The sequence below is a fragment of the Acinetobacter sp. MF4640 genome (assembly GCF_002018895.1).
Classification (GTDB): domain Bacteria; phylum Pseudomonadota; class Gammaproteobacteria; order Pseudomonadales; family Moraxellaceae; genus Acinetobacter; species Acinetobacter johnsonii.
This window is the reverse complement of sequence record NZ_MVOM01000018.1, coordinates 1-57,671: the sequence shown is the minus strand read 5'-3', so window position 1 is coordinate 57,671 and position 57,671 is coordinate 1. Positions and strand designations below refer to the sequence as shown.

General features: G+C 41.6%; 51 protein-coding genes, 1 tRNA gene and 1 pseudogene (1 of these 53 running past the window's edge). 27 read left to right on the top strand and 26 right to left on the bottom strand.

The genetic code is table 11. The features are described from left to right. The 3 genes in view from hrpA to MF4640_RS08115 are tightly spaced (at most 30 nt apart) and all read left to right on the top strand, a layout consistent with a single transcriptional unit that may run on beyond the window. On the top strand, window positions 1–695 hold the end of the coding sequence (hrpA, locus tag MF4640_RS08125; RefSeq protein ID WP_078389231.1) for an ATP-dependent RNA helicase HrpA. The gene continues 3,244 nt to the left of window position 1, outside the view; the window shows 695 of its 3,939 coding nt (coding positions 3,245–3,939); the start codon falls outside the window, past its left edge; it ends in the stop codon at window positions 693–695. 30 nt (window positions 696–725) lie between these two features. Next, on the top strand, window positions 726–1,838 hold the full coding sequence (locus tag MF4640_RS08120; protein ID WP_004696303.1) for a beta-ketoacyl-ACP synthase III: 1,113 nt from the start codon (window positions 726–728) through the stop codon (window positions 1,836–1,838). Window positions 1,839–1,844: 6 nt separating this feature from the next. Then, entirely contained in the window at window positions 1,845–2,618 is a 774-nt protein-coding gene (locus MF4640_RS08115) for a 1-acyl-sn-glycerol-3-phosphate acyltransferase (RefSeq protein WP_078389230.1), read from the top strand. Window positions 2,619–2,641: 23 nt separating this feature from the next. On the opposite strand, the gene MF4640_RS08110 is transcribed toward MF4640_RS08115, so the two are convergent. The 3 genes from MF4640_RS08110 to MF4640_RS08100 form a co-directional block, all read right to left on the bottom strand. Beyond that, window positions 2,642–2,920 (bottom strand): hypothetical protein, encoded by a 279-nt coding sequence (locus MF4640_RS08110; RefSeq protein ID WP_004696307.1) that lies wholly within the window; start codon window positions 2,918–2,920, stop codon window positions 2,642–2,644. A gap of 270 nt (window positions 2,921–3,190) precedes the next feature. Continuing rightward, complete coding sequence (locus tag MF4640_RS08105) at window positions 3,191–4,186, bottom strand: ABC transporter substrate-binding protein (protein WP_078389229.1); 996 nt, start codon at window positions 4,184–4,186, stop codon at window positions 3,191–3,193. A 3-nt stretch (window positions 4,187–4,189) separates the two neighbouring features. Further along, window positions 4,190–4,777, bottom strand: a complete 588-nt coding sequence (locus tag MF4640_RS08100) for an ANTAR domain-containing response regulator (RefSeq protein WP_004982170.1) — start codon at window positions 4,775–4,777, stop codon at window positions 4,190–4,192. Between the two features lie 612 nt (window positions 4,778–5,389). On the opposite strand from MF4640_RS08100, the gene MF4640_RS08095 reads away from it, so the two are divergent. From MF4640_RS08095 to MF4640_RS07985, 23 genes are all read left to right on the top strand, one after another. Further along, entirely contained in the window at window positions 5,390–6,739 is a 1,350-nt protein-coding gene (locus MF4640_RS08095) for an MFS transporter (protein ID WP_078389228.1), read from the top strand. Between the two features lie 65 nt (window positions 6,740–6,804). Further along, a complete protein-coding gene (gene nirB / locus MF4640_RS08090; protein ID WP_078389227.1) occupies window positions 6,805–9,351 on the top strand; it encodes a nitrite reductase large subunit NirB in 2,547 nt (848 codons plus the stop codon). A gap of 95 nt (window positions 9,352–9,446) precedes the next feature. After that, the gene (gene nirD, locus MF4640_RS08085; protein ID WP_078389226.1) at window positions 9,447–11,057 is read left to right on the top strand and encodes a nitrite reductase small subunit NirD; all 1,611 of its coding nucleotides are present in this window, start codon (window positions 9,447–9,449) and stop codon (window positions 11,055–11,057) included. A 74-nt stretch (window positions 11,058–11,131) separates the two neighbouring features. Next, window positions 11,132–13,924, top strand: a complete 2,793-nt coding sequence (locus MF4640_RS08080) for a nitrate reductase (protein ID WP_078389225.1) — start codon at window positions 11,132–11,134, stop codon at window positions 13,922–13,924. Further along, the gene (locus MF4640_RS08075) at window positions 13,921–14,547 is read left to right on the top strand and encodes a molybdenum cofactor guanylyltransferase (protein WP_078389224.1); all 627 of its coding nucleotides are present in this window, start codon (window positions 13,921–13,923) and stop codon (window positions 14,545–14,547) included. Before MF4640_RS08080 ends, MF4640_RS08075 begins: the two co-directional genes overlap by 4 nt. Window positions 14,548–14,891: 344 nt before the next feature. Next, window positions 14,892–15,920: a GTP 3',8-cyclase MoaA gene (gene moaA, locus MF4640_RS08070; protein ID WP_078389223.1), complete on the top strand. Its 1,029-nt coding sequence runs from the start codon at window positions 14,892–14,894 to the stop codon at window positions 15,918–15,920. A 1-nt stretch (window position 15,921) separates the two neighbouring features. Next, window positions 15,922–16,188 carry a MoaD/ThiS family protein gene (locus MF4640_RS08065; protein ID WP_078389222.1) on the top strand — a complete coding sequence of 89 codons (267 nt, stop codon included), beginning with the start codon at window positions 15,922–15,924 and terminating at the stop codon, window positions 16,186–16,188. Window position 16,189: 1 nt separating this feature from the next. Continuing rightward, on the top strand, window positions 16,190–16,687 hold the full coding sequence (locus tag MF4640_RS08060) for a molybdenum cofactor biosynthesis protein MoaE (RefSeq protein WP_078389221.1): 498 nt from the start codon (window positions 16,190–16,192) through the stop codon (window positions 16,685–16,687). A 189-nt stretch (window positions 16,688–16,876) separates the two neighbouring features. Further along, complete coding sequence (gene cysS, locus MF4640_RS08055; protein ID WP_078389220.1) at window positions 16,877–18,298, top strand: cysteine--tRNA ligase; 1,422 nt, start codon at window positions 16,877–16,879, stop codon at window positions 18,296–18,298. A 64-nt stretch (window positions 18,299–18,362) separates the two neighbouring features. Continuing rightward, window positions 18,363–18,438 (top strand) — tRNA-Gly (locus tag MF4640_RS08050). Window positions 18,439–18,585: 147 nt separating this feature from the next. Then, window positions 18,586–19,233: a 2'-5' RNA ligase family protein gene (locus tag MF4640_RS08045; protein WP_078389219.1), complete on the top strand. Its 648-nt coding sequence runs from the start codon at window positions 18,586–18,588 to the stop codon at window positions 19,231–19,233. Further along, window positions 19,224–19,742 (top strand): bifunctional adenosylcobinamide kinase/adenosylcobinamide-phosphate guanylyltransferase, encoded by a 519-nt coding sequence (gene cobU / locus MF4640_RS08040; RefSeq protein WP_078389218.1) that lies wholly within the window; start codon window positions 19,224–19,226, stop codon window positions 19,740–19,742. Before MF4640_RS08045 ends, cobU begins: the two co-directional genes overlap by 10 nt. Then, entirely contained in the window at window positions 19,739–20,791 is a 1,053-nt protein-coding gene (gene cobT, locus MF4640_RS08035) for a nicotinate-nucleotide--dimethylbenzimidazole phosphoribosyltransferase (protein WP_078389217.1), read from the top strand. Before cobU ends, cobT begins: the two co-directional genes overlap by 4 nt. Window positions 20,792–20,793: 2 nt before the next feature. After that, window positions 20,794–21,396 carry a histidine phosphatase family protein gene (locus MF4640_RS08030; RefSeq protein ID WP_078389216.1) on the top strand — a complete coding sequence of 201 codons (603 nt, stop codon included), beginning with the start codon at window positions 20,794–20,796 and terminating at the stop codon, window positions 21,394–21,396. Next, on the top strand, window positions 21,396–22,139 hold the full coding sequence (locus MF4640_RS08025) for an adenosylcobinamide-GDP ribazoletransferase (RefSeq protein WP_078389215.1): 744 nt from the start codon (window positions 21,396–21,398) through the stop codon (window positions 22,137–22,139). Before MF4640_RS08030 ends, MF4640_RS08025 begins: the two co-directional genes overlap by 1 nt. Window positions 22,140–22,410: 271 nt before the next feature. Further along, window positions 22,411–23,388 carry a KpsF/GutQ family sugar-phosphate isomerase gene (locus tag MF4640_RS08020; RefSeq protein WP_004982125.1) on the top strand — a complete coding sequence of 326 codons (978 nt, stop codon included), beginning with the start codon at window positions 22,411–22,413 and terminating at the stop codon, window positions 23,386–23,388. Between the two features lie 2 nt (window positions 23,389–23,390). Then, the gene (locus tag MF4640_RS08015; RefSeq protein WP_004982122.1) at window positions 23,391–23,930 is read left to right on the top strand and encodes a KdsC family phosphatase; all 540 of its coding nucleotides are present in this window, start codon (window positions 23,391–23,393) and stop codon (window positions 23,928–23,930) included. Window positions 23,931–23,964: 34 nt separating this feature from the next. Beyond that, window positions 23,965–24,507: an LPS export ABC transporter periplasmic protein LptC gene (gene lptC / locus MF4640_RS08010; RefSeq protein ID WP_078389214.1), complete on the top strand. Its 543-nt coding sequence runs from the start codon at window positions 23,965–23,967 to the stop codon at window positions 24,505–24,507. Next, the gene (gene lptA / locus MF4640_RS08005) at window positions 24,497–25,063 is read left to right on the top strand and encodes a lipopolysaccharide transport periplasmic protein LptA (protein ID WP_078389213.1); all 567 of its coding nucleotides are present in this window, start codon (window positions 24,497–24,499) and stop codon (window positions 25,061–25,063) included. Before lptC ends, lptA begins: the two co-directional genes overlap by 11 nt. Beyond that, window positions 25,063–25,809: an LPS export ABC transporter ATP-binding protein gene (gene lptB, locus MF4640_RS08000; RefSeq protein ID WP_004696348.1), complete on the top strand. Its 747-nt coding sequence runs from the start codon at window positions 25,063–25,065 to the stop codon at window positions 25,807–25,809. Before lptA ends, lptB begins: the two co-directional genes overlap by 1 nt. Window positions 25,810–26,071: 262 nt before the next feature. Further along, window positions 26,072–26,668 (top strand): IMPACT family protein, encoded by a 597-nt coding sequence (locus MF4640_RS07995; protein WP_078389212.1) that lies wholly within the window; start codon window positions 26,072–26,074, stop codon window positions 26,666–26,668. Then, the gene (locus tag MF4640_RS07990; protein ID WP_062033549.1) at window positions 26,661–27,272 is read left to right on the top strand and encodes an acyltransferase; all 612 of its coding nucleotides are present in this window, start codon (window positions 26,661–26,663) and stop codon (window positions 27,270–27,272) included. Before MF4640_RS07995 ends, MF4640_RS07990 begins: the two co-directional genes overlap by 8 nt. A 128-nt stretch (window positions 27,273–27,400) precedes the next feature. After that, complete coding sequence (locus tag MF4640_RS07985; RefSeq protein WP_004696353.1) at window positions 27,401–28,243, top strand: universal stress protein; 843 nt, start codon at window positions 27,401–27,403, stop codon at window positions 28,241–28,243. Between the two features lie 141 nt (window positions 28,244–28,384). Here the strand turns inward: MF4640_RS07985 and MF4640_RS07980 are convergent, their stop codons facing one another. The 21 genes from MF4640_RS07980 to MF4640_RS07880 form a co-directional block, all read right to left on the bottom strand. After that, the gene (locus MF4640_RS07980) at window positions 28,385–29,050 is read right to left on the bottom strand and encodes an O-methyltransferase (RefSeq protein ID WP_078389211.1); all 666 of its coding nucleotides are present in this window, start codon (window positions 29,048–29,050) and stop codon (window positions 28,385–28,387) included. Window positions 29,051–29,181: 131 nt separating this feature from the next. Beyond that, window positions 29,182–29,901 carry a D-Ala-D-Ala carboxypeptidase family metallohydrolase gene (locus MF4640_RS07975; RefSeq protein ID WP_005400653.1) on the bottom strand — a complete coding sequence of 240 codons (720 nt, stop codon included), beginning with the start codon at window positions 29,899–29,901 and terminating at the stop codon, window positions 29,182–29,184. A gap of 132 nt (window positions 29,902–30,033) precedes the next feature. Then, window positions 30,034–30,357: a ferredoxin FdxA gene (gene fdxA, locus MF4640_RS07970; protein WP_004696359.1), complete on the bottom strand. Its 324-nt coding sequence runs from the start codon at window positions 30,355–30,357 to the stop codon at window positions 30,034–30,036. A 497-nt stretch (window positions 30,358–30,854) separates the two neighbouring features. Next, on the bottom strand, window positions 30,855–33,488 hold the full coding sequence (gene mutS / locus MF4640_RS07965) for a DNA mismatch repair protein MutS (RefSeq protein ID WP_078389210.1): 2,634 nt from the start codon (window positions 33,486–33,488) through the stop codon (window positions 30,855–30,857). Window positions 33,489–33,739: 251 nt separating this feature from the next. Further along, window positions 33,740–35,746: an esterase/lipase family protein gene (locus MF4640_RS07960; protein ID WP_078389209.1), complete on the bottom strand. Its 2,007-nt coding sequence runs from the start codon at window positions 35,744–35,746 to the stop codon at window positions 33,740–33,742. A 132-nt stretch (window positions 35,747–35,878) separates the two neighbouring features. Beyond that, window positions 35,879–36,781: an ABUW_2363 family tetratricopeptide repeat lipoprotein gene (locus MF4640_RS07955; protein ID WP_078389208.1), complete on the bottom strand. Its 903-nt coding sequence runs from the start codon at window positions 36,779–36,781 to the stop codon at window positions 35,879–35,881. A 123-nt stretch (window positions 36,782–36,904) separates the two neighbouring features. Then, a complete protein-coding gene (cysE, locus tag MF4640_RS07950; RefSeq protein WP_004696365.1) occupies window positions 36,905–37,714 on the bottom strand; it encodes a serine O-acetyltransferase in 810 nt (269 codons plus the stop codon). Continuing rightward, window positions 37,707–38,555 carry an RNA methyltransferase gene (locus MF4640_RS07945; RefSeq protein WP_078389207.1) on the bottom strand — a complete coding sequence of 283 codons (849 nt, stop codon included), beginning with the start codon at window positions 38,553–38,555 and terminating at the stop codon, window positions 37,707–37,709. Before MF4640_RS07945 ends, cysE begins: the two co-directional genes overlap by 8 nt. Window positions 38,556–38,588: 33 nt before the next feature. Next, window positions 38,589–42,158, bottom strand: coding sequence for a DNA polymerase III subunit alpha (gene dnaE / locus MF4640_RS07940; RefSeq protein ID WP_078389206.1), 3,570 nt, complete (start codon window positions 42,156–42,158; stop codon window positions 38,589–38,591). Between the two features lie 313 nt (window positions 42,159–42,471). Then, the gene (locus MF4640_RS07935; RefSeq protein ID WP_227518529.1) at window positions 42,472–42,972 is read right to left on the bottom strand and encodes a hypothetical protein; all 501 of its coding nucleotides are present in this window, start codon (window positions 42,970–42,972) and stop codon (window positions 42,472–42,474) included. 86 nt (window positions 42,973–43,058) lie between these two features. Continuing rightward, on the bottom strand, window positions 43,059–43,754 hold the full coding sequence (locus MF4640_RS07930) for a methionine ABC transporter permease (protein WP_004696373.1): 696 nt from the start codon (window positions 43,752–43,754) through the stop codon (window positions 43,059–43,061). Continuing rightward, complete coding sequence (locus MF4640_RS07925; RefSeq protein ID WP_078389205.1) at window positions 43,751–44,776, bottom strand: methionine ABC transporter ATP-binding protein; 1,026 nt, start codon at window positions 44,774–44,776, stop codon at window positions 43,751–43,753. The genes MF4640_RS07930 and MF4640_RS07925 overlap by 4 nt, the downstream gene beginning before the upstream one ends. A 73-nt stretch (window positions 44,777–44,849) precedes the next feature. Then, complete coding sequence (locus tag MF4640_RS07920) at window positions 44,850–45,722, bottom strand: MetQ/NlpA family ABC transporter substrate-binding protein (protein WP_078389233.1); 873 nt, start codon at window positions 45,720–45,722, stop codon at window positions 44,850–44,852. A gap of 580 nt (window positions 45,723–46,302) precedes the next feature. After that, window positions 46,303–47,586, bottom strand: a complete 1,284-nt coding sequence (gene purD / locus MF4640_RS07915; RefSeq protein WP_078389204.1) for a phosphoribosylamine--glycine ligase — start codon at window positions 47,584–47,586, stop codon at window positions 46,303–46,305. Between the two features lie 141 nt (window positions 47,587–47,727). Next, window positions 47,728–49,302 (bottom strand): bifunctional phosphoribosylaminoimidazolecarboxamide formyltransferase/IMP cyclohydrolase, encoded by a 1,575-nt coding sequence (gene purH, locus MF4640_RS07910; protein WP_078389203.1) that lies wholly within the window; start codon window positions 49,300–49,302, stop codon window positions 47,728–47,730. Between the two features lie 90 nt (window positions 49,303–49,392). Then, window positions 49,393–49,662, bottom strand: a complete 270-nt coding sequence (gene fis, locus MF4640_RS07905; RefSeq protein ID WP_001086304.1) for a DNA-binding transcriptional regulator Fis — start codon at window positions 49,660–49,662, stop codon at window positions 49,393–49,395. A 380-nt stretch (window positions 49,663–50,042) separates the two neighbouring features. Then, window positions 50,043–50,942, bottom strand: a complete 900-nt coding sequence (locus MF4640_RS07900; RefSeq protein ID WP_078389202.1) for a DUF3426 domain-containing protein — start codon at window positions 50,940–50,942, stop codon at window positions 50,043–50,045. Window positions 50,943–50,960: 18 nt separating this feature from the next. Further along, complete coding sequence (gene prmA / locus MF4640_RS07895; protein ID WP_004696394.1) at window positions 50,961–51,863, bottom strand: 50S ribosomal protein L11 methyltransferase; 903 nt, start codon at window positions 51,861–51,863, stop codon at window positions 50,961–50,963. A gap of 114 nt (window positions 51,864–51,977) precedes the next feature. Continuing rightward, window positions 51,978–52,859 carry a bile acid:sodium symporter family protein gene (locus tag MF4640_RS07890; RefSeq protein ID WP_010327049.1) on the bottom strand — a complete coding sequence of 294 codons (882 nt, stop codon included), beginning with the start codon at window positions 52,857–52,859 and terminating at the stop codon, window positions 51,978–51,980. A gap of 44 nt (window positions 52,860–52,903) precedes the next feature. Continuing rightward, a complete protein-coding gene (locus tag MF4640_RS07885) occupies window positions 52,904–53,791 on the bottom strand; it encodes a bile acid:sodium symporter family protein (RefSeq protein ID WP_078389201.1) in 888 nt (295 codons plus the stop codon). A gap of 138 nt (window positions 53,792–53,929) precedes the next feature. Then, window positions 53,930–54,280: a hypothetical protein gene (locus tag MF4640_RS07880; protein ID WP_004696401.1), complete on the bottom strand. Its 351-nt coding sequence runs from the start codon at window positions 54,278–54,280 to the stop codon at window positions 53,930–53,932. A 253-nt stretch (window positions 54,281–54,533) separates the two neighbouring features. On the opposite strand from MF4640_RS07880, the gene mnmG reads away from it, so the two are divergent. Then, a complete protein-coding gene (gene mnmG, locus MF4640_RS07875; protein WP_078389200.1) occupies window positions 54,534–56,414 on the top strand; it encodes a tRNA uridine-5-carboxymethylaminomethyl(34) synthesis enzyme MnmG in 1,881 nt (626 codons plus the stop codon). A gap of 44 nt (window positions 56,415–56,458) precedes the next feature. Here the strand turns inward: mnmG and MF4640_RS07870 are convergent, their stop codons facing one another. Both MF4640_RS07870 and MF4640_RS07865 read right to left on the bottom strand, forming a co-directional pair. Then, window positions 56,459–57,289, bottom strand: a complete 831-nt coding sequence (locus MF4640_RS07870) for a hypothetical protein (protein ID WP_078389199.1) — start codon at window positions 57,287–57,289, stop codon at window positions 56,459–56,461. Then, window positions 57,282–57,554: pseudogene (locus MF4640_RS07865) on the bottom strand (IS30 family transposase); the annotation flags it as partial. The gene MF4640_RS07870 and the pseudogene MF4640_RS07865, both read right to left, overlap by 8 nt. Between the last annotated feature and the right edge of the window lie 117 nt (window positions 57,555–57,671).

The following is a 57,671-nucleotide window of genomic DNA, read 5'->3' as shown; positions in this document are numbered from 1 at the left end:
ATCAAGCTGAGGCGATTAAACAGCACCGTGAGGGTGTACTTCGTTTGGTGCATGTACAACTGGGGGATTTGGTCCGTCAGTTGAAAAAGCAAATTTCCAAACCGTTGGCATTGGCGTATTCGCCTTTGGGCGATAAGGCGCAGCTGGAACAAATGTTAGTTTATGCCACACTGCAAATGTCGATCAATGAACTGCCTGTCAATGCACAAGAGTTTGAAAACTTAGTTGCAAATGTCAAAAAAACTTTTCTGACCCATGGGCAAAAAGCACTGGCAGATGTGACAGAGATCTATATTCAATGGCAGGATATACGTCGAAAACTGTTGGTCTTAGATGATGCTGTGTTTGGGAAAAATATTGATGATGTTGAAGATCAGCTGGATTTGATGTGCTTATCAAACTTTGTCTATGTGAAATCTTCCGACATTTGGCTTGAATTTCCTCGATATTTGAAAGCATTGGTCTTGCGTTTGGAGCGCCTGCCCAATAACCTACAGAGGGATAATTCTGCCATTGATCAAGTTGACCCGTGGATGGAAAAATTATTTAAGTTTAAAAATGACACTCGCCTTAAAGAATTGTATTTCATGGTTGAGGAGTTTCGGATTTCTTTATTCTCTCAACCGATGAAGACAAAGATGCCCATTTCTCCGACTCGCTTGCAAAAAGTATGGGAAAAACTTGGAATCAGTTAAGATAGAGGTAATTTAAAGAAGGAGTTTTACATGGGCATCCGCATTACAGGTACGGGTCTTTATCATCCTGAAGACATCATTACCAATGAAGAGTTAGTTGAAAGTTTAAATGCTTATGTGGAACAGTATAACCTAGACAATGCTGACAAAATTGCTTCGGGCGAGTTGGAAGCCCGTCGTGGGTCAAGCGCAGAGTTTATTGAAAAAGCATCTGGTGTAAAACGTCGTTATGTGGTTGAGAAAACAGGGATCTTAGATCCGAAGCGTTTACGTCCATTGTTACATGAGCGTTCAAATGATGAACTCTCGATTCAAGCCGAATGGGGCGTGATCGCTGCAAAACAAGCGATGGAAAATGCAGGCGTAACTGCAGAAGATATCGATGTGGTAATTTTATCGTGCTCTAATTTACAGCGTGCTTATCCTGCTGTTGCAATTGAAATCCAAACAGCATTGGGTATTCAAGGCTATGCCTACGACATGAACGTAGCATGTTCGGCCGCAACCTTTGGCATTAAACAAGCGTATGATGCGATTAAAGCGGGCGGACGCCGTGTATTATTGGTGAATGTAGAAATCACCTCTGGTCATACCGACTACCGTTCACGTGATTGCCACTTTATCTTTGGTGATGTCGCAACGGCTTCAATCATTGAAGAAACCGACAGCAAAACTGGTTTTGAAATTGAAGACATTAACTTATTCACACAGTTTTCAAATAACATCCGCAATAACTTTGGTTTCCTAAACTTAAGTGAAGTCGATGCAGACATTGAAAATAATCGTTTTGCTCAAGACGGTCGTAAAGTGTTCAAAGAAGTTTGTCCACTGGTTGCCAAAATGATTACAGCGCAACTTGAGAAAAATAACATTGCACCGACTGATGTGAAGCGTTTTTGGTTACACCAAGCCAATGCCAGCATGAATGAGCTGATTTTGAAATTAGTCGTAGGCAAAGAAAATGCTCAGCCTGATTTAGTGCCAATCATTTTGGATGAATTTGCAAATACTTCTTCAGCAGGTGTCATCATTGCGTTGCATCGCACAGCAGATCAAGTCAATGACGGTGAATACGGTGTCTTGTGTTCATTTGGCGCAGGTTACTCTGTTGGTGCTGTGCTTGTGAAAAAACACGTCGCATAAGCCCGTATGTTGCAGGTTGAGCATGATGCAAAATGGATTAAACGCCTGAGTGCTTTATCCAAAGTTTATTTCACACCGACATTTATCGGTGCTGAACAGTTAGATGCATCACAACCTGCAATGTATGTAGGAAATCATTCTATGTATGGTGTGCTTGATTCACCTATGTTGATTGATTATCTCTACAATGAGCATCAAGTGGCTGTGGTCAGTATTGCTGATCATAGCCATTTTTATTTGCCACTGTGGCGCAGTGTGGTGAAAAAATTTGGTGCGGTTGATGGTGTTCCAGCCTATGTGCGTGAAGCCATGCAACAAGGCTATTCCATTTTGGTTTTTCCTGGTGGCGGACGCGAAGTTCTAAAACGTGAGGGCGAACAGTACCACCTGATTTGGAAACAGCGCTACGGCTTTTTAAAACTTGCTCAAGAATTTGGCTATGACATTGTGCCGTTTGCCGCTTTAGGCGGAGATGAAGTCTTTGATATTGGTTTTGATGCTAATAAAGTGGTTCAGCACCAATATTTTCAAAAGTTGCTACAAGTGCCGCAGTTAAGTCGCTTGCTACGTAAAGGGGAGGTGATTCCATCTTTACCGAAACATTTGATTCCGAAACGCTTGCCTTTTTATTTTAAGTTTATGCCTAGACAAAGTTTGATGCATATTGAAAACCTAGAACAGTTACAGCAGTTCCGAGACCTGATTGCAGCAGAAATTTATACTGGGCTTGCAGACTTAAGAGTATTGCGTCAACAGCAACATGGTGACCGATTTGATTGAGCATTTACAGGCGTAAACTCGGCTTAGTCTTCCTGTAAATCTTTCAACAAATGTGCAATTTTTAAAGTATGGGTCTTATTCCCTTTAACTTCCATAACCTTATTTTCCACCCACCATAAATATTCAAAAATTTCAGTTTCACTGGCTTGTTCACAAATGAACCGAAATAAACTGGGTAAGTATTCCTCATATTCATCTTGTAGTGCAGGATTACGATAGATCCGCAGCGGATCCCAGTCTTTAATCAGTATTTTGTTAATCGCATGTAATAAAGAAACATGTCGATTTTCCTCGGTAAACATAATACACCCCGCTGTCCTTGGGTTAGTTTGACGTTTAAAAAAGAAGTGGTGATGAAGATTATTTATCTATTGTTTTCATGTTTTAAAAGATCTTAACCTGCTTTTCGCATGAGTAAATAGCACGCTCAGATAAATGGAAGCTCAAGAAAAATGCCCAATAAAGTGGTAGTAAAGTTAGATCACAGATTTACTTCAAAATATTTTTCAGAATAAATGTTTCAATATAGTGCGTAATTACGGATTAAGTAACATATAGTAATAATTCAAAAATCAAGTTTTTGTTTGAATGACGCAATTTTCACTAATGCTGTGAATTTCATCACTCTCTAAATTTACATCATCCCATTTTTGCATTTGCTGTGTGAGCCAAACAAAATCCGAAACTTGCGGCTGGGCTTGTTCGGGAATAAAACCACGAATAATGTTCTGAATCAGGTGATATTTTTCGACGTGAACACTTGCTGAACACGCAAAGCGAATGATGTTGTAATCGACCAAGACTTGCCAAACAGGTTCAAGATCCTGCATTTGTTTAAGTTCAACTTGTGCTTTTTGGATGGCTTGGACGAGAGCTGCAAGCGTATTGGGATTGGAAATAGCCCATTCTTGAGTCACAGCCAGTACTTTGTCTGCGACGCGAGGAATAATTTCTGAGCCAGTCGCAATGATTTGGCTATAGCCTTGAATTTCCGCTTGTGTGTTCCAGGGTTCCCCAACACAAAAACCATCGATCAATTGGTTTGAAATGGCTTCCACCATATAGGGCGGCGGTAAAGTGCGGAGATGTACGCGTTTGGCAAATTCAGGATTGGCCAACGCCAACCACTCACGTAAACAATAATGATGAATAGACTGCTTAAACACATGGGCAATCGGAAGATACTGTTCATGCTGCATGGCACTAAAGAATTTCTGTGCAGTGGTGGCTGCATCGTCAGTTTTTTTGATATCAAGCGCGTAGCATAGTTTTTGGCTTAAGCTGATAAAAGCACTGTTGTAGCTTAAGACGAGAGGGGTTTGTAGCGGAATACCGAGTTGATCTTGAGCGAGTGCAGCAGTAGGCAACATGGCAGATAAACAATGCGCGGCGTCTAGAAAACCAAAAGCCAAACGATCTCTTAAGCTTGCCCAAGACGCTTCTTTCACTAAGCTTACGTCTAAGCCTACTTCCTCAAAAAAACCGCGTTGTTTAGCCCACAGTAAAGCAACACAGTCTAAAAGTGGAATATAGCCCAGATGAAGTTGTGACTTTTCGAGTTGAGCCATGACTTAGTCCTTGAGTTGAGATTGTAAAAGCTGTTGAGCATCCAACAGACGTCTTGCCATTTCACCGATGGTCATACGGTGGCTCATGGCATTTTTACGCAGCAATTGAAAGGCATCATCTTCAGATAGTCCATGTAATTGCATCAGCAAGACTTTCGCACGCTCCACATCTTTACGATCGGCGAGTTTATTTTTGGTGTCTTGTAAGTCTGTGAGCAACTTTTTGTGTTTACGAAACTGTTCGATCGAGATTTCTAAAATATTTTCTAACTTTGAAGGATCGATCCCATCCACTATATAAGCCGTCACTCCAGCATCTATGGCACTTTTAATGGTGTCTTTATGGCTATTTTTAGTAAATAAAACAGTGGGCAGATTAAATTGGCTTACACAGCTTTCAATGATGTCACGTTGCGGATGGTCCATATCTAACAAAATGACATCCGCACTTAATTGTTCAAGGCGGCTAATATTGATGTGATCGATAATCAGGCAAGCAACTACATCGAAATCATGTTCGATGAGGGAATTTCGAATATATTGTGCGCGTTCTTGATTGTCATCAATCAATGCAATTTTCAGTTTAGGCATACTGTACAGTGCTCAGGAAAACCTGAAAATGAGATCTAAAAGTATACAAGCAATTTAAATGCCAAACTTAACAAATGCCAGCTTTATCTCGAATCAGGCAGTCAATCTTTATGGTCGCGATTACAGACAAAGTATGCATGTTGCATATGTTGTGATCGGAGTTTTCATGAAAGAGTTTACGGATATGGATTCAGTAAATTGAAGTGTTGATGTTCACAGTCGATTTGTACATCTAAGGGAGAATTTCTAGATGTCGTGCTTAGAACAAAGTAATGTCGTTTATTTGAGAAAACAGATGCTCATCGATAATGCAAAATGCACCAAGAGATAGCAGGGTTTTAAAGAGTCGGAAAAAGTAGCTATTGTGTTTTAAAAATAAAAAACGCTGCTTATACCGTAAGATAAGATTTTATTTTAAATAAAATAATAAAAAACAATACCATAAGATTAATTAATAAATATTGGCACACTCGTTGCATTACCTATGCTGAGTCAAAGACGACTCTAAATCAAATTTGTAAGACGGCCAACGACGTCCGTTCTGATCGCTTCTACATCCCAAGTGTTTGTGCTGTAGAAAAACTATACGCTCAGTTCAGTCTGGAGAAGGTTATGTCTTCAAATTTACATGCTAAAAAAGCAACAAAAATAAGTCTTTTCAGTTTTAACGGCGCAGCAATGAGAGCCTTCCACATGAGTTGGCTCGCCTTTTTTGTCTGCTTCTTTGCTTGGTTCGCTTGTGCACCGCTGATGCCAGTGATTGCGGGTGAATTTCATTTAACCAAAGATCAAATAGCAAATATTAATATTGCTGCTGTAGCCATCACAATTTTAGTTCGCCTTATTGTGGGGCCATTGTGTGATAAATACGGCCCGCGTAAAACCTATACCGCACTTCTTATACTCGGCAGCATTCCAGTCTTTGGAGTCGCATCTGCAAATAGCTATGAATCCTTCTTGTTCTTCCGTCTATTGATTGGTGCGATTGGGGCAAGCTTTGTCATCACTCAGTATCACACCAGCATTATGTTTGCGCCAAACGTAGTCGGGACTGCAAACGCAGCGACAGCAGGCTGGGGCAACGCAGGCGGTGGTGCAACACAAGTACTTATGCCATTGATGCTCGGTGCCTTAGTGATATTTGGTGTAGAGCAAGCGATGGGCTGGAGAATTGCACTGATTGTTCCGGGTATCTTGATGCTGATCGTGGGTTTGATGTATTGGAAATTTACCCAAGACTGCCCACAAGGCAACTTCAAAGAACTTCGTGCAGAGGGTGTCAGTGTTGGTTCAGATAAAAAAGGTGGTGTAGCGATTCTGATGCATGCTGCGAAAAACTACCGTGTTTGGATTTTATTTGGTGCCTATGCCGCGTGTTTCGGGATCGAAATCTTTATTCACAACATTGTCGCGATGTACTACGTCGACCATTTTAGCTTTGGTTTAAAAGAAGCAGGGATGGCGGCTGGTATTTTCGGTTTACTGGCACTGTTTGCTCGTGCTCTGGGCGGCATTGTGTCAGACAAAGTTGCAACCAAAAAAGGGCTTGATGGTCGTACCAAAGTGTTATTTGGCATGATTTTGCTGGAAGGTCTCTTCCTCGTCCTATTCTCTCAAATGAACACCCCTATCTTTGCGATTCTCGCAATGACAGTTTTCGCATTGTTCACGCACATGGCATGTGGTGCAACTTATGCTTTGGTACCTTTTATTGATCGTGATGCCTTAGGCGGTGTGGCAGGCATCATTGGTGCAGGGGGTAACGTTGGTGCAGTGGCAGCAGGTTTCCTACTCAAAGGTATGTTGGATATTCAAACCACACTGATGATTTTAGGTGGCTTGGTGGTCATCGCTGCAAGTTTTGTCCTGATGATTCGGTTCTCTGTTGAGCATAAAGAAAAGGAACAGCGCTTATTCGAACAAGCAGTACATGATCGTAGCATTGCTGAAGCGCAAAACTAAATAAAGAGATTAAACCCAAGCCTCAAGGCTCAGGCAGAACAAATGAAATATTGCGGAGAAAGAATATGAAAATCATCATGATTGGTCATGGCATGGTTGGCCACAAATTTATCGAATCAGTACTCGAACATGTGGGTGATGATGTTGAAATTACCATCTTGGCCGAAGAACCGCGCTTGGCTTATGACCGCGTACATTTGACTGAATATTTCAGTGGTAAATCAGTAAAGGATTTAACCCTTTGTCGTGCAGATTTTGCTGATGCTTATGGCATAGATTTACGTTTAAACACCAAAGCGGTTGCAATTGATCAAAGTCATAAAACGGTGACGACGAATCATGGTGATGTTCTTAGTTTTGACAAATTAATCTTGGCAACAGGTTCATACGCTTTTGTTCCGCCTATTTCGGGCAATGACCGTGAAAACTGCTTTGTCTACCGAACCATTGACGACTTAGATGCGATTCGTGCTGCAAGTCTTAATGCGAAATCGGGTGTGGTGATTGGTGGCGGTTTACTGGGCCTAGAAGCTGCTAAGGCGTTACGTGATTTGAACTTGGAAACCCATGTGGTTGAGTTTGCACCACGTCTCATGGCGGTTCAAATTGATGACTTGGGCGGAAAGGTTCTACGTGCAAAAATTGAAAACTTAGGCGTAAAAGTTCATACCCAAAAAGCGACTTCATCAATTGAGGAAGGTGCTACGACGAAGCATGTGATGAAATTTGGTGATGGTTCTGAGCTTGAAACAGACATCATTTTGTTCTCAGCGGGTATTCGCCCACGTGATGAGTTGGCACGTCAAAGCGGTTTAGCTCTAGGGGAGCGTGGCGGGATCATGATTAATGATTATTGCCAAACGTCAAATCCAGATATTTATGCTATTGGCGAATGTGCACTGTGGCAAAACAAAATTTATGGTCTGGTGGCACCGGGCTATGACATGGCACGTATTGCAGCAAAACATGTCACTGAACAAACTTGTGCTGAATTTGCGGGTGCAGACATGAGCACCAAGTTGAAACTGATGGGCGTTGATGTTGCTTCGGTCGGTGATGCACATGCGATGACACCGAATGCACTCAGTTATTTCTATGCCGACGAAGATACGCAAGTTTATAAAAAAATCGTGGTGAACGGCGAAAAGACCAAGTTACTTGGCGCAGTTTTAGTGGGCTGTGCAAAAGAGTACAACGACTTACTACAAATGATGCTGAATGGATTAGCGCTTCCAGAAAATCCTGAAAGCTTAATCATGCCGGGTTATGCACAAGCTTCAAGTAAATCGGGCGGTAGTGGAGTTGATTTACTGCCAGACAGTGCAACCATTTGCTCATGTAATAATGTCTCTAAAGCTGATATTTGCAGTGCAATTGCAGAGGGTTCAACATCTCTAGGGGCCCTAAAAAAATGTACCAAAGCAGCTACAGCATGTGGTGGATGTGCGCCACTGGTCACTCAAGTGCTGAAGTCTGAATTACAACGCCAAGGCGTGACCGTGAATAACCATATTTGTGAGCACTTTGCTTACTCACGTCAAGAGCTGTATCACTTGGTACGGGTTAATGAAATCAAAACTTTTGATGACCTGATTCAACAACATGGTCATGGTTTGGGCTGTGATATTTGTAAGCCAACAGCAGCCAATATTTTAGCGTCGTGTTGGAATGACTTTGTTTTAAAACCAAGCCATGCAGGTCTACAAGACAGTAACGACTACTACCTAGGAAATATTCAAAAAGATGGTTCTTATTCTGTAGTTCCACGGATGGCGGGCGGTGAAGTGACGCCTGATGGCTTAATTGCTGTGGGGCAAATTGCTAAAGAATATGGCTTATATACCAAACTTACAGGTGGACAACGTGTCGATATGTTTGGCGCGCAAATTCACCAACTTCCTGAAATTTGGGAAAAGCTCATCGCTGCGGGCTTTGAGTCAGGCCATGCGTATGGGAAATCGTTGCGTACAGTAAAGTCTTGCGTCGGCAGTACGTGGTGTCGTTACGGTGTGGATGACTCGGTGGGTTTAGCTATTTTCCTAGAGAACCGCTACAAAGGCTTACGTTCACCGCACAAATTAAAAATGGCTGTTTCAGGCTGTACCCGTGAATGTGCCGAAGCGCAAAGTAAAGATGTCGGTGTGATCGCCACTGAAAAAGGCTGGAACCTGTATGTCTGCGGTAATGGAGGGATGAAACCTCGCCATGCCGAGTTATTGGCTTCGGATCTCGATACCCAAACTTTAATTAAATACATCGACCGATTCTTTATGTTCTATGTGCAAACCGCAGACCGTTTACAACGAACTTCGGTATGGCGCGACAACATGGAAGGTGGTTTAGATTATCTCAAAGATGTGGTTGTGCATGATTCTTTAGGTCTAGCTGCTGAACTCGAACGTCGTATGAACCATGTGGTAGGGACTTATCAAGATGAATGGCGTACGGCTGTTGAAGACCCAGAAGTACGTAAACGCTTCGTGACTTTCATCAATGCCAAAGCTGAGCAACAACAAGATCCGCATATTCAGTTTGCAGAAGTTCGTGGCCAGATTCGTCCTAAAACTGAGGCTGAACGAGATCGTAGCCGTATTCCAGTGGTTGAAGCTTAACAAATTAGGATATTCAAACTTCTTTCTTCAGCACTCCCTCAAAAGCAAAGATAGAGGGAATAAATGAATGAATAAGTTTAAAAAGGATCGAGATGATGACAATTTTAAAAGAAATGAATGAGTTAGATTGGGTTGATGTCTGTGCGCTAGATGATGTAACGCCAAACACTGGCGTAGGAGCACTTATTGAACATCAGCAAATTGCTATTTTTCGTGTCGGTGCTGAAAAGCGGGTATATGCCTTGAGCAATCAGGATCCATTTAGCCAAGCTTTTGTAATGTCGCGCGGCATTATTGGTGATTTGCAAGGTGAGCGTGTGGTGGCATCCCCGATTTATAAACAGCATTTTAGTTTAGCCACAGGACGCTGTTTGGAAGATAAAGACCAAAAACTGTTAGTTTTTCCAAGTAAAATTGAAAATGGCCGAGTGTGGATTAGTCCGACACCACAAAAAACCTATATCACCAACACAGGTGCATCTCAGGAAAAAATGAAGCTGGTGCTGGTTGGCAATGGCTTAGCGGGCATGCGTTGTTTGGAAGATTTACTCGACATGGCACCAGACCGTTATGAAGTGACGGTGATTGGTGAAGAGCCTTGGGGAAACTACAACCGTATTATGTTATCGCCAGTATTGTCAGGAGATAAAACCATTGACGACATTATGTTGCATCCACATGCATGGTATAGCGACAAAGGGATTCGTTTCATTGCGGGTGATCCTGCGGTACGTATAGACCGTCCTCGTAAGCAGGTCTATACCGAAAAAGGCGAAGTGGTCGATTATGATCGTTTGATCCTGGCGACAGGTTCGAAACCGTTCATTCCTCCAATTGCTGGAGCGGATTTGAAAGGTATCATTAGTTTCCGAGATATCTACGACATCAACACCATGTTGGATTACTGCAAGACCAAGAAAAACGCCGTGGTAATCGGCGGTGGTTTGTTGGGACTTGAAGCTGCATATGGCCTCAAACAACGCGGGATGAATGTCACGGTTTTACATCTGATGGATCGCATTATGGAGCGCCAACTAGATAGTAAAGCCAGCCAAATGCTACGACACAGTATTGAACAAAAGGGTATCTCCATTATCACTGAGGCCAATACTGAAGCATTGGTGGGTGTGGATGGTCATGTTACTCAAATTCGCTTGAAAGACGGTACAGTCCTAGAGGCGGATCTTGTGGTTTTTGCAGTCGGTATTCGTCCGAACATGGCACTTGCACAAAGTGCAGGACTGCGCTGTAACCGTGGTGTGTTGGTGAATGACACCATGCAGACTTTTGACCCAAGTATTTACGCCGTGGGAGAGTGTATTGAGCATCGTAGCCAGACTTTTGGTTTGGTTGAGCCACTTTGGGGGCAGGCGTTCATTTGTGCCTCACATTTGGCGGAGCATGGCAGCTTAACGTTCAAAGCACCAACTGTTCCAACACAGTTAAAGGTAAGTGGCTGTGATGTGTTCTCAGCGGGTAATTTTGAACCGAAGGATGACTTTGAAGACATCATTTTAAATGATGAAAAACGTCAGATTTATAAACGCATTATTATTCAAAAGGATAAGGTTGTCGGTGCGGTATTGTTTGGTGATACTGAAGATGGTGTTTGGTATGCAGAACTTATTTCCGATCAAACCCCAATTTCTTCAATTCGAAATAAATTGTTATTTGGTAAAGATTTTGCATTAAAAAAAGCAGGGTAAAACCTTCCACTAACCCCTTCTAAAAAGGAGGGGTGATTTTAAGTATTTGCCATAGATAAAGGAGCGAAGCAGAAATGAATAGTATCCCTGTAATGGAACTGCATAGCTCCACAGAAAAAATGATGACAACTACACAAACCACCTGCCCATATTGTGGGGTGGGGTGTGGGGTAATAGCAACTGTTGAAGAAACGGCTTTAGGGCAAAAAGTCTCTGTGGTGGGTGATGCTCAGCATCCATCTAATTTTGGAAAATTGTGCATTAAAGGCAGTAATTTAGCCGACACGGTAGGTTTAGAAACGCGCGTCTTACATCCCATGTTAGGGCGTAAACCGCAACGTGAGGTAAGTTCATGGGATACCGCAACAGATTTAATCACCAACAAATTTCAACATTATATCGATCAATATGGGCCTGAAAGTATTGCTTTTTATGTCTCAGGTCAACTGCTGACTGAAGACTATTATGTGGTCAATAAATTTGTTAAAGGCTACTTGGGTACGGCCAATATCGACACCAATTCACGGTTGTGTATGTCTTCAGCCGTTGCTGCGCATAAACGTGCTTTTGGGGAAGACTTAGTTCCAGCCAGTTATAGTGATTTTGAACACACTGATATGGTGGTTTTAGTCGGTTCAAATACAGCTTGGTGTCATCCTGTGCTGTATCAACGCATCATGAAAGCCAAAGAGGAGCGAGATATTTTTGTCGTCGTGATTGACCCGCGTTTTACTGCCACCTGTGAGGCGGCTGATTTACACTTACCGATTTTACCGGGTCAAGATGTCGCGCTGTTCAATGGTTTATTACAGTATTTAGCAACCAATCATTATACCGATACCGATTTTATTGCAAAGCATACTCAAGGCTTAGAACAAGCGCTGGCAAGCAGTGCTTCTGAAGCATCAATAGCGAGTGTAAGCGAACGGACGGGGATTTCTGTTGAAAAATTAGCACTCTTTTTTGAAAAATTTGCTCAAACAGAAAAAGTGATGAGCTTATTTTCAATGGGGGTGAATCAGTCTTCACGTGGGGTAGACAAAGCCAATAGTATTACCAATTGTCATTTGCTGACTGGCAAAATTGGAAAATTGGGTGCTGCACCTTTTTCCATGACGGGCCAGCCGAATGCAATGGGCGGACGTGAAGTGGGTGGACTTGCCAATATGCTGGCTGCGCATATGGACTTGGATAACCCACAACATCAACAATTGGTTCAGCAGTTTTGGCACAGTCCAACGATTGCCAAGCAAGTGGGTTTAAAGGCTGTCGACCTTTTTGAAGCAGTTGAAAGCGGTAAAATTAAAGCCATTTGGATTATGGCGACCAATCCTGTGGTGAGTTTACCCAATGCCGATCAGGTGAAACGTGCACTAGAGAAATGTGAGTTTGTGGTGGTGTCAGACATTTGTCTAGATACAGATACCACGCAATATGCCGATGTGTTATTGCCTGCATTGGGTTGGGGTGAAAAAGACGGCACGGTGACCAATTCTGAACGCCGTATTTCCAGACAGCGTGCTTTTTTAGACATTCCAGAACAAGCACAAGCGGATTGGTGGTCAGTTTCACAAGTGGCGAAAAAATTAGGGTTTCAGGGTTTTGACTTTGAAAGTAGTCATGACATTTTCAAAGAACATGCCCAGCTCTCAGCTTATCAAAATGCAGAAATTGCTTTACGTTCATCGACTGAAACATTCCGCTATTTCAATTTGGCAGGTCTGACGAATCTTTCATTTGATGACTACCAAGAGCTTGAACCGACGCAATGGCCTGTGCTCGTACCTTTGAAAAATGGCAAAACCAAACCAAACACTTTTGCTCAATTATTTAAAGATGGTCAGTTTAGTCATCCAGATGGTAAAGCCAAGTTTATTGCAACAACAGCAGTTGGTGCAGTGAATCCAATTAGCAGTGAGTATCCATTGGTGCTGAATACAGGACGCATCCGCGATCAATGGCATACCATGACACGTACAGGTTTATCAGCCAATTTAAGTACACATAAAGCAGAACCCTATTGTGAAATTCACCCAAATGATGCCTTGAAATATGGTTTGAAAGATGGGGAACTGGTAGAGATCAAATCGGCTTGGGGAAATTGCGTACTGCGTGCCACGGTCAGTGACAATATCCGCCGTGGACAGATTTTTGCACCGATTCACTGGAGTGATCAATTCGCATCAGATGCACGGATTGGTAAAGTGGTGAATCCTGTGGTGGATGCGATTTCGGGAGAACCTGAGTTCAAACATACCCCTGTGATGATTCATCCGTTTTATACGCAATGGCAGGGCGTATTTTATGTCAGAACGGGCTTTGAACATTTGGTACAACAAAGTATTGAACAAAGCATTTGGTGGACCAAAATCAAAACGTCCAAAGCTATTCGTTATGAGCTGGCAGACCGTCGACGTTTTACGGAAACGACGGAACAGCTCAAAGCTTTATTGCCTTTTGATGACGAAAGTTTTGAATGGCTCAATGTAGAAGATCAAACTGCCCATATCAGTCATAGTGTGGTGTTACAAGATGGACACCTCATTGCAAGTCTGTATATTGCGCCTAAAGCCTTATTGCCAGATCGAGACTGGGTGGCAAGTCTGTTTAAGCGCGAACGCTTAAGTGCTATGCATAGGAAAGCTTTATTGGCAGGGCAAGCGATGTCAATGACTAATAGCGATGGCCCACTGGTCTGTAGCTGTTTTAAAGTTGGGAAAAATCGTATTATCGATGTCATTAAAGAAAAAAATATCACCCATGAAAAACAAGTCACTGCATGCTTAAAGGCAGGAGGCAATTGCGGTTCTTGCTTACCTGAAATTCGAGGTCTGATCAAAGCGTGTCAAACGGAGGATGTAGAATGAAAAGAAAAATATTCAAACCCGTGAGTTACCCAGAAACTGAAGTTGTTATTTTGGCGGGTGGTCAGGCGCGCCGTATGAATGGCATCAATAAACTCTTGCAAAAATTTGATGATGAAATTCAACTTATCAAAATTCATCAGCAGTTAAAGTCACGTGCAACCAAGGTATGGGTCAACAGCCATCGTGATCATTCCATTTATGAGCGGTTGATTCCGTCGATTGGCTTTTTTGAAGATGAGGCAACAGGCTTTCAAGGGCCCTTGATGGGGATGAAAAGTGCATGGACATATGTGCAATCAGACTATGTGCTGTTCGTACCCTGTGATGTAACTTTTATTCCGAAAAAAGTGTTTTCGCGGTTACATCAAGCGATGCAACAAGATCCGAACTGTGGTGTCGTTGTTGTAGAAATCAATGACCGTGCACTGTATCCGTTTTGTTTGTTAAAACGGAGCAGTTTGCCGACATTGATTCAGCACCTTGAGCAAAATCAGCGCAGTTTAAGGCAGTGTTTTGCAGATTTGCACCCACAGGTGGCACGATTTAAAAATCATGCACTGTTTTTTCACAGTATTAACTCGTTGGATGAATTACAACAGCATCGGCAACTCAATTTTTTATAAATATCTCAGATACGGAGAATGAGAGTGTGTGTTGAGAGCAAAAGATGTTGCCATAAACCGATTTGACTGTTTAAATAAAAATCTATAAAAGAACCAAATAAGTATTCGTGTTTATATTAAATTTATTATAAAACAAAAATTTAGAATATATTTATGGGAGTCGTTATTTTATTTAGATTATAAACGTATGTAGCAGTGATCACTCATTACGGCGGTGAACTGAAAATACTCAAAATGTAAAAAGTGCACAAAGTTGGAACAGTTATTGCAATTTATACTTTAGAAAATAGGGCGTGAAATATGAACTGCACCGACACCGCTCAAAGGACGCATAGGTAAGACAGATGAACAGCATGACCCATGTATCCGCAGTTAAAGTATTCCAAGATCAGTTTGGACGTGAAAAGCGCAAACTACGAATCTCGGTGACGGATCGTTGTAATTTTAAATGCGTCTATTGCATGCCCGAACATCCCGAATGGATGAAAAAGCACGACTTGCTCAGCTTTGAAGATCTTTATCATTTTTGCAAATTGATGGTGCAGCATGGCATTGAGCAAATTCGTATCACGGGGGGTGAACCGTTGATGCGCCAAGGTGTGGTGCATTTTATCGAACAGTTACAAAGCCTAAAAAAGCAGGGGCTGAAGCGTATTTCCATGACCACCAATGGTCATTATTTAAAACAATATGCCGTTGCTTTAAAGCAAGTAGGGTTAGATGATTTAAATATTAGTCTAGACAGTCTAGATGCCGAGCAATTTCAACACCTCACAAAAAAACAATTACATACAGTGCTGGAAGGCATTCAGGCTGCACAACAGCTTGGTTTTAACATCAAAATCAATACCGTGCTGATGAAAGGTATCAATGACGATCAAATTGTTCCTTTGGTGCAGTGGGCAAAGCAGCAAAAGGTAGAACTGCGTTTTATTGAGTTTATGCCTTTGGATGGCGATCAAAATTGGTCTCAAGCCGATGTCGTCACTGAACAAGAGATTTTGTCCCAACTCAGCTCGCAATTTACGGTGCAAGTGCTTGAAGGACAAGGCGCCAATCCAGCGCGTAGTTATCGGGTAGATGGTGAGAAGGTTGGGATTATCTCCACCATTAGCAACTCGTTTTGTGGGGAGTGTGATCGACTGCGGTTGAATGCACAGGGTGAGTTTTATAATTGTCTTTTTGCCAAGCAAGGTTTAAATTTAAAGTCAGACATTCAGCAACTTGCCCAACTCAATCAGCACGAATCCTTTGTTTTAGAAAGTAAACTTTCAACTTATGTTTGGCATAAAGAGCAAGGTTTTCATGCCATTCAAAAACAGCAGTTGCATCAGCCTGTGCGAAAAATCAGTATGCATATGATTGGAGGTTAGGATGACTCAGGAATTAGACAACGTGATTAGAGTAAAGATCGAAGCTTTTGGTGCGATTGAACGGCAGTTACCGCCCAATTTAACGCTGCAATGTGAGCCTGATTCATCGGTTGCAGCGGTATTAAAGGATGTCGTTGCTCAGTACCCAGCTGTACATGGGTTACTAGAGCGCTGTGCCTGTGCAATCGGTGAAGACATTATTCCAAGGCAGACCATTTTAAGTCGAGATTGTACTTTGGTGTTGTTGTCCCCTGTGGCAGGAGGTTGATATGGAATTAAAACAATTTCCACGGATTCAAACAGTGACTTTTAGCCAAAATGACTTTGATGGCATTCAGCATTTTCCTGAGTGTGGTGGCATTGGCATATTCATTGGTACAGTGCGGAATCACCATCAAGGCAAAGCTGTAAAAGCGTTAAAATATACCGCTTATCCACCAGTCGCTGAAAAAATGATTCGTCAAATTGAACAAGAAATCCAATTAAAATATGGCGTGTCTTATGTTCGAGTGGTGCATCGTATTGGTGCTTTAGATATTGGTGATACTGCCATTATTGCAATGGCTTACGCTGCGCACCGCCGTGAAGCCTTTCAAGCCTGTGAGGAAGCGGTAGAACGGGTAAAACATGAAGTTCCTGTGTGGAAAGAGGAGTTTTATGTGGATGGCACCAGTCAGTATGTCGAGGGCTGTTGTATTCGAACAGATCATGAAGCGCCAAAACCTCATAGCCATGAGCATTGCGAGCATGTACATGTTCATCCCTAGTAAATGCATCATGCAATGCCAATATTTACCAATAATCCCTTTAAGACCTGAATGAAGAAAATTTAGTATCAGTTGCGTATGAATGAAAAGTGGCGAGATAATTGAAAGAAAAATCTTCTGAAAACTTTATGAAAAATAATGCTTAGGTTAAGATGATCCATTCTTATATTTGAAGTCTTTTGAATCGCTATGCAACCATTTGTTCTATATAACTCAGAGCAACGCAAAAAAGTAGAATTCGTACCTCGTGTTGAGGGACATATTGATATGTATGTCTGCGGTATGACGGTGTATGACTACTGTCATATTGGACATGCGCGCGTGATGGTTGCATTTGACTATATTATTCGCTTCCTGCGTAGCCAAGGTTGGAGCGTGAAATATGTACGTAACATTACCGACATTGACGACAAAATCATTAAACGTGCCAATGAAAATGGCGAGTCGATTACGCAGCTGACAGACCGCTTTATTCAAGCGATGAATGAAGATGCTGAAAATCTAGGCTGTTTACATCCAGACGAAGCACCGCGTGCAACGGACTATATTGATCAAATGCAAAGCATGATTGGTAATCTGGTTGAAAAGGGTACAGCTTATCCATCTGCCAATGGTGATGTGTATTTCCAAGTGGAAAAATTCGCCAAGTATGGTCGTCTTTCGGGTCGTAAACTGGAAGATATGCAGGTGGGTGCATCTGAACGTGTCGATGTTGAAGTTGAGAAAAAACATCCCTTTGACTTTGTACTTTGGAAACATGCCAAAGAAAATGAACCTGCATGGGCTTCGCCGTGGGGCAAAGGTCGTCCGGGCTGGCATATTGAATGTTCTGCGATGTCGACTTGCTGCCTAGGGAACCATTTTGACATTCATGGTGGTGGTTCAGACTTGATGTTCCCGCACCATGAAAATGAAATTGCACAGTCTGAGGCTTCAACTGGCGAGCAGTATGTCAACTACTGGATGCATGTCGGTTTCATCAACGTTGATGGCGAGAAAATGTCGAAGTCATTGGGCAATTTCTTTACCATTCGTGATGTGATGGATAAGTTCCATCCTGAAGTGATTCGCTACTTCATTGTTTCATCACACTATCGTAGCCCTGTGAACTTCTCTGATGTTGCCTTAAAAGAAGCAAAAACAGCACTGTCACGTTTCTATCATTCATTCAAAGCTTATCAACAAGCCTATGGTGATACGCAAGTCGATACCTTAGATGAAACATTGCTTGAGCGTTTCAATAGTGCCATGCGTGATGACTTCAATACCGCTGAAGCCATTGCGGTATTGTTTGAAGTGAACAAAGAATTGAACCGTGCCGTGAAAGAGCTACAAGCGGAACAAGCGGCGATTTACTATGCAACTTTGCGTCATTTAACCAATATTTTAGGTTTGGTTCAGCACAATGTTGAAGAGTTCCTGAAGTCTGATATTGGGCAAGAGGCTTTGGCTTTGTCTGAAGAGCAAATTGAATATTTGATTCAACAACGTCAAGATGCGAAAAAAGCTAAAGAGTTTGCCAAAGCAGATGAAATCCGTCAGTCCTTGTTGGATCAGGGCGTTGTTTTGGAAGACACCCGTCAAGGGACAATTTGGCGTCGTGCTGATTAATTCAGCAATTGCATTATAGAGTGTTGACAGTTTGATGAAACTCTCTATAATGCACATCCATATTGCGGGAATAGCTCAGTTGGTAGAGCACAACCTTGCCAAGGTTGGGGTCGCGAGTTCGAGTCTCGTTTCCCGCTCCAAAATTTAAAAAGCCTCAAGTTCAACTTGGGGTTTTTTTATACCTGTAATTTGAGTGTATTGAAAATAATTCATTTAAATGTGAAATTATCTCGGCATTTCAGCCCATAATTTTGACAAAAATATGCTTAAATTATTCATCTTCATTTGTGAATAAAATTGTGTTTCTTCAACCCCATAGCACTGTAGTACCGACCGAAGCTCGAGACTATCCTGAATGGCATTTGGGACGAGAACGCTATGCACTTTGGTATATTGAAGTGGATGATCCTGTTTTGATCAGCTATTTAACAAAGCTTCGTGAGCAGTTCTCAGATTTGCTTTATCAACCAAATCAACGGCAGTTTCATATCACTTTATTTGTTGCAGGTTTTTGGGTAGAACAGGCAACACAGTCGGATGACTTTAGTCGAGTGCAACTGAATCAGCAGCTTGAACGCCTTAAAAATTTAAAACTAGAATCTTTTCAGTTACAAATGGGTGAATTAAATAGTTTTGAAAGTGCCTTATTTTTAAAAGTGGCTGATACTGAAGGCTTTTTGGATCAAATTAGAAAAACATTGCTGCATACCTCGCAGGAAGTTGCGGCATTAAGTTATTGCCCACATATTACATTAGGTCTATACCGTGAAGCGGTGAGTAGTGATCATGTATTGGCACGGATGGCTGAAATTGAAGCTATCAACTCTAGCTTAAATGTCTCAAAGCTCACGTTTGGTTTTTATCAGGCCCATGTCCTACAAGGGCCATTGTTTTCACATACACAGATTGAGTTGGGGAATGCACAATGCAGCTGATTTTAGGTGGTGCACGTTCGGGGAAAAGCCGCTTGGCGGAGCAGATTGCACAACAGTTGGCGCAGCCTGTGGTTTATGTGGCAACTGCACAAGCCTTGGATGGAGAAATGCAAGCGCGTATTCAACACCATCAGCAACAACGACCCGAAGATTGGGGGCTGTGTGAAGAACCCATTTATCTTGCCGAACAGTTGGTCAAATTAGATCGCCCAAACCAAACCATTTTGGTCGATTGCCTGACCTTATGGATGAGTAATTTACTGATGCATACTGACCCAGATTTACAAGTTCAGGAATGTCAGAAGTTGTTAGATGTAGTCGGAAATTTACAGTCCGAGCTGATTTTAGTGAGTAATGAAACAGGCTTAGGTGTGGTTCCAATGGGACAAATCAGCCGACGCTTTGTCGATGAAACAGGGCGATTGCATCAGCAGTTAGGTCAAATCGCTCATAAAGTGGTGTTCTGCGTGGCAGGATTTCCAATGATTTTAAAAGGAGAACAAGTGTGAGTTGGTGGTTAGCAGCATGTCAAAGTCCGAGTGAGTCTGTATTGGCTCAAGCCCTAGCACGCCAGTCACAGTTGACCAAACCGACAGGCTCGTTGTCGGAGCTTGAATCGGCTGCAGTGACTTTAGCCAGTTTGCAAAACACTGTAAAACCCAAGATTGACCGCCCATGGATTACGATTTTTGCAGGTGATCATGGGGTGATGGAAGAAAATATTTCTGCCTATCCACAAGCGGTGACGCGTCAAATGTTGCAGAACTTCGCAACTGGCGGGGCGTGTATTAGTGTGATTGCCAAAGAGTATCAAGCCAAGTTACAAGTCATCGACTGTGGTTCAGTCGGTGAAGCGTATGAGTATGTCGGGGTTGAACGCCATTGTATCCGCGCGGGAACGGCTAACTTTGCTCGAACTCAAGCCATGACTGAAGCTGAATGTGAAGCAGCTTTTTCTTTGGGACAAAAAAGTGTGGAAGATGCCATCGCTTATGGGGCAGATCTCTATGTCGCGGGTGAGATGGGGATTGGAAATACCTGTTCAGCCTCAGCCGTGGCTTGTTTTTTATTGGCTGAACCCGCTGAAAAGCTCACGGGTGTTGGAACAGGTATCCGTGCAGAACAATTGATACATAAAAAACAGGTGATTGACCAAGCACTTTCACTGCATACCCAATATGTCGGGAACGATCCGTTTAAAGCCTTATGTGCAGTGGGTGGACTTGAAATTGCAGCCATGACAGCTGCGTATATTCACTGTGCGCAATTAGGTCTACCGATGGTGGTGGATGGGTTTATCAGTACTGTTTCTGCATTGCTCGCAGTACGTTTAAATCCAGACGTTCGTGCTTGGATGCTCTTTGGACATCAGTCGGCTGAATATGGTCATGTACGTTTGTTAGAAGAACTTAAAGCGATGCCTTTATTGAAGCTGAATCTGCGTTTAGGTGAAGGCAGTGGAGCAGGGGCCGCACTGGGGTTGATCAAGCTAGCCTGTCGCTTACATAATGAAATGGCGACATTTGCTGAAGCTGCCGTGATTGGTGAGAAAGTTTAAGGATGTTGTATTTAGATTTCCTACGTCACGGCGAAACCAACTTAAGCCATACTCTACGGGGTAGAACGGATGATGCTTTGACTGCGAAGGGTTGGATGCAAATGCAGTCTACTATCGCTCAGGCTGAGCAGGTTAGACCGGCGTGGGATGTCATTTATAGCTCACCATTACAGCGCTGCCGTTTGTTTGCAGAGCAATGGGCGGGGCAAAAACAGCTTCCTTTATTTATAGAACCGAATTTGCAAGAAATGGATTTTGGGGAATGGGAGGCTCATTCGACTGAGCGACTCTATCAACTCTACCCAGATGAATTGGCTCAATTTTGGCAAACACCGTTAAGCTTTACCCCGCCTCAGGCGGAAAGTTTAATGGCATTTAAAAGCCGCGTTGTCGAATCTATACAGATCTTGACTCAGCAAATGCATAAGCAGGGTTGGCAACGGGCGTTGATTATTTCCCATGGCGGCGTAATCAAATTATTAAAATGCCAAGGGCTGAGACAGCATGATAATGATCTTTTAAAAATGTCAGCAGAGTTAGGGCAGTTGAACTGCTTTGTATTCGATCAAGGGCAGCTTCAGTTTATTCAAAGTGAGGATGTGTAATGACACCTTTTTGGATTGCACTGCAGTTTTTAACGACCTTTCCAGTTCGTTTAAGCACGATGCCAACGCCTCAGCAAAATGCGCAAGCACTGTTATTTTATCCTGTGGTGGGCTTGCTCATAGGAGCCATTCTGTATGGGATCGCCCTGTTATTGCATGCTTTGCCACTTGTGCTGTTAAGCAGTGTGATTCTGGTGTTATGGATTTGGCTGACAGGTGGTTTGCATCTGGATGGTTTAGCCGACACTGCCGATGCTTGGGTCGGTGGTTTTGGCGATAAAGCACGCACACTTGAGATCATGAAAGATCCGAGTTGTGGGCCGATAGGTGTACTCAGTCTTGTCATTGTCTGTATATTAAAATGGTCGGCATTGTATGTGTTATTACAAAAACAGCTGTATACAGCACTGATCCTCTTTCCTATGTTAGGGCGTCTCGTGCCGCTATTTTTCTTTTTAAGCACAGACTATGTGCGTGCTAAAGGACTCGGCAGCCAGTTGGGCCAACATTTAGCACGACCGATGGCAGTGGCAATTTTACTGTTGATGCCTTTAGTGGCTTTGTATTGGGCATGGGTTGGTGTTGTAGTGATTGCCACTTTTTATCTGGTATTGTGGTATTTGCGGTATAAATTTATACAGCGTATTGGCGGTGTGACGGGAGATACCATTGGTGCCAGTATTGAAATAATTGAATTAGCGACACTCTTTAGTTTTGTGGTGGCTACTTTTTATTTCACTTAAGTTACGAAGTAAATGAGAGCCTCTTAGTGTGAAGGTTGTGAAGTCATACGTGGCCGAAAGAAAAAATAATAAAAAGATAGCGAGCTATATGCACTTGAAACAAAGGTCTTCCATCATCAGCAAAACACATTTGTAGATATGTTGTGAAAATCCAAAGATTTCCGCGCTAGTTGTCTACAGAGATATGATAAAATTGCGAAAATTATTTTTTATGTGCTGACGTTTCATTTCGTCACACGGTTCAGGTAAAACAACGTTGAATTCTGAAAATATGTCAAATCCCATTGATTTCCAAAAAGTTGCTTTAGAAACACTAGAGATAGAGCGTCAGGCACTCTCGGTACTTGCTAAGCAAATCGATGATCGTTTTAGCCGTGCTTGTGAAATTATCTTAAAGTGCAAAGGTCGCTTAGTCATTACTGGTATGGGTAAATCAGGGCATATTGGCCGAAAAATGGCAGCCACCTTTGCCTCTACAGGTACGCCATCATTCTTTATGCACCCAGGTGAAGCGGGGCATGGTGATTTGGGGATGTTGGTTGCAGGTGATGTGCTGATTGCGATTTCAAACTCGGGCAAGAGTGATGAAATCATGATGCTGATGCCTTTGATTAAGTATTTAGGTGTGCCTTTAATTACCATCAGTGGTGATGAGCGTGGGCCGATGCCACAGAATGCTGATGTGGCGCTGACATTGGGTAATATCCAAGAAGCTTGTCCATTAGGTCTAGCACCAACATCGAGTACAACGGCGACTTTAGCTTTGGGTGATGCATTGGCTGTTGCACTGTTAGATGCACGCGGGTTTACTTCCGATGACTTTGCACGCTCGCATCCTGCGGGTGCTTTGGGTAAACGCTTGTTATTACATGTGAAGCATTTAATGCACACTGGGGACGAACTACCGAAAGTGTCTCCAGATACAGCAATGAACAAAGTTCTGTACGAAATCTCTAACAAACGCCTAGGTTTAACCACAATTGTGGATGACAATGATCATCTATTGGGGATTTTTACTGATGGTGACTTACGCCGTTTGATTGATAAACAGCAAGGTTTTGATGTGAACTTGGCGGTGTCTGATGTGATGATTAAGAGCCCGCTGACGATTTCACCTGAAGCGCGTGCTGTTGAAGCATTAGAGCGAATGAATGAAAAGAAAATTAACCAATTTGTCGTTGTTGATGAGAGCAATAAAGTCATTGGTGTTTTGAGTATGCATGACCTGATTCAAGCTGGGGTAAATTAAAAATGGCTTCTTATATTTTGTTAGAACAAGCGCGTTATGTAGAAGCTCTAGTTTTGGATGTTGATGGTATTTTAAGTGATGGTTTTGTGACTTTGACCAACTCGGGGGACGAAATCAAATCTTTCGATATCCGTGATGGCTTAGGTATGAAACTGGTTCAGCAAGCTGGTGTGAAAGTGATTATTATCACAGGACGTAAAAGTCAGATCGTAGAAAAACGGATGTCTGATTTGGGCGTGGACCTTGTTTATCAAGGCCGTGAAGACAAAGGTGTTGCACTGCGCGAGGCTTGTGCAAAATTTGGTATTTCACCTGAAGATTGTTTATACATGGGTGATGACTGGCCTGACCTATCTGCATTTGCCATTGCAGGCATGAAAGTGACCGTGCCAAATGGTCATTTAGAAGTACGTCGTCGTGCCGATTTGGTAACTCAAGCGATGGGTGGGCGTGGCGCGGTACGTGAAATCTGCGATATGATTTTACAAGCCAAAGGTGTATACGAAACTTTACTTGAAAAGTACACCGCAGTCCCGCATTAATCTGTATGCATGCATGAGAGTTTAGTTAACATTTATGGATACTAAAGTTTTATATATCACTGCTGTAGCCATTGCGGCTATCAGTAGTGGTTATTACTATTACAGTGGAAAAGGGCAAAAGCTCGAGGTCGATGGTGCGCAAAGCATGACCTATTCTGCTGAGCAGATCCAACTGACTCAAACAGATGAGCAGGGTCATTTATACGTCCGTGCAAAAGTAGATCGTCTTGAGCAGGACATGCAAAAGAAGACCTCTAAGTTAGAAAACTTAAATGCTGAGATGTATAAAGATGGAAAAGTGGATGCAACTTTCTATGCCAAGCAAGCCAATGGCATCAACGACAACGAAAAAGTCGTTCTGACAAACCAAGTGGTTGCAAAGAAAATGTTGGATCAAGGTCAGATGCAGTTTGAGACAGCAGAACTGACTGCGTTTCCACAGACGCGTGAACTTGAATCTCAGCATCAAGTGGTTGTTACGACACCACAAGCAGAATTTGTTAGTCAGGGCTTAAAAGCGAATTTAAATACGGGTCAATATGACTTTTTCCATATTCGAGGGAAGTATGAACCATAATCCAAAATTTTCTATTTCGAAAACTTTCCTCAAGCAAACACTTGCACTGAGTTTAGGTGTGGCTGTTTCAACTTTTGCTTTGGCATTGCCAAGTGACCGTAGTAAAGCGATTTCGTTGGTGGCAGATCGTGCAACTTTTAATGAAAAAACGGGTGTTACGACGTACACAGGCAATGTCATCATTGAACAGGGTACGATGAAACTACAAGCAGATTCGATTGTTGCCAATTTAAATCAAACCCGTCAAATTAGCACCATTACGGCCAATGGTAAGCCTGCACGTTTCCAACAACAAGTTAGTACCAACAAAGGTATTGCCAAAGGTCAGGCGCAAAAAATTATTTATAATGCAGAAACAGGCATTATTACCTTATCGGGCAGTGCACTTCTAGAACAAGATGGTGCCAGTATTCGCGGTAATACATTGCGTTATAGTATGAATAAAGGTGATATCGAAGCGATTGGTACACCAAATAACAGTGGTTCGTCGAGTGGTCGTGTTAAGATTGTGATCCCACCTTCAGGTTCTCAATCCTTCCCAGGAGCGCGTGACTAATGGAGCAAACTCTCAATCAGCCACAAACCCTATGTATTAAGCATCTCGCGAAAAACTACAGTAAGCGTTGGGTAGTGAAAGATGTATCTTTTAGCATGCAAAGCGGACAAATCGTAGGTTTACTGGGCCCTAATGGTGCTGGGAAAACCACCAGTTTCTATATGGTGGTTGGACTGGTGCGTATGGACAAAGGTGAAATTCATCTTGATGACCTAGATATGTCTGATTTGGCCATGCATGAACGTGCACGTAAAGGCATTGGTTACTTACCTCAAGAAGCCTCAATTTTTAGAAAACTCACTATTTCTGAAAATATTATGTCGATTTTGGAAACGCGCAAAGATCTAAATAAAGAACAACGTAAACAGCGTCTGCATGAATTATTAGCCGATTTCAAAATTAGCCATATTAAAGATTCATTGGGTATGAGTGTGTCTGGTGGTGAACGTCGTCGTGCTGAAATTGCACGTGCGTTGGCAGCCGATCCAAAATTTATGTTGCTCGATGAACCTTTTGCTGGGGTTGACCCAATTTCAGTGGGTGACATTAAAGATATTATTCGTACCCTAAAAGACCGTGGTATTGGCGTTCTTATTACGGATCATAACGTTCGTGAGACTTTGGCGATTTGTGAACGTGCTTATATCGTGAGTGAGGGTGCGGTGATTGCTGAAGGTTCTCCAGATGAAATCTTAGCCAATGAAACCGTACGTCAAGTTTACCTTGGTGATGACTTCACTGTGTAAGCATTTTCTGCGTCAATGAAAATAATTGGCGCAGATTTCCCTCTCATATTTTTAATCCATCGCTTTGTATTGAATTAAGAATAGGGCATTCCTTTATATTCAAACCGCGCGCCCTGCCATCCTTTTGAAATCGCTTTTTCAGCATGCTTCACAGTATGCATATCTTTTTATTTCGTATTGGCTTAATGCGAAAAGCCATTTTCATACGATAGCTGATTGAAAATACGTTATAATTTTTTGTGAATTTTTTTAAAATTACGCTATGCCATTTACCATCTCTAGTTTAGTGAGCTATGAAGAAGACATTAAAAAAAGTCGTTTTCAAGCTTTTGCTGTGCCTGTAGAAAATGAACAAGCCGTTAAAGATTTTCTAGAGCAATATAAAGATATCAGTACCACGCATCAGTGCTGGGCATGGAAAATTGGTCATAATGTTCGTTTTAATGATGACGGTGAACCTTCAGGTACTGCAGGTCGTCCTATTTTAGCGACCATTGAAGGAAATGAACTGACCAATGTTTTGGTTTTGGTCAATCGTTGGTATGGTGGTGTCAAGTTAGGCACAGGCGGGCTGGTACGTGCTTATGGTGGAACTGCAGGGCAGTGTTTACTATTGGCTGAAAAAATAGAGCTCATTGAGAAGAAAAAAGTGCATTTTGCCTGCCAATTTAATGAATGGGCGATTTTCCAGTATGAGCTGAATAGCCAGCAGATTGAATTTAATGAGCAATATACTGCGGATGGCGTGCTTGTAGAGGCATTATTACAAGTGCATCAGATTGAAGCGCTCGCTCTTAAAATACAAGATGTGACCCGTGGACGTGAAGCCTTAAAAATTGTGGATGACCATCATGACTGATCCCTTATTAAAATATCGTGAGCAGCATAAGCATCGCTTAAACTATATGCCCTGGTTGTATTGGTCGCTCAAGCCTAAAAACCGTGTGTGGGCTGAAGTATGGCAGCAAGAATACCAAGCTTATCTAATGGAAATGGAAACCGTTGAAATTGGTCAAAACTGTTTTATTTCTCCATTGGCACACATTTTTGCAGAGCCTGGTCGCAAAATTGTCATTGGGGACAACACTTTTATTGCTGCCGATTGTACTTTGCATGGGCCTCTAGAGATTGGCAGCGAAGTCGCGATCAACCACCATTGTATTTTAGATGGTGGTCGTGTGGGGATTAAGTTACATGATCAAGTGCGTATTGCAGCCTATTGTCACTTATATGCCTTTGATCATGGCATGGCGCTCAGTGATCCGATTTATCAACAACCTGTGCGTTCACAAGGGATAGAAATTGGTCGGGATGTTTGGTTGGGTGCACATGTGGGCGTGAAAGATGGGGTGAAAATTGGTGCACATGCTGTAGTGGGGATGAATAGCATGGTGACTAAAGATATCGCCGAGCAATCGATTGTTGCTGGAAATCCTGCACAGTTTATCCGTTTACGTGATTAAGATATCAAAGAATATTGAACATTTATCAATACTTAATTACATAAAAACCTGCCATCAAAAAAAAAGATATGCTAAGTTTAGAACAACAATGAGACCTTATACCAAATGCGGTGTAATGAGAGGCGATAATGAAACGAGTCATTGCATGTATTGATTCTTCCCCTTGTATCAATGCTCTAGCAGAAGCTGCGGCATGGATTGCAAAACAGACGGGGCGGGAATTGGTCCTTTTACAAGTTTTGGATTATTATCCTGCAAGTTATCACTTAGGTGAAATTAGCGGGGTAATTGGATTTGAAAGCAATGCAATGTTGCTTAAAGAGCTGGCTGAATTAGAGCAAAAACAAAGTGAACTTGCGCTCAGTTATAGCAATAATTTGCTCGATCATATTTCTAAACTCATTCTCGAAACGCATGGCCTACATACAACGCATATTCAAGAAAAGGGTGACTTTCTAGAGCAAAGTTTTAACTTATTGCATGAAGATGACATTGTGGTGATTGGCCGTGTGGGTGAGAAATCGGCTGAACGCAATAAACCATTGGGCAGTAATGTTGAAAACTTTATCCGTGGTGCAAACTGTACCGTCATGACGGTAGGTGATAGCTTTAAGCCACCTACGCGCTTTATCTTTGCCTACGAGTATTCACCGACGTGTGTGAAGATGATGAAGCGGATTGCGCAAAGTGATCTACTGCGCCTCTTACAATGCCATTTGGTCTATGTCGGGGACCACCCTGAAATTTTAAGAGAGCCTGAACAGTATCTGAAAGATGCGAATTTGGATGTGATTACAGAATATCGTTATGGCGACGTGGCTGAAAATATTCTGGAATACCAAAATGAGCATGGCATACAACTGATTGTGCTTGGTGCGTTCAGCCACAGTAAAATTCATCAGTTCTTCTTGGGCAGCATTGCAACCACCATTTTTAGGAATGCCAAAGTTCCCTTACTGGTCGCCCGTTAATTTAGAGTGAATTCTCTAAATTGGAACTGTTTTATCCATAGTTATCCGCATTAATTGTGGATAACTATATGGACAGTAAATGTAAGTTTATAATTTATATAAGCTTAAATTAATCGATTGTTTTTTAATCTAAATTTTGACTTATTTTACAATGGCTAAGGCAAATCCATCATGTCCTTTGCTACCGACAGTTTGAAGTGCGGTGCAAGACAAAATTTTCGGATGGCTTTGCATCGCTTTGAACATATCTCGAATCCCTTCAATACTTGGTTTGTGATTTTCAGGATTGATAATATCGCCTGCACGAATCACGTTATCAAGGAAAATCAAAGTACCTGAATGAGATAGGTTCAGGCTTAATTCCAAATACTCTGGGTAGCTTTGTTTATCGGCATCAATAAAAATAAAGTCGAAAGGTTCAATGTCTGCAGGCAGTGATTTAAGGATATCTGCTGCACGTCCACATTTGAGTTCAATGGTTTGTTTAAGCTGAGCTTTGTCGATATTTTCTTGGCCCATCGCGGCATGCGTATCACGTCCTTCAATCGTTAAAATATAACCATCTTCAGGTAAGGCACGCGCTAACCACATGGTGCTATACGCAGCAAAAGTGCCGAGTTCTAGCACACGTTTACACTGATTCATTTGAATCAACATCTGTAAAAGCATACCTTGGTTCGGTGCAACAGCTAAGTGATCTGGAAAACCATGCTTCTCTGTATTTTCTAAAGTTTGCAGTAGAATGGGATCTTCAGGAATTAAATGTGCATCGATATAGTTATCAATCTCTGTCCACATTTGTTGCATAGCATGTTCACCTTGGTTGCGATGTGGAGCATTTTAAACTTTTATTTTCAGAGTGCAATTTTTCCGACCATATTTGTTGAAATCAATGCTCAAAAAAAGAGGTCATATTGACCTCTTTTAATTTTTAAAAACTAGTAACTACACATCGAAGAATTGCGACTGAGGTCTGGGCCCCATGTACGATATCCTTGGGTATCAATGTGAATCTGACCAGAAGCATATAAACCTAAGCCCATGTTCAAGCTCTGACCATGCTGGGTCCAAAATTGGCATAGACGATATTTTGTATTTTCAATATAAGCATAATCTTCGGGTTGTGGGTTTTCAGACCCAATTCGAAAATCGATGGCAGAATTGAATAAGTGGCGTGACGAGTTTGCACCGCCAGCACATTGGTTTAAAGGCAGATCTCGATAAACTGAAGTGACTTCAAAATCGGTCAGTACTTTGGCTGCAACTAAGTATTTAAAAACTTTTAAGGTCGCAATTTGGTTTTTCCAAAGTTCACGGTTTGGAATCATGTACTGTGAACGACCACATTTTTGCCAATCACGCGCTGTTCTGAGCAGTTCAAAGCTTGGGATGATATTTCCCACACCATTGCGTTCAAGAAAAACTTCATACTCACGTACGCGTGCTAGCGTGTCACCGACAGACATCCATGAATTGTAGTTATAAGGAATAATTTTAGGTGGAGCAGGGCGGTCAAAACTAATTTTCTCTTGCGGGATAAAAATGCGTTTTCCATCAGGAGTTGTGATGGTCTGTCCTTTGTGGGATGAAGTCGTACAGCCAATCATCACCAAGGGGATTATGCTAACCGCAAATAATCCCTTTAAAAATTTCTTCATTATAGAAATCAAATATTTAAAAAATACGCCTATTATTTTAATCCAAATTTGTGAGGAAAAATTGGAAATATTGCAATCAAATGTGTGTTTTAGGTATAAAAAAAGATCAGCTTATGCTGATCTTTTTGTGGCTTACTTTTCTAAGTATTGTAACTTATCTGCTTTACCATTCCATTCTTCACGGTCAGCAGGTTGGTCACCAATCTGGGTGATGTTTGGCCAAGTTTGTGATAACTCAGCATTTAGTTCAATAAATACTTCTTGACCTTCTGGCAGTTCATCTTCAGAGAAAATTGCATTTGCTGGACATTCAGGTTCACAAAGTGCGCAATCGATACATTCATCCGGATTGATCACTAGAAAGTTTGGACCTTCATAGAAACAGTCTACTGGACAAACTTCTACGCAGTCTTGATATTTACATTTAATACAATTTTCAGTGACAACAAAGGTCATGGCGAAGGCTACCTAAAAATATGGTTCTAATAACTAATGTGTATTTTAGGCAAAAACAGCACCAACTAACAATTGCTTTTATTGATATTTGTTATTTATATGCGTGAAATAAGACTATGTTTATGATTTTTATTAGAATGTGTATTGATTTTAAAGGGGTTTTTATGGGAGAAATCGAGCTTTAAGAAATTATAGAAAACAATAACTTAAATAATAGTTTTTTAGGTGCAACTTATGTCACATCTGCAAATGGTAAAGAGATTCCAATATCAAAATCATTCCATGTAATTTTTGATCTGAATGCATAGAACTTAGTCATTTATGAGTTGGTATTACTAATCCATTGGTGAACTGATTGTCCTGTATAAAAATTAAGTATGATTGAGTTTCTTGCTGTTAAATTTGATAAAAACTGAATATTCTGCTGAAAACCGCTTTTAACAATAAAAGAGACCGTCATTTTGACGGTCTAAATGGGTTACAAAAATAGAAAACTACTATGAATGTAACTGATCTTTTAATGCATAAAGCTGCTGTAAAGCTTCACGTGGGCTTAAGTTATCGACATCAATGCTCTTGAGTAGTTCAAGTGCGGCAGAAGGTTTCTCAATTTCGACCACACGTTCAATGATTTCAAGTTTAGGTGTTTCTATCGCGGCAAACAAATCATTTTGAACGACTTTAGGTTTTTGCAGTTGTTGCTTCTCTAAAATTTTCAGACGATTTTGTGCTTCTTTGATCACACTGGCAGGAATACCCGCCAATTTTGCTACCTGTAAGCCGTGACTTTGGCTCGCTGGCCCATGTTGGACTTTATGTAACAAAATGAGGTTGCCGTTGAGTTCTTTTGCGGTGACATGGTAGTTATCAATAGCAGTTTCTTTGGCCAGTTCGGTCAGTTCAAAGTAGTGTGTGGCAAATAAACATAAGCATTTAATGCGTTTGGTTAAGTCAAGTACGCAAGCCCATGCCAAGGATAAACCATCATAGGTACTGGTGCCACGACCAACTTCATCCATCAAAACCAGTGACTGATTGGTTGCATGATGTAGGATTTGCGAGGTCTCGGTCATTTCCACCATAAAGGTCGATTTGCCTGTAGATAGGTCATCTGCAGAACCAATACGGGTAAAGATTCGATCAATAGGGCCTAAGACTGCTGATTGGGCTGGTACATATGAGCCACAATAGGCCAATAGGCTAATTAAAGCCGTTTGACGCATAAAGGTTGATTTACCACCCATGTTAGGGCCAGTAATAATGGCCATGCGGTGGTTGAAATCAAGTGTCGTGTCATTCGGTGTAAATGTAGCCTTATTCAAAGCCTCAACCACTGGATGACGTCCCGCAATAATTTTAACCCCAATTTCTGGACTATACTCAGGACGTGACCAATTGCGTAAGCGAGCCTGATGTGCAAAGTTGGCTAAGAGGTCGATTTGCGCAATAGCGCTACTCATCATTTGTAAATGACCAATGTCGGCGCGGAGTTCATCTAAAAGCATTTCGAACAGCATTTTTTCGCGAGCTAATGCACGGGATTCACTTGAAAGCACTTTGTCTTCAAAGCTTTTCAGCTCAGGCGTGATATAACGCTCAGCATTTTTCAAGGTTTGACGTCGAATGTAGTGATCAGGCGCTTGCTCGGCTTGCGCACGGGTCAGTTCAATGTAGTACCCGCTGACACGGTTATAACCAATTTTTAAGGTCGAAATTCCAGTATTTTGACGTTCTTGAATTTCAAGGTCGATCAAGTACTGTCCTGCATGATCGCGGATTTTACGGAGTTCATCGAGTTCATGATCGAAGCCTTCGGCTATTACATTTCCATCCCGTAAAAGCACAGGTGGATGTTCAACGATGGCAGACATTAAACGTTGATGTAAGCCATGGAAATCACCCAATTCCTCATTCAATTGGGTAATGAGTGCAGACTGTTTGCTTTGGATCACGGGCTGAATAGCATGGCGCAAATAAGGCACTTGCGCACAGGCTTGACGCAGCTGTACCAAATCGCGTGGACGGGCACTGCCTAAAGCCACACGGCTGAGAACACGTTCAATGTCTCCAATCTCTTTTAATACTAAACGGACTGGTGATTCATGGTAACCATCCACAAGACTCTTGGTGGCATCTAAACGTGCATCTAGCAGCTTTGTATCGCGTAAGGGCTGCATCAGTGTACGACTAAGTAAACGTCCACCCATTGCAGTTTGACAGTCATTGATGAGTTGAAATAATGACGTGCCATGTTCAAACAGAGGCTCAACCAGCTCTAAGTTTCTACGTGTCACAGGATCAAGCGCAATGAAATCACTGCTTTGTTCAAGCTGAATAGAGCGAATATGTGGTAAGGCAGTCTTTTGCGTTTCTTTGGCATAATGAATCAGGGATGCTGCTGCTGCTTTGGCAAGCGGTAAATGGTCAATACCGAAACCAGCTAAAGTCGATACAGCAAACTGATCGCATAAAGTTTTTTGTGCATTGTTTAAATTAAAGTCGACATTTGGACGGCGTGTTACAGGGCAGTCGAGCAGTTTTTTAATGTGTTCAATGATGTTGGGGTCGACAATATTTTCATCGACCAAAATTTCACTTGGCATGAGGCGAGACAGTTCAATACCCAGTTGCTCAAGTTGAAACTCTTGTTGTTGAACTTTGAATAAACCTGCACTTAAATCTAACAATGCAATACCAATTTCATTTTGTTGTACGCAAAGCGCCACAAGGTTTGAACTTTGATGTGCCGTCAGTAAGGCATCGTCAGTCAGCGTACCTGGTGTAATAATCCGGACAACGCCACGTTCAACAGGGGCCTTACCTGTAACTTCACCAATTTGCTCGCAAATAACGACGGTTTCGCCTTTTTTCACCAAGCGAGCAAGGTAGCCTTCAGCTGCATGGTAAGGAACACCTGCCATAGGGATGGGTTCACCATTGGCTTTGCCACGATGGGTCAAGGTAATTCCGAGAAGTTTAGCGGCCTTGTGTGCATCTTCAAAAAATAGCTCGTAGAAGTCACCCATACGATAGAACATCAAAGAGTGCGGATGTTGCATTTTGACGCCCATGTACTGTTGCATCATGGGAGTGAGGGTGGACAAATCAGTGATGATTCCCGAATTGCTCATGTAGATGAAATCCTTAAATCTTTGAAAATGCACAATATAAAAATAGACCGAGCGACACCGCTTACCGTGTGTATTTATGCGCTATGAACAGCTATTGTATGAATGGCAATATCTTAGCAAAATTGAAAACGACTAAACAATAAATCATCTATAAAGCGAACAGTTGTTAAACAGCCAAGTGATTATTGTTGTAGGCGTTAGGTGTAAAGCAAAAATAAAAAGCCTAAACATCTGTTTAGGCTTTTAAAGATTTAAGGCTTATACAGACCAAGTTCAGTCAGGTGCAACCGCAGGATACGACGTAACTCAAGAACAGCTTCAGGCGTTTCTTGAATAGAATGCCCACCTTTAATAATCTTCTCCGACAATGCACCATCCAGATGGGCACTCGTATAAGGTACAACATCGTCTGTAATGATATTGAGGTCATTACTTTTGGTCGCATTCCCCATGATGCTGTGGGATTTCATGCCTTTGTATGGAACGACATTTTTAGTTAACCGAGTGAAGTTAGAGTTCTTGCTGAGATCACTTGGCCCATTTTGAATGAGTCCATTATCGACATCTTTAATGAAGGCTTGTAGGTCAGGGTCACTACTTTGTATAACATCGGTCAGTGCTCCCAAAAACGCACCAGGTAGACGAATGACTTTACGTGCTGCAAGGGTAAACCAGCGGTCAGCAAACTCTGTCCCACGATGTGGGGCTGCTAAGAAAATGGCCCGACTGAAGTTTGGAATTGGTTGAATGTCGAGGCGTGATTTAAATAGAGGGTCATTTTTAAATTGTTGCGCACGTCGATTGGGTAGCAGTTTCATTGCCGCAGGGGTTAAGTCAGCATCGCTCACCAAAAGCCGCGCAATAATACCGCCCATACTATGACCCACTAGCACGGCATCCTTTTTGGCAGGCGCTTTGCTATCGACCAAATTAAAACTTTGTTGAATGATTGCATAGATTTGGAAACGACTTTCCAAAATTGGCATATTGGTCGAGTAGAACACTTGCCAGACTTGATAGTGTTCACGTAGCACGGGATCGCCCATGACATCATTCGTCAGACGAATCCAGGCCTCTGGGCTGCTGGCTAGTCCGTGAACGAGTACCACCACTTTTTTATTTGGGTTGTACGGCTCAAGCATGTATAGGTGCGGCATGGTGAGACGTGCGTCACGATCAATCAGTGATAAATACGCGGCTTTGCCTAAGTTGTTCTGTGCTAACCATAAGCCATAAGGTGCAGAAAAGTTCGCAGCAAGAGGATAGCTTTTGCCTGCAATTTTCGCAGATTCAAACTTATAGGGATCATAAGCTGAGATTTCAAACTCAGGGTTGTTTAAGATCTCATCGATACTGGATGCAGAGCGTGGCTGTGCGGTAATGGTTGCCGCCAAATAACGAGCATTGTGAATGTTGGGATTACGACCATTGGTATACTGATAATGTAGTGGATCGACAATATATTTGGCTTTTTCGGGTGAGGTGTCATTGTGCTCAGGTGGGAGGACAATCAGAAACTCTGAACCAAAACCATCGCGACGTGTGATAGAGCGCAGGCCTGAAAAGTTCATATTGTAAGTTGACATTAGTTGTTCAACTTGACGGTTTTTTAAAAGTGGGTAGTTATCGTAATTTATGCGGTAAATACTTTGTCCCACTTTGATTTGATTGCCGACTTCTGCTGGTCCATGGCGTAGTCCATAACTATGTACAAGTTTAGCGATAGCTTGGTTATAAAAGTCACGGAGTTGGACTTGTCGGTTATCAAAAATACGATCTTGGGGGCCACGTTTGGTGTTAAACATGTATGCATAACTGTAGCGAATACTTTTATCCAACATGCCGAGTTGTTGATCTAGGCAGCTTTGGTAGTTTTGTTTTTGTAGCGCTTTTTTTTCTTCAGACTGGGTCTTGGCTAAAATACTCACTTTACAGGCTGATGATTTTTCTAAGGAAAGTGCTTTAGCGAGATAGAGTTCGCTGGCAGTAGAGAGGAGCTGTTCATCTTGAATTTGTGGAATTTGTTTGAGTTCGCTGACACATTCTTCAGGTTGCTCTGAACAGATTTTTGCTTCTCGGCCTGTCATAGACAGCACGTTTAGACTCGCTTCACTGAGCTTATCCCGCGTTAAAATACTCTCACGCTCATTGGTAATCGTGACGTTCAGTGATTGATTTTTCACACTGACCACTTGGCAACCACTCAAAAGCGAAACGAGAGTGGTCATCATCAAGGTGCTACGGATGTATTTAGGCATAAAAAGCGTCGACTACCGTTTATTCTTTTGAATTTTTTAAATCATACGATAATTCTCGGATTTATCAATTCGCCTAAAATAAAAATAGACCGAAAATTCGGTCTATTTTTAGATGCATCATAAATGATGGGATTATTTTGCAGTATTTAGAACTTGCCAAACATTCCAACGACCTTGTTTTTCTATTTCACTAATCAAGCGATCCGCAACTTCAGCTTCTTGTGGATATTTCAATTTGTAGTTTTTCAAGGTTTGCACCGCATTTTTCTTTTGTTCCATCGCGATGTAGTTATTTGCTGTCGCTAAATAGGCTTCTTGAACACCAGCTTTCATTGCTTTATCGAGGTATGGCATTGCTTCACGTTGACCACCACCTTCAGACAAAGCAAAACCGAACCAGAAGTTTGCTTCAGGGTCTTCTTGGTTTATTTTTAAAATACGTTGTGCATAAGCCAAAGACTTGGTGGTATAGACTGAACCAAGGTCTAAATTACGTGCCATAACGCTGGCTTTGAATGCACGGACCAGTACGTCAAATGAAGCATTGTCTTTCGATGCTAACGTATCAAGCTGTTGTGTCACTTCTTTTAGTTTTAACTCAAAACCTTTACGTTCTTGGCGTTCTGTAAAACGTGGTGGGTAGTGACGGGCTTTGCCTTCAACCAACTGTAAGAAGTCATCAATTTCAGTAATGTCGACTTCATTGTCACCCGCCAGTACGGCAAACTTCAACTGACGGTCTTTGCTGTTTACGGTTGGAATAATCAGTTTATTGGTGTCTAAAACCAGTTTTTTAGATGGATCGTCAGAGCGAGTCACTTCCATTTTAGTTACGGGTTGAGCTGCTGCTTTTTTTAAGTTAATTTCAAATGGAGGTGGCGCATCATAATTAAATGGATTGAGTGCATAAAATGGTGCAGTTAATTCAGGCTCTGTAAAAACGATGGTATCACTATTGTTCTTCGTTGGGTTTGAGCTACACGCTGTTAAAAACGAGACAGCAAGAACAGCAACCGCTAAGGGTTTAAGCATCATAAGGTTCATCCATTCATTATTTTAAGAAGTGGTATAAAAGGCATGTCCGTCAGTCTAAAAAAACTCTGATGAACATGCAAGGTTTGCTATAGGCAGGGTTTCAAAAACTAACACTTTTCATGTTTAGTCATTGGATGGTAGGCTTTGAGCTTCACATTCGCGGCGTACATCTTCCAAAATTTTCAATTCTTCAGCACTAAAGGGTTGTTCATTTTGTTGTTGCTTTTTAAAAGTTGGATCAAGCAAAGACAAACGTTGGCATAGGGTGTTCATCCTTTTCTCATTCAGCTGAATGCGGTCAAGTAGAACACGCATACCTTCAAGAATTGGATCAGACTGGTCTTGCGTTGCAGCATAAGGTTGGAAACCAATACTTTCTGCATAATCACGACGACGTGTTTCTGCTTCATCTTTCGGTTTATCTTTAGAAATAAAGCGTGCAGGATTACCCACTGCGGTGGTGTCAGCCGGAACAGCTTTGGTGACGACTGCATTTGAGCCGACTTTGGCATTTTTACCGACAGTAAAGGGGCCTAAAATTTTAGCGCCAGCACCCACTACCACGCCGTCTTCTAAGGTCGGGTGGCGTTTGCCTTTATTCCACGTGGTCCCACCTAAAGTGACGCCATGATATAGGGTCACATCATCACCAATTTCAGCGGTTTCACCAATCACGACGCCCATGCCATGGTCAATAAAAAAACGACGACCAATTTTCGCACCCGGGTGAATTTCAATACCTGTTGCAAAACGGCTAAAAGAAGACAATAAACGTGCTGAGCCTTTACATTCTTTTTTCCATAACTCATGCGCCATACGGTGCATGATCAAGGCATGAATGCCTGGATATGTGGTTAGAACTTCTAAAGTGTTTCGTGCCGCAGGATCGCGCGCGAATACAGCTTGTATATCTTCTTTGAGCTGTTTAAGCATTTGATTGATCCTCTGTTTGATCCGTATTTGACTTTTTCCATGTGCCGTTATTTAAAGCTTGTACACGACTAAAAATACCACGAAGTAAATGATATTCCATACGATCTAATTGTATACGTCCAAAAAGACGACGCAAGCGTAAAGGCAGTAAGCGAGGATTTTTTGGATCTAAAAATTCAATCTCAGCCAACATTTTTTCAATGTGCGGGTAGAACTGTTCCATTTGCTCATGTGTGACCAAAGGCTCATCCCACTGCATAGACTCTGTATCTGTTACAGGCATGGTTGCAGCTTCATCTTTACCGCTTTCCACAGCAGCAAGAGTTGCCATACGCATTTCATAACAAATCACTTGAATGGCTTGAGCCACATTTAGCACGCCATAGTCTGTATTTACAGGAATGGTGACATGATAGTTGGCCATGGCCAGTTCTTCGTTGGTCAGTCCGCGGTCTTCACGGCCAAATACAACAGCAACGTCTTGCTGATCATTCACCACTGCTGAAATTGATTTTTCAGCTGCGGGACGTGCGTCTAGCAAGGGCCAAGGAATGGTACGACTACGCGCACTCGTGCCAAACACTAAATGGCAGTCTTTGATGGCATCAGCAAGGGTTTCAACGATTTCAATCTGCTCAATTAAATCAGTTGCACCCGCAGCCAAAGCATCGATATCGGGATGTGGATAGGTTTTTGGCGCAACCAAAACCAGTTTTGAGAGTCCCATCGTTTTCATGGCGCGCAGTGCGCTACCAATGTTTGCAGGGAGTGTGGTATTGACCATGACAATACGCACATGGGAGAGATGCGCTGAAACAGCGGCATTGTCAAATTGGCTCATGATTTTTCCAATGAATCTTTAAAATTTAAATAATTAAGAGAACTGACCGACTTCAGCCTGATATAAGTCCATGGCATCATCCATGCTCATATCCGCAGGTGGCGGTGGTACATCTACAGGTTTGGCTTCTTCATAGCTCACCGCTTTGGCTGCTTTGGATTTGACTTGATATTCCACATGAAGATTTTCTTTACCAAAATAGTCACGGAGTTTAGACAGTAGTTCATCCTGCGGCGCCACTTTCCAATTAATCCCTAAGTGTAATTCAGCCGTGGCATACGGGTAGTCCAACAGCAATTGCAGCGGAATGTGATTACACATATCGACATTACAAAAGGGTGCAAGAATATTTTTTAAATCTTGGCTCAGTGTTTTTGTGCTATGTGTTGGGTCGAGACGAATTTGAATACAGTTGGCACGTTTTTGGCGAATTTCATTCAGGGTAAATGCCTTGGTTAAGCGTCCCATTGGACGGTCAAAGCCTTCACGCTCGTAAATTTCACCTTCAATTACCACCACTTTTTCATTTTGAATGATGTCTTTAAAACGCATAAAGCGTTCATGGTTCGCAGAGACTTCAATTCGTGAGGTACCATCATCTAAGGTCACCATCATTCGGTTCGGGAAGTTAGCTACATCAACCACGAGACCTGCAAAAACCGTAGTGACACCACGACGGGTTGGAGTAAGTTCATTAATTTTGTTCGGAATAAACGCTTTCAACTCAGTGCGATAGACATCAATTGGGTGGCCGGTTAAATACAACCCTAGAGTGTCTTTTTCACCTTTGAGACGGACTTCGTCCGACCATGGTTTAACGGGTTTGGCGGGTTTACGTTGTACTTCTTCAACATCACCGAACAAGTCCATGATGCCTGTTTCACGGTTTGAGCGAGCTTGATCTGCCGCTTGTACCGCTTCAGGAAGCTGCGCCATTAGACTTGAGCGCTCAATGCCGAGGCAGTCTAAAGCACCTGAGCGAATTAATGCTTCTAAAGTCCGTTTATTGATTTTTTTCAGATCAATACGATGGCAGAAATCAAACAAGTCACGATACGGCCCATCTTGAATACGCGAGTCAATAACCGACTGCATCGCTGCTTCGCCGACGCCTTTAATTGCACCGAGTCCATAAACGATCGTTTTGTCGTTCGAAGCATGGAATTGATAGATAGACATATTGACCGAAGGCGGCAATACCTCTATATCATTGTGTCGGCAGTCATCAATCAAGAACACCACGTTATCGGTGTTTTGCATTTCCGATGACATCACCGCTGCTAAGAATTCAGCTGGATAATGCGCTTTGAGCCATGCCGTTTGATAGGCCACTAAGGCATAAGCTGCAGCATGCGATTTGTTAAAGCCATAACCTGCGAACTTTTCCATATAGTCAAAGATATGGTTGGCAGTGGCTTTATCAATATCTTTTTTTGCTGCACCTTCCGTGAAAATTTGGCGCTGTTTGACCATTTCTTCGGGCTTTTTCTTACCCATCGCACGACGTAGTAAGTCCGCACCACCCAAGCTATAGCCCGCACAATACTGTGCTGCCTGCATTACCTGTTCTTGGTAAACCATAATGCCGTAAGTCGGCTCAAGTACACCTTCAAGTAGGGGGTGAAGATATTCAAACTCGCCACCATGCATACGGTGGATAAAGTCTGGAATCAGGTCCATTGGGCCCGGACGGTAAAGGGATACGAAGGCGATAATTTCTTCAAATTTGCTTGGACGTGCTTCTTTGAGCATTTTTTTCATGCCCACGGATTCAAACTGGAAGACCGCTGTGGTGTTGGCATTGGCAAAGATGAGATATGCATCTTTGTCATCAAGCGGAATGAACGCAATGTCTAAAGGCACATCTAGCTGAATGCGCTTATTGATATTCTTCACGGCATCTTCAATGACCGTTAAGTTACGCAGACCCAAGAAGTCGAACTTTACTAGACCTGCAGATTCAACATCGTCTTTATCGTACTGCGCAACACGACCTGTACCATCTGCGTCACATAGGACGGCAGAAAAGTCGGTAATTTTAGTTGGGGAAATGACCACGCCACCTGCGTGTTTACCTGTGTTACGGGTAATGCCTTCGAGTTTTAATGCCATTTCCCAAATTTCAGCAGCATCGTCATTGTCTGGGTTAGATGGGTTGGTGACAATGTCTTTAAGTTGTGGCTCTGCTTCAATGGATTCTTCGAGGCTTAAACCTAAAGGTTTGGTCGGAATCATTTTTGAGATTCGGTCTGCCAAACCATAGGATTTACCCAAGACACGTGCCACATCACGAATGGCACCTTTGGCTGCCATAGTACCGAAAGTGGCAATTTGTGATACTGCATCGCGTCCGTATGTACGCGCCACATAGTCAATCACACGATCACGACCAGCAATACAGAAATCGACGTCGAAATCGGGCATTGAAACACGTTCTGGGTTTAAGAAGCGTTCGAAGAGTAGTCCGTATGGGAGAGGATCGAGATCCGTAATTTTTAAGCTGTAAGCAACAAGTGAACCAGCACCTGAACCACGACCCGGGCCAACGGGCACGCCATTACCTTTGGACCATTGGATGAAGTCCATGACAATCAAGAAGTAGCCCGGGAAACCCATTTTAAGAATGGTCCCGATTTCATACTCTAAACGATCATCGTATTCTTTACGTTTTTGAGGCCAGTATTCATCACGCGTTTCAGGTGGATATAAAAAGTCTAAACGCTCTTCTAAACCTACTTTGGATAAATGTGCAAAGTAGGTGTCAATGGTATGGCCTTCAGGAATAGGGTAGTCAGGCAGGAAGTATTTACCTAATTGCAGGGTAACGTTACAACGCTTCGCGATCTGATAAGTATTTTCAATTGCAGATGGAATGTCTGCAAATAATTCTGCCATTTGTTGGCCAGTTTTAAAATATTGTTCTGGAGAATAATTTTTTGGTCGGCGATTATCCCCTAATACATAACCATCGGCAATACAGACACGGGCTTCATGTGCTTCAAAGTCTATTTCTTTCATGAAGTGCACATCGTTGTGCGCAACTACACCAATATTGTATTTTTTAGCCAGTTTTAAGGCTTCATAATTGAAGTCATCTTCACCTGAGCGTTCTGTTCGACATAGAGCCAAATAAACACGATTGCCAAATTTTGCAATCCATTCTTCGAGTAAAGGTTCGGCTTTTTGCGGATTCGATGTACAGAGCATTTTGCCGACATCAGATCGCATGCCAAGTAGCGCAATCAGGTCATGGTTTTGTTCTAAAATCCAGTCTTTTGCAACGCAAGGAATATCAAGCTGTTGACCACGGATAAAACCTTCTGAAACCAGTTCGGTTAGATTACGCCAGCCAACATTGCTCATCGCCAATAATGTCACACGATGTTCAGCATCGTTCAAACGAACTTCTGAACCCATAATCGGTTTGATGCCATTATCTAAGCATTTACCATAAAATTTTACAGCAGCGTGTAAGTTAGATAAGTCAGTAATGGCAAGGGCTGGCATACCTTCTGCCTTAGCAGCTTTGACTAAATCAGGTATACGTACAATTGATTCTGTGATTGAAAATTCTGTATGAATACCAAGATGTACAAAGTGCATAAGTGAGTCCCTGCAAAAACCGCTGGATAGTTTAACATGCTCTGCCTTCATTCTGAGTGCCATTCAAATGAATTGGCAAAATTTAATAGGTCGCAGTGTTTGGACTGTTTATTTTATTGTCAGTAAGTTCTAAACGACTTAGAAAAGTCAATGTTAGTCGCATTGTTTCTTGGCATAAAAGCCTTTAGCAGGCCACTGCTTGCTGAATGGCAAAGCTGCTTAACCGTCCATTTTTAAAACCAAAGTTGAGATAAGCCGTGTAGGGTGGGGCAAAGTCTTGCGGTTCTTTTAGAAAGGCTTTGATTTCATTGGGCTACAAGAGCAAAACTTGGGCTTCACCTGATGCTACCATACCTTGTGCACTGTATTTAAAGTCTTGTTTAAACTGCTGCAAAGTATAATTCGGTGTGATCTGAATATTTTGCACGCGTATATTTTCACTCATCGCTTGAGTGCTTTTCCAGTCAAGCCAAACACGGCCTTTGGTTTGACCGAGTTGTTTGAAATTCGTTTTGTCTTTATAGAATTTTTCAGTCTGAATCTTTGGATTATCTTCGTTAAAAATCTCAAACTTTAGGCTTTTGGGTTGGGTACTTGTAATACTGTATTCATAGTTGCCTGTACATTCGGCATATAGTTTGCTGGTTTTTCCATTCGGATGAGAGAGTAATTGACTGACTTGATGTGCTGACACGGGTGCATTGAGTTCAACCTGATTCACTTTCACACTGGTGACGTAGTTATAGGGATTTGAAGCTGCATGACTGAGCATCGGCAAAAGACTTAGACTGATCAATAGAGTTGTTATTTTCATCGTTATAGCTTTTAAAAGTTTTGTTTGCCGCATGATATAAAACTTAGACCTGAAAAAAAGCTCCCAATATTGAGAGCTTAATTTTGTTAGCGCAGTTTAGATAGCCAATCGCCAACGGATTGTACAATTTGCACCATGATTAACAGCACAATCACCGTGAGGATCACGACACTGGTATCAAAACGTTGATAACCATAAGAAATAGCAAGGTCACCAATACCACCTGCACCCACTGCACCGGCCATCGCGGTTGCACCAATTAAGCTAATCGTGGCTGTGGTTAAGTTTAAAATCAGTGAACTGCGTGCTTCAGGTAAAATAAATTTAAAGATGATTTGTAGTGGAGTTGCACCCATGGCTTGTGCAGATTCGATAATCCCCTCATTCACTTCCAGTAATGAAGTTTCCACCAAACGACCAATGTATGGTCCAACATAAATGGTGAGCGGAACAATCGCTGCCCACGTGCCAATCGATGTGCCGACGATGAGTTTGGTTAAAGGTAAAACCGCAATCAGCAAAATAATAAAGGGCAGAGAGCGCAGGGCATTCACAATTGGGTTCAGGCTGTGATAAATCGCTTTGTTTGGCAAAATACCATCAGGACGTGTGACCAATAAAATGATGGCCTGAATAAAGCCCCAAATACAGCCAAATAGCATTGCAAAAAACACCATATGAAATGTTTCTTGCAAAGCAGTAATAAACTGGTCAATTGATAAAGAGCTTTTCCAAAAAGGCGCTGTGATTTGAGTTAACCACTGGACAATTAAATCTCTCATGCCAGCTCTCCTGATTGTTCAACAGCCACACCATGTTGTTTTAAAAACTCAACCGCTTCAGCAATCAGGCTTTCATCGCCCAAGAGCTGAACAAACATTTGTCCAATCACATTGCCATCAATTTCAATCATGTTGGCAAACAGGATATTGAGACTAATATCAAACTGTTTAATTAAGTTTTGAATTACGGTTTCGTGTGCAGAGTTACCAAGAAACTGTAAGCGGTAAATACTATGATGATGCTTATGTTCGAGGTTATTCAGAAGTTTAATCGGTAGTTGTTGATGTAAAATCGTTTGAATAAAATTCTGTGTTGTTGCATGTTGTGGGCGACTAAATAAGTCCACCGTTTTCCCAGTTTCAACCACTTTGCCGAGTTCCATCACGGCCACATGTGAGCAGATGCTTTGAATCACATCCATTTCATGCGTCACCATGACGATGGTAATACCTTGCTCTTGATTGATTTTTTTGAGCAAGTCTAAAACTGACTTGGTGGTTTGCGGGTCTAGTGCAGAAGTCGCTTCGTCACAAAGTAATATTTTAGGATGGTTGGCAAGCGCACGTGCAATACCGACACGTTGTTTTTGACCACCCGAAAGCTCGTCTGGATAAGCTTCTTTTTTGTGTTTGAGATCAATAAACTCAAGTAGCTCATTCAAACGTTTTTCACGTTCAGCTTTGCTATAACCTAAAAGTTTCATGGGCATTTCAATATTGGCTGCAACGGTTTTGGTTTGCAGTAAATTAAAATGCTGGAAAATCATGCCAATATTTGCACGTTCTTGACGTAATGCTTTTGCATCTAATGCAGTAAAGTCTTTCTGATTGATAATTACTTGGCCTTCGGTTGGACGTTCAAGTAAATTGATCAAACGAATGAGGGTACTTTTACCTGCACCACTATAGCCAATAACGCCAAAAATACTACCTTCTGGAATATCCAAATTGATTTGGTCCAGTGCAGGAATGGTTTGGCCTTTCAGCTGATAGTGCTTTGAAATGTTTTTAAATTGAATCATATCGTCAAAAACTACACAAAAATGAAAAAACAGGCAAAGAGACTTTGCCTGTTTCGTTGATTTGATTATATTACTATTTAGCTTGAGTAAGGTAGCTTACAGGCTTGTTCACATCAATTTTTGTGCCGCCAAAATGTTCTTGAACATATTTGCCGACTGCAGCGACATGGTAAAGTTCACCGACTTTTTTCAGTACAGGGTCATTTTGACGCGCTTCAGCCACAGCAAGTACGTTTACGTTCATTTTTGTGGTTTGATCGATTGGTTCATAGTAAATCGCATCTTTCAATACGTTTAGACCACCTTCCATTGCAAGGGTATTACCCAAAACAATTGCATCAACTTCGTCTTTCACACGTACAGCTGTTGCCATTTGAATTGGTTTGATAACGAGAGCTTTGTTGTTTTCAACGATGTCTTTCGAAGTACCTTTCACGAAGTCGAAGTCATTTTTTAACTTCACTAGACCCGCAGATTGTAATAATAACAATGCACGTGATTCGTTCGCACCATCATTTGGAATTGCAATCGTAGCACCATTTTTAAATTCAGCCAGTGTTTTGACTTTGCTTGAATAGATGCCCATAGGCTCTAGGTAGGTCGTTGAAAGAGGGACAATCTTTGCTGTGTTCGCTTCGTTATATGCCACAAGGTAAGCATAAGATTGGAATGCGTTTACATCGACTTCATTGTTTGCAACAGCAGTATTCATTGCGACATAGTCAGTGAAGTTTTTGATGTCTAACTTTAAGCCCGCTGCTTTAGTTTCTGGCAAAGTTGCAATGTGGCGCCAAATATCAGCATCAGAGCCAGTCGATGCGATGGTTACTGTTTGCTCCGTTGCCGCTGTATCCGTTTTAGCTGCATCTGTTGCAGGTGCTTCAGGTTTGCTACAACCAGTTAAAGCAACAGATAAACCCAGCGCAATTCCTAGAATTTTTTTCATTTTTTCTTCCCGAGTAAGCATCTAAACGAGGCTTAACTTAGCTGAACAATAGAGAGATCAATTGATTTTAAATCAGGCATTTCTGATTTGTTGCATATGACTGTAATGTGAGTTTTGAAAGCGTGCAATTCGATATCAGTCGAATATGTGCTTTCACTTTGGAAAAGATTAACTTTTTCAACTCACTAGAAACATCTTTGCTCAATCGTTAAATTTTGCACATCATATCAACAAAGTAATATTCGATATAGAGCATAAAAGTTCAATACTTATCTTATTTAAAGATTAGTAATTTGAATTTTGTTTATAATTTTATAATGAAAACAATATATTATTTTTAATTAATCTATTTAAAAATAATAATTTGCATAAATTTTGTTCTTTATAAGATTTTATCTAAACTAAATACAAAAAATAGATATAACGAGTATAAAGTGCAAAAAGTATGTCTCAGAATACAGATGAATATAGCTACATCTTTAGAACTTGATTTATATTCATACGGATATATTTAAAAAAATTCGCAGAGGTTTGCAATAAAAAAACCCGCATTTAGCGGGTTTTTACGGTATGAATGTTTTTAAGCATTTTCACGCGCAATCGCACGATAACCAATATCCGTACGATATTGCATACCTTTAAATGTAACTTGACCACAAACTTCTAAAGCATTGACTTGCGCTTCAAGTACGGTATCGCCAAGAGCTGTGACACATAAAACACGACCACCTGCAGTCAAGATGTGACCGTCGGCACTCATTGTAGTGCCCGCATGGAAGATTTTTGTGTTCTCAGGAGATTGACCAAGACCAGAGATTACGTCACCTTGACGAACAGTTTCTGGGTAGCCTTCTGCTGCAAGAACAATACCAATTGATTTGCGTTCATCCCATTCAGCTTCTGCTGGAAGATTACCTGCAATACCAGCTTCAACCAGATCGACCAATGATGATTTTAAACGCATCATAATCGGTTGTGTTTCAGGGTCACCAAAACGACAGTTAAATTCGATTACACGAGGTTGACCTTGTTCATCAATCATGAGGCCTGCATATAAGAAGCCTGTGTAAACATGACCATCTTTTTTCATGCCTTCCACAGTTGGACGCATAATTTCAGTCATTGCACGATCAAATACTTCAGAGGTAACCACTGGAGCAGGTGAGTATGCACCCATACCGCCCGTGTTTGGACCTTGGTCACCTTCAAAAATACGCTTGTGATCTTGTGAAGTCGCCATCGGTAAAATGTTGTCACCATCAATCATACAAATGAAAGACGCTTCTTCACCCGCAAGGAACTGTTCAATCACAACACGTGAACCAGCATCACCAAATTTGTTGCCCGCCAACATGTCATCAATCGCATCAAAAGCTTCTTGGTTGGTCATGGCTACAATCACGCCTTTACCCGCAGCAAGACCATCGGCCTTGATCACGATTGGTGCGCCATTTTTTTCAACAAATGCTTTCGCTGCATCGACTTCAGTAAATACATCGTAGAACGCTGTAGGAATGTTGTGGCGTTTTAAGAAGTGCTTAGCAAATGCTTTTGAGCCTTCTAGCTGGGCAGCAAATTGAGTTGGGCCCCAAATTTGAAGCTCTGCCGCGCGGCAAGCATCCACCACACCATTTACAAGTGGTGCTTCTGGACCCACAATAATCAAATCTACGGCATTGTTTTTTGCAAAGTCGATAATTGCAGCATTGTCTAAAATGTTGAGTGCAATATTTTCACATTTGTTTTCTGTTGCAGTTCCTGCATTGCCTGGTGCAACAAAAACTTTTGCAACTTTTTCATCTTGCGCGATTTTCCATGCCAATGCATGTTCACGACCGCCATTACCCAAAACTAAAATGTTCATCTTACTATCCTTTTTTAATCCCTCCCAACCTCCCTTTGAAAAGGGAGGGGTATCACGAATTTAAAGAGTCCTTTAATTCATGACAAGTCCCCCTTTAAAAAGGGGGATTTAGGGGGATTTTTGAATATGAATTATTGTAAATTAATGACGGAAGTGGCGCATGCCAGTGAAGACCATTGCAATACCAGCTTCATCAGCTGCTGCAATAGTTTCTTCATCACGCATTGAACCGCCCGGCTGGATAATACATTTAATGCCTGCTTTCGCTGCATTATCAATACCATCGCGGAATGGGAAGAATGCATCAGAGGCCATTACAGCACCTTCAACCACTAAGCCTGCATGCTCCGCTTTAATTGCAGCAATACGCGCTGAGTTAACACGGCTCATTTGACCTGCACCTACACCAATGGTTTGACGACCTTTAGCATAAACAATGGCATTTGATTTCACGTATTTCGCAACTTTCCATGCAAAAATTAAATCATCAATCTCAGCATCCGTTGGTGCGCGTTTCGTCACGACTTTTAAATCATCTTTGGTGATCATACCTAAGTCTTGGTCTTGAACCAATAAACCGCCATTGACGCGTTTATAGTCAAGTTGTGGCGCACGCTCATCAAGTGCAGGTAATTCACCACAAACGAGAACACGAACATTTTTCTTCACGCCAGTGACTTCAAGTACGCCTTCAGCAATGCTTGGTGCAATGATGACTTCCACAAACTGACGGTCAACAATCGCTTGTGCAGTTGCAACGTCTAATTCACGGTTGAATGCAATGATACCGCCGAAAGCTGATTCAGGATCTGTTGCATAAGCCAAGTCATATGCTGCTTGAATACCATCTAAAGATACAGCAACACCACATGGGTTTGCGTGTTTAACGATGACACAAGCAGGTTTTGCAAATGATTTGACACATTCAAGTGCGGCATCTGTATCTGCAATGTTGTTATAAGAAAGTTCTTTACCTTGAAGTTGTTTCGCTGTTGAAACAGATGCTTCAGTTGCTGTATTTTCTACATAGAATGCTGCTGACTGATGCGGGTTTTCACCATAACGTAAGTCTTGAGCTTTATTTAATTGTGTATTGAAGGTACGTGCAAACTTGTCAGCTTGACCTTCTTCCTTGCCTACGCGAGCGCCTAGGTAAGAAGCAATCATGCCATCATACTGTGCTGTATGTTCAAATGCTTTAACGGCTAAGTCAAAACGAGTTTCATAAGACAAAGCACCATTTGCTTTTAGCTCAGCAACAACAGTGTCATAGTCTGTAGCATTGACCACAATACCCACAGATGCATGGTTTTTCGCAGCAGCACGCACCATGGTTGGGCCGCCGATGTCGATATTTTCAATCGCATCCGCAAGTGAGCAGTTTGGTTTAGCGACTGTTGCAGCAAATGGATAAAGGTTCACAACCACAAGATCGATCGCATCGATATTGTGTTCAGCCATCACAGCTTCGTCTAGACCGCGACGAGCTAAGATACCACCATGAATTTTCGGGTGTAGCGTTTTTACACGACCATCCATCATTTCTGGGAAACCCGTATGCTCTGAAACTTCGACTACAGCGATATTGTTGTCTTTTAACAACTTATATGTACCGCCAGTAGATAAAATTTCTACCCCTAGAGCAACAAGGTTTTGAGCGAACTCAACAATGCCAGTTTTATCGGAAACAGAGATTAAAGCGCGTTTAATGGTCATGATCTTCGTCACAGTTATCAAGAATTAAAACAAAAAGCCAAAAATAGCAGGTAAAAAAAATGCCCGCGGAAGCCGCAAGCATTTTATCATTTATTCACTCATTAAACCGTGAGCTTTTAACTTTTTACGTAAAGTTCCACGGTTAAGTCCTAGAATCTCCGCAGCACGTGTTTGGTTACCGCGGGTATATTCTAAAACTACAGATAGAAGAGGTTTCTCCATTTCTGCCAGCACCATGTCGTAGACCTGAGATGGTTGCTCGCCTTGCAGTTGTGCAAAATAGTGGCGAACTGCGCGATCTACGTGAATACGAAGAGCGACATCAGACTGTGCAGTAAAAATAGGAGATTTGCTATTCATGCGAAGTAATCCGAAAAATCTAAATATCACTTGGGTAAAGTGACATATATAAAGTGGTCTAAAATTAAAATGAACTTCGTTTTAGATCCTAAAACGACTAGTTCTAAAACTGTACATTTAGCATGCCACAATATCGCTAAGTTGGTCGAAATATAAGCGTAACAATAGTTAAATATTTGTTACCGACCTTTTTTAAACAAAAAAATCTGCTAAATACGCGATATTTCGATAACGCGCATTTTTGCTGATGTTCTATTTGTATTAAAAGACTGAGGAGATTGCAGCACTAAGCTTTTGTGGCGCGTATCATACCATTGTCTAAGAAAAAGTGAGCAAGAAAACTGCATTTTTTTTCACTTTTTTTACATTTTTTTTAAATTTTAGGGCTGGACTATTTCTAAACTGTAATGATTGAAGCTTTTACGGCTGACTGGCAGGCTAAATTTGAATTTGAACGGACTATTTTTAGGAATTCGTTTAATTCCAACCAGGCTATCAATCAAATATTCATTTGCATGTAGTTGATAGGTTGAATCGACTTCACCATCCACTTTTAAAATGACCTTAAGATCTGGTAGGGGAAGGCTGGTGTCATGATAGTTGATCAGTTCACCTGAAAATTGAGTTTTCTGTGCATCGAGACGTTTTACTTTTAATTTGTTAATGCTGATCAGACTGTAACGTTCTTGTAGGCTGCTACAGTTCAGTACGAGACAAATTTTATTATAGGTTGCACCTAATGCTGGGCTATTATTGAGGATATGTGGATTAAACCATAGGTATTGGAAACACAATAATGCCAATAAGCTGAAATTAATCACACCCCAAAGCATATAGTACATCGGGCTTTTTTGCGGTTTCGTTGGATTGTTGTCTGCCAAATTCATGGCAGGATAGTTACCAATCGGGTCGGTACTAAAATAGTTTAAATTGTTTAAATAGGTTTTGAGGTCAATGTTGGAGTGCTCAACTTTCAGATTGAAAATATCAAGCAAATTTGATGTCGACATTGAAAGCGCAGCAGATTGTGATAAATCAAAATGAATGCTGTCTACACGAGGAGAGGAAAATGCTGAATTTGAAGACATGCTCATGTCATTCTGATTCGACGATCTTTCCTCACCTGTGTCAAAAGTATGACCCGTGCTTAAATGCGAGAGCGCATTAAAGGTCATCGAACACTTTGGGCAACAAACCATACCTTGCGCAACAGTGAGTTGTGCAACACTTACTTTGTAGATGGTTAGGCATTTAGGGCAAGAGGTTTGTTTGTCGCTCATAGTGTATTAAGGGTTCATTTAAAGGGTGTGGCGTTTACCCGAGATTCGGCACCAGTTTTCATCACGTTTCTCGACCTCTAATATATCAAAAAACTCAGAATAAACACTAGAAACATCAGAAACTTGCTCTTCAATTACACCTGCAAGTGCGAACTCTCCCTCAGATTTGACTAAAGTTGCGAATTCAGGCGCTAACATCATGAGCGGGCCTGCCAAAATATTTGCAACAAAGACATCTGCTTTTTGGTCAGCAAGCTCTAAATTGAACTCGTCTGGTAAGCCGACATAAAGGTTCTCAGCCACGCCATTGAGCGCCGCATTTTGTTCAGTGGCTAAAATTGCTTGTGGATCAATATCTGTGGCATAGACTTTTTTTGCACCAAGAAGTAGAGCAGCAACACCTAAAATACCTGAACCACAACCATAGTCGATCACGATTTTATCTTTAACATCAGTTTTACCTAACCACTGCAGGCAAAGAAAAGTAGATGCATGGTTCCCCGTACCAAACGCTAAGCCTGGATCAAGTTTAATGTTCACTGCATCCGGTTCTGGTGCTTCCATCCATTCAGGCACAATCCAGTATTTATCAGCAATTTGAATTGGTTCGTAGGCATCCATCCATGTGCGTTCCCATTCTTGGTCTTCAAGAAATTCGCTACGCATCGGTGCATCAGGCATTTGAGTGCGAATAAACGTTTCTAATGCATTGACATCAATTTCTTCGTCGTCTTCTTGCGCATAGATACCCGTCACAATGACTTTATTCCAAAGTGGCGTTTCACCTGGAAGTGGTTCAAGTAAGTCTTGGTTTTCTGCATCATCTAATGTGACACTGACTGCACCCAAAGATTCTAAAAGGGTTTCAGTAAAATCGACTTGCGCTTGATCAACCGTAATATGAATTTGTAACCACTTCACAGGAATAACCTAATATTTATGTATAAATAAATATTGTAGCGGAACAGGGGGCAGTTCGACAGCATTCCTCAAAATAAAAAAGGATGCCGAAGCATCCTTAGATCTACACCTGTTCTAGGCTTGTTCTGTACTGGTTTGAACCGATGGGGCAAAACGGTTGAGTAATGTCCCAAAGATGGCAGCAAAGATATACATAAAAATAGAATAGACCGCTGCGGGCATGGCAATGGTGGTACTGGCCATCACGGTGAGTGCAATGGTCATGGCAAGGGTACTGTTATGAATGCCAATTTCAAAGGCACAGGCCCGAGCTTGAGCACTGTTGATCCCGAGTAGTCTCGGTACAAAATAACCAATCATTAAACTACAAATACAGAAAATGACTGTCGCTAAACCGACCTGAGTCAGATACTCCAGAATATGGGCGCGTTCTTTGGCTATTGCTCCAACAATGATTAAGACCAAAAATACAACAGAAAAAATACGCAATGGCTTATTCAGCTTCTTGGTAAAAGAAGGTGCATAGTGGCGAATCAACATACCAATACAGACGGGGATAAGAATAATCGAGAATACCTGCAAGATTTTACTAAACTGCATACTGACGTGTTGTCCATCCTGCATAAAGTACTGAATGGCAAAGTTGACAATTAGCGGCAAGGTAAACGCTGCAATAACGGAGTTAATTGCGGTTAAAGTAATATTGAGCGCAATATCACCTTTAAACAAATAGCTAAATAAGTTTGCAGTACTACCACCTGGAGAAGCTGCTAAGAGCATTAAGCCGACGGCAAGCAGTGGCGGTAAGTTGAGTACTTTGCAAATTACAAAGGCAATCCCAACAAGAAGTACCAACTGACAAAATAAAGCAACCAATACTGCTTTGGGATGCTTGCTGACGCGTGCAAAATCCTTCGGAGTTAACTCTAAGCCCAAGCCAATCATGATGATGGCAAGAGCTAGGGGTAACATAATAGTTATAATTCCTGAATCCATAGGTGCATATTCTCCTTAAAATTATATAAATCATGACCGTGAACTTATTCAGCTACGGTCTCTTTCTTCAAAAATAAACTGTCATTTCTTCGCGAGATTAATAGGCCTAATAACGCAGCAAATACAAACATGAAAATAGAATAAATACCGGCAGGAATGGCCATGGCAGTGTTGCCTAAGACTGACAGGGCAACCGTAATGGCAAGTGCGGTGTTATGAATGGTGATCTCAAAGGAGCAAGTTAAGGCTTGCTTTTCTGGAATATTGGCAAGATGTGGCACAAAAAAACCAATAAACATGCTACAGAAGCAGAATAAGGCTACGGCAGGCCCAATCTCAAACACATATTCAACAAAATTATGTCGCTCTAAGTACAGTGCGAGAAAAAAGATAAAAAGAAGACAGCTTGCAGACAAAATACGCATTGGGCGGTTTAATCTGTCGGCAAGTTTTGGAAAGTAATAACGTAAAAACATGTCCATACTGACTGGAAGTAAAGTGATGAAAAAAACTTTCATCATTTTCATGGCGGGCATGTCAACGGGTTGTGATGTTTGTAGAAAGTACATCAGTGAAAAATTAATAATAAAAGGCAGGGTTAGTGTTGAAATGATGGAGTTCGTGGCTGTAAGAGTAATGTTGAGCGCAACATCACCTTTAAATAAATAGGTCAATAGATTTGACGTTGGTCCGCCCGGTGAGGCTGCAACGAGCATCAAACCAATCGCGAAAATAGGCGCTAAATTTAAAAATTGGCAAATCAGGAACGCAATGCCAACTAGCAGCACTAACTGTGAAAATAACGCGATGAAAATGACTTTGGGGTGCAGTGTGAGGCGATAAAAATCAGCTGGGCGTAGGTGTAAACCAAGCCCCATCATCATCAATGCCAAAGTCAAAGGCAAAAAAACTGTAAACAATTCCGAATCCATGGAATACCTTTTTTATTCGTTTTTTATCTTTTGTGTTTTTGAGTGTATACAGAATTCAATAATTTACAAGGTCGAAAAAAGGGTAAAAAATGGACTATTTTTTACCCTCAATACAGCATGAACTTTAAATTGTTTTGCTTACATTCTTGGTTTAGGTGCTACAAAACCAAGGGCACATTTGCCTTTAATTTCTTTACCTTCGATATTGATTGATGTCGCTTTTGAGTCGCCTTGGCAAATGCTGGCTAACTCAGCTTCATCACCATGAATATTGGCATTTTTTGAGCTTGGGAAAAATTGAGGTTCACAGGTACCATTCCAAATAATGCCTCGATAGGCAAAACTAACCGCTGTTCCTTGTGACTTGCCTTTACAGACTTGTTGATAACGTTGACTATCATAGACTTTTTCAACTTTGTCGTTGGCTGATACAAAAGGCGAAAAAAATAAACCGCAGAGAATGGATGAAAAAAGAATCTTCTTATTCATAATGCTTACCTTTGGTTGTTGTATGATCAACTTATAGGATAAAAAATGATCAAATTAATGCAAGGCTTTTCAGGTAACAAAACGCATCCTTTGTTGAGTTTTTGCTACTGCTCTGCAAGTAAAATTACATAAACCTAGTGCTGGCGCAGTAAGCACAGCACCGCATATACAATAAATTCCACGGAATCTGTCAACTTACAATCGAAAATTTGCTATAATCTTTCGTTATCATTTTTTAATCTCCTTTACCACTATGCATTATCCTAAAGTTTACGATGTCATTGTTATCGGCGGCGGTCACGCAGGTACAGAAGCAGCATTGGCTGCGGCACGTATGGGGCGACAGACTTTACTCTTAACTCATAATATTGAGACTTTAGGGCAGATGAGCTGTAATCCAGCAATTGGTGGTATTGGTAAATCGCATTTGGTGCGTGAAATTGATGCCTTGGGCGGTGCAATGGCATTGGCTGCCGATAAAGGTGGTATTCAGTTCCGTATCCTAAACTCACGTAAAGGTGCAGCCGTTCGTGCAACACGTGCACAGGCAGACCGTATTCGCTATAAAGCCGCGATTCGTGACACTTTAGAAAACCAAGCAAATCTCGATATTTTCCAACAAGCCGCAGACGACCTGATTGTTGAGGGTGATACTGTAAAGGGTGTTGTAACTCAAACGGGTATTCGCTTTGATGCGAAAACAGTTGTACTCACCGCAGGGACGTTCTTAGGTGGTGTAATCCACGTAGGGCTTGAAAAATCAAGCGGTGGCCGTGCAGGTGATCCACCTTCAATTTCACTGGCACACCGTTTACGTGAATTGAATTTGCCAGTGGGTCGTTTAAAGACAGGTACGCCACCACGTATTGATGCGCGTTCAGTTAATTTTTCTGTGATGATTCCACAGCCGGGTGATTTCCCATCACCGACTATGTCATTCATGGGTGATGCATCTATGCACCCTGAACAAGTGAATTGTTATATCACACATACCAATGAAAAAACCCATGACATCATCCGTGGTGGTTTAGATCGTTCTCCGATGTACACTGGTGTCATTGAAGGCGTGGGCCCACGTTACTGCCCATCTATTGAAGACAAAATTCACCGCTTTGCCGATAAAGACTCACATCAAGTGTTCTTAGAACCTGAAGGTTTAGATACACATGAGCTTTATCCAAATGGTATTTCAACTTCACTTCCGTTTGATGTGCAGTTTGAATTGGTTCGTTCAATTCGCGGGATGGAAAATGCGCACATTTTACGTCCGGGCTATGCTATTGAATACGATTATTTCAACCCGCAAGCATTGAAGTTTACTTTAGAAACCAAAGCCATCAATAACTTGTACTTTGCCGGTCAAATCAATGGTACGACAGGTTATGAAGAGGCGGGTGCACAAGGTCTACTAGCAGGCTTAAATGCTGCGCGTCGTGCGTGGGATCAAGAGCAATGGACACCAAAACGTGATGAAGCCTATATGGGCGTATTGGTGGATGACTTGATTACGCTCGGTACGAAAGAACCGTACCGTATGTTTACTTCACGAGCCGAATATCGTTTGATGCTACGAGAAGACAATGCGGATCAACGTTTAACGCCAGTGGGTCGTGAAATGGGTTTGGTGGATGATGAGCGTTGGGCAGCTTACTGTGAAAAAATGGAAGCGGTTGAACTGGAAACAGGTCGCTTACAACACCTTTGGGCGGCACCAAACAACCCAATGGGCAAAAAGTTTGTCGAAATGACGGGTGCAGATTTATCGAAAGAATGCTCTGCGATTGATTTGTTAAAACGTCCGAATATTTCATTTGCTCAAATTGCGGAGCTCACAGGTTCAGAAGTGTCTGCACAAGTGGGCGATCAAATTGAAATCGCGGTGAAATATGCAGGTTATATTAACCGTCAGCATGAAGACGTTGCGCAAATGAAGCGTTTGGAAGAAACCAAAATTCCAGCCGATTTTAATTATGATGTCGTTTCAGGGTTATCTCGTGAAATTACTTTAAAATTGAAAGATGTACGTCCTGAGACATTAGCTCAAGCCAATCGTATTCCGGGGGTAACACCTGCAGCAGTGCAATTGATCATGATTACGATCCGTAAAAATGCACAAGCGAAAAAATCTGCGTAGGATTTTAAAGTTATAAAAAACCCGCTGAGTGCGGGTTTTTTTGTTTATGTTACTTTGTTTGCTTCTTCTTTTGTTTTTAAGCGTTCCAAAAGCTCTATAAACCATTGTTCATTGCGAACTTTGTCTAAGTCTTTATCTTCCGATAAATGATTAAATGGATTATGAGGTAGTGTGCTATGTTGCTCTGCATGAAGTAAGTTATCTTTACAGAGTTTTGAATTGTTTTTTATGGAGTAGTAACAAGCAATATTATATGTTTCATTTGGGCTTAATTTAAGTGCTTTCTGAATATATTCGAAAGCTTGTTCAATTAAATCAGTGTCTTGCTTAAGGTGAGAGTAGTCAAGTAATACATTTGAAAGATTTATAAGTGCTTTTAAATCATCATTATCTATTACCAAACATTTTTTATATTGATTAATTGATTCTTTAACTAAATTTTCTCTGTCATTTTGCGATTTAGCATAAATTTGTAGAAGCAAAGCATGGTTAAATAAACAACCTGTATGTTTGGGATTTATCTTTTCAGCATTTTTATATAAATCAAATGCTTCATCATATTTATTGCTATCTTTTAACAGTCTAGCTTGTTTGTCATAAGCCCACATTATGTTATCAATAGCAGCACTACTTAATCCTAAAGTTGATTCTTTAGTCGGATATTTATGAATAATAGCTGTATATAAGCTATCGATTAAAGGTTTTTTTGATTGCTCTTTTAAATATTCTCTTAGATTACTTAGAACATCTAACCCATCAGAGAGAGGATAGTCTTGAATCAAATCTAATTGTGTGTTTAAAAAAGTATAAGGGTTTAAAAAAAGTTCTGGAGGAAAACATTCAAGTTCTTTAGCAAGCAGGGCGAATTCAAACATGAGGTGCGACAGTTTCAAAAGCCTTATGATAATCAACAAGCTGAGCAAATTTCTCTAATGGTGTAAGCCAATCTAACGCCTTTCTAGGACGAGTATTCAGTGACATGGCAACTTGATTTAAATAATGCTGATCTGCCTGATTTAAATCAATCCCTTTAGGTAAATATTGCCTAATTAAACCATTCATATTTTCGCATGTGCCTTTTTGCCAGGGTGAATGTGGGTCACAGAAATATACATCTATGCCTAAATCTTGGCAGAGTAAAACTTGAAGTGCGACATAAACCACCTAATTAATTTAAAGGGTTTATGGAGTATATAAAATTGTCATACCATCATCTTAACTTTGAAGATCGTACTGCATTAATGCTTGAGTCAAGAA

What these genes read in the sequence shown, in the direction of transcription:
- cysS (WP_078389220.1), top strand. Translation starts at nt 16,877, where the DNA reads ATGCAACCATTTGTTCTATATAACTCAGAGCAACGCAAAAAAGTAGAA.
- MF4640_RS07960 (WP_078389209.1), bottom strand. Translation starts at nt 35,746, where the DNA reads ATGCCTAAATACATCCGTAGCACCTTGATGATGACCACTCTCGTTTCG.
- moaA (WP_078389223.1), top strand. Translation starts at nt 14,892, where the DNA reads ATGAACAGCATGACCCATGTATCCGCAGTTAAAGTATTCCAAGATCAG.
- mnmG (WP_078389200.1), top strand. Translation starts at nt 54,534, where the DNA reads ATGCATTATCCTAAAGTTTACGATGTCATTGTTATCGGCGGCGGTCAC.
- MF4640_RS07900 (WP_078389202.1), bottom strand. Translation starts at nt 50,942, where the DNA reads ATGAGCGACAAACAAACCTCTTGCCCTAAATGCCTAACCATCTACAAA.
- MF4640_RS07995 (WP_078389212.1), top strand. Translation starts at nt 26,072, where the DNA reads ATGCCATTTACCATCTCTAGTTTAGTGAGCTATGAAGAAGACATTAAA.
- MF4640_RS07945 (WP_078389207.1), bottom strand. Translation starts at nt 38,555, where the DNA reads ATGAGCCAATTTGACAATGCCGCTGTTTCAGCGCATCTCTCCCATGTG.
- MF4640_RS07975 (WP_005400653.1), bottom strand. Translation starts at nt 29,901, where the DNA reads ATGAAGAAATTTTTAAAGGGATTATTTGCGGTTAGCATAATCCCCTTG.
- lptC (WP_078389214.1), top strand. Translation starts at nt 23,965, where the DNA reads ATGGATACTAAAGTTTTATATATCACTGCTGTAGCCATTGCGGCTATC.
- cysE (WP_004696365.1), bottom strand. Translation starts at nt 37,714, where the DNA reads ATGCTTAAACAGCTCAAAGAAGATATACAAGCTGTATTCGCGCGCGAT.
- MF4640_RS08030 (WP_078389216.1), top strand. Translation starts at nt 20,794, where the DNA reads ATGTTGTATTTAGATTTCCTACGTCACGGCGAAACCAACTTAAGCCAT.
- MF4640_RS08095 (WP_078389228.1), top strand. Translation starts at nt 5,390, where the DNA reads ATGTCTTCAAATTTACATGCTAAAAAAGCAACAAAAATAAGTCTTTTC.
- MF4640_RS07880 (WP_004696401.1), bottom strand. Translation starts at nt 54,280, where the DNA reads ATGAATAAGAAGATTCTTTTTTCATCCATTCTCTGCGGTTTATTTTTT.
- MF4640_RS07920 (WP_078389233.1), bottom strand. Translation starts at nt 45,722, where the DNA reads ATGAAAAAAATTCTAGGAATTGCGCTGGGTTTATCTGTTGCTTTAACT.
- MF4640_RS07985 (WP_004696353.1), top strand. Translation starts at nt 27,401, where the DNA reads ATGAAACGAGTCATTGCATGTATTGATTCTTCCCCTTGTATCAATGCT.
- MF4640_RS08115 (WP_078389230.1), top strand. Translation starts at nt 1,845, where the DNA reads ATGTTGCAGGTTGAGCATGATGCAAAATGGATTAAACGCCTGAGTGCT.
- lptB (WP_004696348.1), top strand. Translation starts at nt 25,063, where the DNA reads ATGGAGCAAACTCTCAATCAGCCACAAACCCTATGTATTAAGCATCTC.
- MF4640_RS07955 (WP_078389208.1), bottom strand. Translation starts at nt 36,781, where the DNA reads ATGATGCTTAAACCCTTAGCGGTTGCTGTTCTTGCTGTCTCGTTTTTA.
- mutS (WP_078389210.1), bottom strand. Translation starts at nt 33,488, where the DNA reads ATGAGCAATTCGGGAATCATCACTGATTTGTCCACCCTCACTCCCATG.
- MF4640_RS07930 (WP_004696373.1), bottom strand. Translation starts at nt 43,754, where the DNA reads ATGAGAGATTTAATTGTCCAGTGGTTAACTCAAATCACAGCGCCTTTT.
- MF4640_RS07935 (WP_227518529.1), bottom strand. Translation starts at nt 42,972, where the DNA reads ATGAAAATAACAACTCTATTGATCAGTCTAAGTCTTTTGCCGATGCTC.
- MF4640_RS08110 (WP_004696307.1), bottom strand. Translation starts at nt 2,920, where the DNA reads ATGTTTACCGAGGAAAATCGACATGTTTCTTTATTACATGCGATTAAC.
- MF4640_RS07980 (WP_078389211.1), bottom strand. Translation starts at nt 29,050, where the DNA reads ATGCAACAAATGTGGACAGAGATTGATAACTATATCGATGCACATTTA.
- MF4640_RS08020 (WP_004982125.1), top strand. Translation starts at nt 22,411, where the DNA reads ATGTCAAATCCCATTGATTTCCAAAAAGTTGCTTTAGAAACACTAGAG.
- MF4640_RS08015 (WP_004982122.1), top strand. Translation starts at nt 23,391, where the DNA reads ATGGCTTCTTATATTTTGTTAGAACAAGCGCGTTATGTAGAAGCTCTA.
- MF4640_RS08105 (WP_078389229.1), bottom strand. Translation starts at nt 4,186, where the DNA reads ATGGCTCAACTCGAAAAGTCACAACTTCATCTGGGCTATATTCCACTT.
- MF4640_RS07885 (WP_078389201.1), bottom strand. Translation starts at nt 53,791, where the DNA reads ATGGATTCGGAATTGTTTACAGTTTTTTTGCCTTTGACTTTGGCATTG.
- MF4640_RS07925 (WP_078389205.1), bottom strand. Translation starts at nt 44,776, where the DNA reads ATGATTCAATTTAAAAACATTTCAAAGCACTATCAGCTGAAAGGCCAA.
- nirD (WP_078389226.1), top strand. Translation starts at nt 9,447, where the DNA reads ATGACAATTTTAAAAGAAATGAATGAGTTAGATTGGGTTGATGTCTGT.
- MF4640_RS08025 (WP_078389215.1), top strand. Translation starts at nt 21,396, where the DNA reads ATGACACCTTTTTGGATTGCACTGCAGTTTTTAACGACCTTTCCAGTT.
- MF4640_RS07890 (WP_010327049.1), bottom strand. Translation starts at nt 52,859, where the DNA reads ATGGATTCAGGAATTATAACTATTATGTTACCCCTAGCTCTTGCCATC.
- fis (WP_001086304.1), bottom strand. Translation starts at nt 49,662, where the DNA reads ATGAATAGCAAATCTCCTATTTTTACTGCACAGTCTGATGTCGCTCTT.
- cobU (WP_078389218.1), top strand. Translation starts at nt 19,224, where the DNA reads ATGCAGCTGATTTTAGGTGGTGCACGTTCGGGGAAAAGCCGCTTGGCG.
- lptA (WP_078389213.1), top strand. Translation starts at nt 24,497, where the DNA reads ATGAACCATAATCCAAAATTTTCTATTTCGAAAACTTTCCTCAAGCAA.
- MF4640_RS07990 (WP_062033549.1), top strand. Translation starts at nt 26,661, where the DNA reads ATGACTGATCCCTTATTAAAATATCGTGAGCAGCATAAGCATCGCTTA.
- dnaE (WP_078389206.1), bottom strand. Translation starts at nt 42,158, where the DNA reads ATGCACTTTGTACATCTTGGTATTCATACAGAATTTTCAATCACAGAA.
- fdxA (WP_004696359.1), bottom strand. Translation starts at nt 30,357, where the DNA reads ATGACCTTTGTTGTCACTGAAAATTGTATTAAATGTAAATATCAAGAC.
- MF4640_RS07870 (WP_078389199.1), bottom strand. Translation starts at nt 57,289, where the DNA reads ATGTTTGAATTCGCCCTGCTTGCTAAAGAACTTGAATGTTTTCCTCCA.
- MF4640_RS08075 (WP_078389224.1), top strand. Translation starts at nt 13,921, where the DNA reads ATGAAAAGAAAAATATTCAAACCCGTGAGTTACCCAGAAACTGAAGTT.
- MF4640_RS08120 (WP_004696303.1), top strand. Translation starts at nt 726, where the DNA reads ATGGGCATCCGCATTACAGGTACGGGTCTTTATCATCCTGAAGACATC.
- MF4640_RS08065 (WP_078389222.1), top strand. Translation starts at nt 15,922, where the DNA reads ATGACTCAGGAATTAGACAACGTGATTAGAGTAAAGATCGAAGCTTTT.
- nirB (WP_078389227.1), top strand. Translation starts at nt 6,805, where the DNA reads ATGAAAATCATCATGATTGGTCATGGCATGGTTGGCCACAAATTTATC.
- MF4640_RS08060 (WP_078389221.1), top strand. Translation starts at nt 16,190, where the DNA reads ATGGAATTAAAACAATTTCCACGGATTCAAACAGTGACTTTTAGCCAA.
- MF4640_RS08080 (WP_078389225.1), top strand. Translation starts at nt 11,132, where the DNA reads ATGAATAGTATCCCTGTAATGGAACTGCATAGCTCCACAGAAAAAATG.
- purH (WP_078389203.1), bottom strand. Translation starts at nt 49,302, where the DNA reads ATGACCATTAAACGCGCTTTAATCTCTGTTTCCGATAAAACTGGCATT.
- MF4640_RS08100 (WP_004982170.1), bottom strand. Translation starts at nt 4,777, where the DNA reads ATGCCTAAACTGAAAATTGCATTGATTGATGACAATCAAGAACGCGCA.
- purD (WP_078389204.1), bottom strand. Translation starts at nt 47,586, where the DNA reads ATGAACATTTTAGTTTTGGGTAATGGCGGTCGTGAACATGCATTGGCA.